General features: G+C 65.1%; 40 protein-coding genes and 1 pseudogene. 20 read left to right on the top strand and 21 right to left on the bottom strand.

Annotated features, from left to right (window positions below):
• Positions 1-118 precede the first annotated feature (118 nt).
• Positions 119-544: a YciI family protein gene (locus RSO01_RS05455; protein ID WP_147146978.1), complete on the top strand. Its 426-nt coding sequence runs from the start codon at positions 119-121 to the stop codon at positions 542-544.
• A gap of 29 nt (positions 545-573) precedes the next feature.
• On the opposite strand, the pseudogene RSO01_RS05450 reads toward RSO01_RS05455, so the two are convergent.
• Both RSO01_RS05450 and RSO01_RS05445 read right to left on the bottom strand, forming a co-directional pair.
• Positions 574-1,902, bottom strand: a pseudogene (locus tag RSO01_RS05450) (amidase).
• An 86-nt stretch (positions 1,903-1,988) separates the two neighbouring features.
• Entirely contained in the window at positions 1,989-2,432 is a 444-nt protein-coding gene (locus tag RSO01_RS05445) for a MarR family winged helix-turn-helix transcriptional regulator (RefSeq protein WP_147146976.1), read from the bottom strand.
• Positions 2,433-2,738: 306 nt separating this feature from the next.
• Between RSO01_RS05445 and RSO01_RS05440 the strand changes: the two genes are divergently transcribed.
• Positions 2,739-3,737 (top strand): Bug family tripartite tricarboxylate transporter substrate binding protein, encoded by a 999-nt coding sequence (locus RSO01_RS05440; RefSeq protein WP_147146974.1) that lies wholly within the window; start codon positions 2,739-2,741, stop codon positions 3,735-3,737.
• A gap of 27 nt (positions 3,738-3,764) precedes the next feature.
• On the opposite strand, the gene RSO01_RS05435 is transcribed toward RSO01_RS05440, so the two are convergent.
• On the bottom strand, positions 3,765-5,147 hold the full coding sequence (locus tag RSO01_RS05435; RefSeq protein WP_147146972.1) for an amidase: 1,383 nt from the start codon (positions 5,145-5,147) through the stop codon (positions 3,765-3,767).
• Positions 5,148-5,161: 14 nt separating this feature from the next.
• Complete coding sequence (locus RSO01_RS05430) at positions 5,162-6,049, bottom strand: haloalkane dehalogenase (RefSeq protein ID WP_147146970.1); 888 nt, start codon at positions 6,047-6,049, stop codon at positions 5,162-5,164.
• A 96-nt stretch (positions 6,050-6,145) separates the two neighbouring features.
• Between RSO01_RS05430 and RSO01_RS05425 the strand changes: the two genes are divergently transcribed.
• Positions 6,146-6,730: a CGNR zinc finger domain-containing protein gene (locus RSO01_RS05425; protein WP_170302859.1), complete on the top strand. Its 585-nt coding sequence runs from the start codon at positions 6,146-6,148 to the stop codon at positions 6,728-6,730.
• Positions 6,731-6,985: 255 nt separating this feature from the next.
• Positions 6,986-7,420: a YybH family protein gene (locus RSO01_RS05415; protein ID WP_147146966.1), complete on the top strand. Its 435-nt coding sequence runs from the start codon at positions 6,986-6,988 to the stop codon at positions 7,418-7,420.
• Between the two features lie 36 nt (positions 7,421-7,456).
• Here the strand turns inward: RSO01_RS05415 and RSO01_RS05410 are convergent, their stop codons facing one another.
• The gene (locus RSO01_RS05410) at positions 7,457-8,356 is read right to left on the bottom strand and encodes a LysR family transcriptional regulator (protein ID WP_147146964.1); all 900 of its coding nucleotides are present in this window, start codon (positions 8,354-8,356) and stop codon (positions 7,457-7,459) included.
• 103 nt (positions 8,357-8,459) lie between these two features.
• Here RSO01_RS05410 and RSO01_RS05405 point away from each other — a divergent pair, with 103 nt between their 5' ends.
• The 6 genes from RSO01_RS05405 (at position 8,460) to RSO01_RS05380 (ending at position 13,449) form a co-directional block, all read left to right on the top strand.
• Positions 8,460-9,461 (top strand): alpha/beta fold hydrolase, encoded by a 1,002-nt coding sequence (locus RSO01_RS05405; protein ID WP_147147000.1) that lies wholly within the window; start codon positions 8,460-8,462, stop codon positions 9,459-9,461.
• Between the two features lie 30 nt (positions 9,462-9,491).
• Complete coding sequence (locus tag RSO01_RS05400) at positions 9,492-10,316, top strand: alpha/beta fold hydrolase (RefSeq protein ID WP_147146962.1); 825 nt, start codon at positions 9,492-9,494, stop codon at positions 10,314-10,316.
• Between the two features lie 14 nt (positions 10,317-10,330).
• Positions 10,331-11,335, top strand: coding sequence for an alpha/beta fold hydrolase (locus RSO01_RS05395; RefSeq protein ID WP_147146961.1), 1,005 nt, complete (start codon positions 10,331-10,333; stop codon positions 11,333-11,335).
• Between the two features lie 64 nt (positions 11,336-11,399).
• Complete coding sequence (locus RSO01_RS05390; protein WP_218037248.1) at positions 11,400-12,197, top strand: cysteine hydrolase family protein; 798 nt, start codon at positions 11,400-11,402, stop codon at positions 12,195-12,197.
• A gap of 53 nt (positions 12,198-12,250) precedes the next feature.
• Positions 12,251-13,000 carry an SDR family NAD(P)-dependent oxidoreductase gene (locus RSO01_RS05385; protein WP_147146959.1) on the top strand — a complete coding sequence of 250 codons (750 nt, stop codon included), beginning with the start codon at positions 12,251-12,253 and terminating at the stop codon, positions 12,998-13,000.
• Between the two features lie 128 nt (positions 13,001-13,128).
• Positions 13,129-13,449: a hypothetical protein gene (locus tag RSO01_RS05380; RefSeq protein WP_147146957.1), complete on the top strand. Its 321-nt coding sequence runs from the start codon at positions 13,129-13,131 to the stop codon at positions 13,447-13,449.
• Between the two features lie 12 nt (positions 13,450-13,461).
• Here the strand turns inward: RSO01_RS05380 and RSO01_RS05375 are convergent, their stop codons facing one another.
• Both RSO01_RS05375 and RSO01_RS05370 read right to left on the bottom strand, forming a co-directional pair.
• On the bottom strand, positions 13,462-14,682 hold the full coding sequence (locus RSO01_RS05375) for an MFS transporter (protein ID WP_147146955.1): 1,221 nt from the start codon (positions 14,680-14,682) through the stop codon (positions 13,462-13,464).
• Positions 14,683-14,756: 74 nt separating this feature from the next.
• Complete coding sequence (locus RSO01_RS05370; protein WP_147146953.1) at positions 14,757-15,656, bottom strand: fructose bisphosphate aldolase; 900 nt, start codon at positions 15,654-15,656, stop codon at positions 14,757-14,759.
• 296 nt (positions 15,657-15,952) lie between these two features.
• Between RSO01_RS05370 and RSO01_RS05365 the strand changes: the two genes are divergently transcribed.
• From RSO01_RS05365 to RSO01_RS05355, 3 genes are all read left to right on the top strand, one after another.
• Positions 15,953-16,531: a hypothetical protein gene (locus tag RSO01_RS05365; protein WP_147146951.1), complete on the top strand. Its 579-nt coding sequence runs from the start codon at positions 15,953-15,955 to the stop codon at positions 16,529-16,531.
• 129 nt (positions 16,532-16,660) lie between these two features.
• On the top strand, positions 16,661-17,383 hold the full coding sequence (locus tag RSO01_RS05360) for a hypothetical protein (protein ID WP_246158103.1): 723 nt from the start codon (positions 16,661-16,663) through the stop codon (positions 17,381-17,383).
• Positions 17,384-17,707: 324 nt separating this feature from the next.
• The gene (locus tag RSO01_RS05355; protein WP_147146949.1) at positions 17,708-18,928 is read left to right on the top strand and encodes an ABC transporter substrate-binding protein; all 1,221 of its coding nucleotides are present in this window, start codon (positions 17,708-17,710) and stop codon (positions 18,926-18,928) included.
• A 175-nt stretch (positions 18,929-19,103) separates the two neighbouring features.
• On the opposite strand, the gene RSO01_RS05350 is transcribed toward RSO01_RS05355, so the two are convergent.
• Positions 19,104-20,162, bottom strand: a complete 1,059-nt coding sequence (locus RSO01_RS05350) for a hypothetical protein (protein ID WP_147146947.1) — start codon at positions 20,160-20,162, stop codon at positions 19,104-19,106.
• 277 nt (positions 20,163-20,439) lie between these two features.
• On the opposite strand from RSO01_RS05350, the gene RSO01_RS05345 reads away from it, so the two are divergent.
• Together RSO01_RS05345 and RSO01_RS05340 are read left to right on the top strand one after the other, a co-directional pair.
• Complete coding sequence (locus tag RSO01_RS05345) at positions 20,440-21,441, top strand: Bug family tripartite tricarboxylate transporter substrate binding protein (RefSeq protein WP_147146945.1); 1,002 nt, start codon at positions 20,440-20,442, stop codon at positions 21,439-21,441.
• Positions 21,442-21,691: 250 nt separating this feature from the next.
• Entirely contained in the window at positions 21,692-22,666 is a 975-nt protein-coding gene (locus tag RSO01_RS05340) for a Bug family tripartite tricarboxylate transporter substrate binding protein (RefSeq protein WP_147146943.1), read from the top strand.
• A gap of 575 nt (positions 22,667-23,241) precedes the next feature.
• On the opposite strand, the gene RSO01_RS05335 is transcribed toward RSO01_RS05340, so the two are convergent.
• The gene (locus RSO01_RS05335) at positions 23,242-23,499 is read right to left on the bottom strand and encodes a hypothetical protein (protein WP_147146941.1); all 258 of its coding nucleotides are present in this window, start codon (positions 23,497-23,499) and stop codon (positions 23,242-23,244) included.
• 175 nt (positions 23,500-23,674) lie between these two features.
• Positions 23,675-24,511, bottom strand: coding sequence for an NYN domain-containing protein (locus tag RSO01_RS05330; RefSeq protein WP_147146938.1), 837 nt, complete (start codon positions 24,509-24,511; stop codon positions 23,675-23,677).
• A 245-nt stretch (positions 24,512-24,756) separates the two neighbouring features.
• Here RSO01_RS05330 and RSO01_RS05325 point away from each other — a divergent pair, with 245 nt between their 5' ends.
• Both RSO01_RS05325 and RSO01_RS05320 read left to right on the top strand, forming a co-directional pair.
• A complete protein-coding gene (locus RSO01_RS05325; RefSeq protein ID WP_147146936.1) occupies positions 24,757-25,089 on the top strand; it encodes a hypothetical protein in 333 nt (110 codons plus the stop codon).
• 21 nt (positions 25,090-25,110) lie between these two features.
• Positions 25,111-26,007 carry a trypsin-like peptidase domain-containing protein gene (locus tag RSO01_RS05320; RefSeq protein WP_170302858.1) on the top strand — a complete coding sequence of 299 codons (897 nt, stop codon included), beginning with the start codon at positions 25,111-25,113 and terminating at the stop codon, positions 26,005-26,007.
• Positions 26,008-26,173: 166 nt separating this feature from the next.
• Here RSO01_RS05320 and RSO01_RS05315 read toward each other — a convergent pair whose 3' ends face one another.
• From RSO01_RS05315 to RSO01_RS05290, 5 genes are all read right to left on the bottom strand, one after another.
• Positions 26,174-27,046, bottom strand: a complete 873-nt coding sequence (locus RSO01_RS05315; protein WP_147146932.1) for a hypothetical protein — start codon at positions 27,044-27,046, stop codon at positions 26,174-26,176.
• Positions 27,047-28,121: 1,075 nt separating this feature from the next.
• A complete protein-coding gene (locus RSO01_RS05305; protein ID WP_147146930.1) occupies positions 28,122-28,724 on the bottom strand; it encodes a TetR/AcrR family transcriptional regulator in 603 nt (200 codons plus the stop codon).
• 22 nt (positions 28,725-28,746) lie between these two features.
• Positions 28,747-30,912 (bottom strand): xanthine dehydrogenase family protein molybdopterin-binding subunit, encoded by a 2,166-nt coding sequence (locus tag RSO01_RS05300; protein ID WP_147146995.1) that lies wholly within the window; start codon positions 30,910-30,912, stop codon positions 28,747-28,749.
• 87 nt (positions 30,913-30,999) lie between these two features.
• The gene (locus RSO01_RS05295) at positions 31,000-31,977 is read right to left on the bottom strand and encodes an FAD binding domain-containing protein (RefSeq protein ID WP_147146928.1); all 978 of its coding nucleotides are present in this window, start codon (positions 31,975-31,977) and stop codon (positions 31,000-31,002) included.
• A 4-nt stretch (positions 31,978-31,981) separates the two neighbouring features.
• Complete coding sequence (locus RSO01_RS05290) at positions 31,982-32,473, bottom strand: (2Fe-2S)-binding protein (RefSeq protein WP_147146926.1); 492 nt, start codon at positions 32,471-32,473, stop codon at positions 31,982-31,984.
• 477 nt (positions 32,474-32,950) lie between these two features.
• On the opposite strand from RSO01_RS05290, the gene RSO01_RS05285 reads away from it, so the two are divergent.
• The 3 genes from RSO01_RS05285 (at position 32,951) to arr (ending at position 36,571) form a co-directional block, all read left to right on the top strand.
• Positions 32,951-33,379: a rubrerythrin family protein gene (locus tag RSO01_RS05285; RefSeq protein ID WP_147146924.1), complete on the top strand. Its 429-nt coding sequence runs from the start codon at positions 32,951-32,953 to the stop codon at positions 33,377-33,379.
• Between the two features lie 40 nt (positions 33,380-33,419).
• Positions 33,420-35,627, top strand: coding sequence for a catalase/peroxidase HPI (katG, locus tag RSO01_RS05280; protein WP_147146922.1), 2,208 nt, complete (start codon positions 33,420-33,422; stop codon positions 35,625-35,627).
• 545 nt (positions 35,628-36,172) lie between these two features.
• On the top strand, positions 36,173-36,571 hold the full coding sequence (gene arr / locus RSO01_RS05275; protein ID WP_147146993.1) for an NAD(+)--rifampin ADP-ribosyltransferase: 399 nt from the start codon (positions 36,173-36,175) through the stop codon (positions 36,569-36,571).
• Positions 36,572-36,710: 139 nt separating this feature from the next.
• Here the strand turns inward: arr and RSO01_RS05270 are convergent, their stop codons facing one another.
• The 6 genes from RSO01_RS05270 to RSO01_RS05245 form a co-directional block, all read right to left on the bottom strand.
• Positions 36,711-37,163, bottom strand: a complete 453-nt coding sequence (locus tag RSO01_RS05270; RefSeq protein WP_147146920.1) for a cupin domain-containing protein — start codon at positions 37,161-37,163, stop codon at positions 36,711-36,713.
• Positions 37,164-37,271: 108 nt separating this feature from the next.
• Positions 37,272-38,990, bottom strand: a complete 1,719-nt coding sequence (locus RSO01_RS05265; protein WP_147146918.1) for a ComEC/Rec2 family competence protein — start codon at positions 38,988-38,990, stop codon at positions 37,272-37,274.
• Between the two features lie 131 nt (positions 38,991-39,121).
• Entirely contained in the window at positions 39,122-39,814 is a 693-nt protein-coding gene (locus RSO01_RS05260) for a class I SAM-dependent methyltransferase (protein ID WP_246158101.1), read from the bottom strand.
• A complete protein-coding gene (locus RSO01_RS05255) occupies positions 39,762-41,075 on the bottom strand; it encodes an MFS transporter (RefSeq protein ID WP_147146916.1) in 1,314 nt (437 codons plus the stop codon). The genes RSO01_RS05260 and RSO01_RS05255 overlap by 53 nt, the downstream gene beginning before the upstream one ends.
• 7 nt (positions 41,076-41,082) lie before the next feature.
• Positions 41,083-41,727 carry an HD domain-containing protein gene (locus tag RSO01_RS05250; protein WP_147146915.1) on the bottom strand — a complete coding sequence of 215 codons (645 nt, stop codon included), beginning with the start codon at positions 41,725-41,727 and terminating at the stop codon, positions 41,083-41,085.
• Positions 41,728-41,757: 30 nt separating this feature from the next.
• A complete protein-coding gene (locus RSO01_RS05245) occupies positions 41,758-42,693 on the bottom strand; it encodes an NADP-dependent oxidoreductase (protein ID WP_147146989.1) in 936 nt (311 codons plus the stop codon).
• Between the last annotated feature and the right edge of the window lie 152 nt (positions 42,694-42,845).

Below are 42,845 nucleotides of genomic sequence, written 5' to 3'. Positions count from 1 at the left end.
CATGAATCATGAGCGGGCCTGGAGGCCCGCGGTCCGGCAAGAGAACCTCAAAAAACCCAGGACAATGTCGGCTTCCGACACGCTCATTCGTCGTTCCGATGAAACAAGGAGACAGGCGATGCGGGTCATGGTGTTCGTGAAAGCCACGTGCGACAGCGAAAAGGCGGGGCCGCCGACGACCGAGGCGTTCGCGGCGATGGATCGGTTCACCGAGGAGCTGGTCAAGGCCGGCATCTTCGTGGCCGCCGCCGGCCTCAAGAACACCGCCGAGGCCAAGCGTATCGCCTTCGATGGCGCCGGCCGCACGGTCATCGACGGGCCGTTCGCCGAGGCCCGCGACCTGGTCGCCGGATTCTCGATCTGGCAGGTCAAGGACATGGACGAGGCCGTGGCCTGGGCGAAGCGCTGCCCCAATCCCATGCCGGGCCCGAGCGAGATCGAGATCCGGCCGTTCTACGAGGCGGCCGACCTGGCCGAGTTCCTGACGCCCGAGGAGCTCTCAACTCCGCGGGAAGGGGAACGCGGCAAGCTCGGCGTCGCCTGACCCCGTCGGCTGATCTCGCCCTTGTGGCGTTAGACGGCGGGGTGAATGTTGCGAGCGGGGCTCACGCCCTCGAGGAGCGAGGCGACCTTGAGCACTGTCGATTCCGCCAACCAGGAGGAGACGATCTGCACGCCGATCGGAAGACCGTCGTGGCTTGTTCCGAACCGCATCGACAGGGCCGGCATGCCGGTCAGGCTGAACGGTGATGTGGCACTCATCACGTGGAACGGGGAAACCGTTTTGCCATCGATCACGAGGTCAGCGAGGCCATGCCTGGTCGCGGGGAACGGGGTCACCGGGCAGAGCAGCGCGTCACATCGCTGGAAATAGTCGACGAAACTGTCGCGGAGGTGCTCCACCGCCTGCTCGGCGGCGACGAAGTCGGCGATCGGCGTGTCAGGTGTGTCGAGGATCAATCTGGCATGCCTGAAGATCTGGGCCTCGTGGCCGGCGGTGACCTTCTCGAACTCCGGCCGGGCTTCCATCTGCTGGAGCTGCCAGAGGACGCTGTTGGCATCGGTCTGCTCCAGCTCGGGCAACCGGACCTCTTCGACAGGGCAGCCGGCATTGCTTAGCGCCTGAGCTGCTGCCTTCACGGTCGCGACCACCTCGGGATCGGTCGGTCCGAAGAAGCCCGGAGAGGCCAGCCAGCCGACACGAACCGGACGGGTCTATGTCGTGCCCACCCCTGTATCGAGGCCGGGCGAGCTGATTGAGAAGCCGTCGGCACCGTCGGGGCCCGCCATCAAGGAATAAGCGAGAGCCACATCGCGAACCGAACGTGCCATCGGTCCGATGTGCCAGAAGCGACGTGGCACCCGGGGCCAGTGGCCTGTCATCGGCATGCGACCGTGAGTAGCTTTGAAGCCAACGATGCCGGTATGCGCCGCCGGTCCGCGCAAGGAGATCGAGAGATCACTGCCAACGCCGAGGGGCGACATGCAAGCGGCGATGGCGGCGGATTCACCACCACTCGATCCGCCCGGGGAGTAGTCGAGGTTCCAGGGGTTGTTCGTCTGGCCCGTCAGGAAATTGTCCGTTTCGATCGAGTAGGAAAATTCCGGCGGGTTCGTCTTTGCGATGAGGATGGCGCCAGCGGCCTTCAGCCTGGCGACGACGGTGGCATCGGTATCGGGCACCCGTCCTTTGAAAATTGGCGAACCGCGCTGTGTCAGAACGCCCGCCGTGTCGATGCCATCCTTGACCGTGAACGGAACGCCATGGAGAGGGCCCAATTGAGCGCCCGACTTGACCGCTGCCTCGGCTTTTCTGGCAGCGTCCAGTGCGCCATCGGCCAGCGCCACGATGGCGTTTACCTTGGGATTGACCTCGGCAATGCGGTCGAGATGGGCCTGCATGACCTCGACCGGCGATAGCTCCCGATTGGCAACGAGCTCAGCGATGCGGCTGGCGTCCATCTGAATGATGTTGGTGATCGACTCGATCATGACTTTCTCCTCGATGCCGTACTGGCCTGTCGAAAGGCGTCGGGAAGTTGTGGGCTCTCAGCAATGCCGCGTAGCGTCTCGCGCAAGAGAGCCAACTGACTATCCCCGAAGAAATGCCCGAATTTTTCGTGAGCGACCGCCCAGTAGCGTCGGCCGCTGGCCACTTTGTCTTTGCCTTTCTTTGTCAACGTGATGGGCCGACGGCGCCCATCCCGCGCGTCCTGACCGAGGTCGATGAAACCGTCGCGTTCGAGCGGTCGAAGTGTTTGGCCGAGCGCAGATCGCTCCATGATCAGGATCTCGGCCAACTCACCCACGGTTGGTGGGTCGGCTGATCGGCGGTTCAGCTCCGAGAGGACGTGAAACTGCGTGATGCGCAGGCCAGTCGGCGCCATCGCATCATCGTAGAGCTGCGTCAGTCGACGCGTGGCGGCGCGCATTGCGGCCACGATGCACGGACTATCCGAGCGAAATGAGTGTTTCACGTATCGGTCTCCGTCGTGCACGCCGGGATCTATTGGGGCCTGATGTATGGGGATATCCCCCTATTCTGGACTATTTAGGGGGATACCCCCGGAGTTCAAGTCGATGATGTCTGAAAAGCACGAAGCCGGTTTTGAGGGGCGGCTTGAACCGGCCCGGGACCATGGAGGCCGCACGCCAAAGGGCGCATTCTGCCAGCGCCATCGCGATCTTGGCCGGTGACGCGAACAATGCGCCCGGCGTCATATGGGAGGGAATAATTGATGGAACGTCGATCCTTAACGAAGGGCCTTGCGGCGCTTCCCCTGATGCTGGCCCCGATGTTGGCTGGTGCGGTCGGCCGATCTGCACAGGCCCAGGCCCGCTGGGCGCCCGACAAGCCGATCCGCATCGTCGTTCCCTTCGCGGCGGGCGGCAGCACCGATGTCACCGCGCGGCTCGTGGCCCAGGCGCTGGGTGAGCGGCTGGGCCAGTCCGTCATCGTGGACAATCGCGCCGGCGCCGGCGGCAACATCGCCGCCGAATACGTCGCGCGGGCGGAACCGGACGGCTACACGCTGGTCCTGGCAACGAGCTCGACGCACGCGACCAACGCGGCGCTCTATAAGCGGCTTGCGTTCAATCCGGTCCGCGACTTCACGCCGATCTCGCAGATCGCCTTCATCCCGAACCTGCTCGTCGTGAATCCAGAAGTGCCGGTGAACAGCGTCGCCGAGCTGGTGGCCTATGCGAAGGCGAGGCCGGGCCAATTGAACTACGGGTCGGGCGGTGCCGGCACTTCCCTGCATCTGGCCGCTGCCGTTTTCGCCTACCGGGCCGGCATCGACATGGTGCATGTGCCCTATCGCGGCGGGGCACCGGTCGCGGCCGACCTTATCTCCGGCAAGCTGCAGGTGAGCTTCAGCCCACTGGTCGAGGTGCTCCAGCAGGTGAGGGCGGGCAAGCTGCGCGCGCTCGGCGTTACCACCGCGCGGCGCTCGGCGCTGCTTTCCGACATACCGGCCATCTCGGAAGTGATCCCGGGTTACGAGGTGGCGCTCTGGAACGGCATCATGGGCCCGGCGGGACTGCCGGCGCCGGCAGTGGCGCGGCTCGCCTCGGAGATCGTCGCCATCGTCGGCAGCCAGGAAATGCGGTCGCGTCTTGCGGAGCAGGGCTCGGATCCCGTGGGCAGCACACCCCAGGAATTCGCCGCTTTCGTCGCCGCCGAGCAGCCGAAATGGGCGGAGCTGGTGCGTATCTCGGGCGCCACCGTCGATTGAACGCCCGCCCACACGCTTGTCGGGCGATCAGGGAAGCGGATGGCGCTTGTGCCAGGACGTCTCCTGCTGGAATGCGACGGCCGCGCGGACGAGCATCGTGTCATCGCGGCCGGCCAATTGCAGGCCGATCGGCATGTCGCGCTCACTGAAGCCGCCAGGCAGCGTCACGGTGGGATGGCCGGTGAGATCGAAGGGCGCCGTGTAGCGCTGTAGCTTCAGGATGAGATCCGGCTGGGCGCCGAGCGTGCTGATGTCGGCGAGCGTCAGCGGTGCGAACGGCTGCACCGGCACCAGCAGAGCGTCGATGGTTCGAAACAGATGCGAAAGACATCCGCGCAGAGCCATGCGTCGAAGCTGGATTGCCTGATAGTCGAAGGCCGAGACCGCTCGTCCCGCCTCGAGCACCGACGACAACACCGGGCCGTACTCGCTCTTGCGGGCCGGATAGGTTGCGCGATGCGCGACTGCCGCCTCGAGCGCACAGGCGGGGCCCCAATCGATGACCGCCTGCGTTACATCCGGCACGCTGACGGGCACGATTTCTGCGCCGAGCGAGCGAAACACCCTCTCCGCTCCGGCTAGAGCACGCTGCACGGACGGATCGACGTCGGCGCTGTTCCACTCGGCATCGATGCCGAGGCGCAGTCCCCCGATACGCCCAGCCGATCCGACAGGATCGGGTCGTGGCTCGGCAAGCGTGGTGGGGTCCTTGTCGTCCGGGCCGGCAACGGCTGCGAGGATCGCGGCGGCATCGGCGGCACTGCGCGCGAGCGGCCCCACATGATCGAGGCTGGCAGCGAGCTCGAAGACGCCAAAGCGGCTGACGCGCCCCCAAGCCGGCTTGATTCCCGTCAACCCCGTGGCGCCGCACGGCCAGCGGATCGATCCGCCCGTATCCGATGCAAGCGCACCGTAGCAGAGCCCGGCCGCGGTCGCAGCGGCTGGACCGCTCGAAGAGATGCCCGTCCAGTAAGCCGCATTCCACGGATTCTTCGGTGGCGTGATCGCCGGGTGATGATCGGAATAGGCACCTTCCGTCATCTCGAGCTTCCCCAGCACGATCGCACCCGCCTCCCTCAGGCGCGCGACGACGGTAGCGTCCTCCTCCGGCACGAAGTCGCGATGGATCATGGTGCCCGCGGCGGCAGGAACGCCTTTGGTCCAGAACAGGTCCTTGACCCCAAGCGGCACGCCATGCAGCGGCCCGCGATAGCGCCCGGCGGCGATCTCCGCGTCTGCGGTCGCCGCTTCGCCGAGCGCGCGGTCCGGCATGGTACGCGCATAGCTCGCCAGGTGACCGTCCAGGCGGGCTATCCTGTCGAGCTGCGCGCGCGTCACCTCGACCGACGTCACGTCGCGCCGACGCAGCAGATCCGCGATCTGCATCAGTTCGAGATAGTGCAGTTCCATCGCGCGCTCCTCGGTTACGCGATCTGCCCCGCGAGCACCTTGGACACGAAGCGCGCGGCCGCCTGTCCGACCTCGGCCGGCGAATCCTCCTGGAGGAAATGTGCGCCCGGCACGGTGATCGTCTGCTGGTTCGGCCAGCCACGGCAAAATTCCCTTTGCGCGCCGATGAGGAACCCCGCGGGCTCGGCATCGATGAACAGTTTCGGGAGGGGGCTCTTCGAGAGCCACCGCGAATAGGAGTCGACGATCTCGACGACATCCGCGGGCTCGCCCTCAATTGGCAGGTCGCGCGTCCAGGCGAGCATCGGCATCCGGGCGGGACCTGGCGTGCGATAGTGGCGCCGGTACACCTCCAGGACCTCGGGGGCGATGTTGCGCAGCGGGAGCAGGTACTCGATGAAGAGGTTCTTCTCCAGGATCAGTTCCTCGCCCTTCGGGGAGCGCTGCGCCTGGAAGAACGCGCGCGTGGCCTGGGGCCATTCGTCCCAGGAGAGAAACGGCCGCACGATCGCTTCCATGTAGACGATGGCCTTGACGCGCTCGGGATGACGCTGGGCCCAGGAAAAGCCGAGCGACGAGCCCCAGTCGTGAACAACGAGAATGACGTTCCGGCCGAGGCCCAGCGTCTCGAACCATGCGTCGAGATAGCGTTGGTGATCGACCAGGCGGTAGCGCCCGTCCGGCGCGGCTCCCGAATTGCCCATGCCGACGTAGTCGGGCGCGAGACAGCGGCCGAACGGAAGCAGGTGGGGGATGATGTTCCGCCAGAGATACGACGGTGTCGGATTGCCGTGCAGGAACACGATGGGATCGCCCGCGCCGACATCGACATAGGCCATCGTCGTGCCGAGGACGGTCACGTATTTCCGGTAGGAGGTCTCCTCGGTGGAAATCGGCGACATGGCAGGGTTCCTTTCGCATAGAGAAGGAGGACACCATCTAAACGTATATGCTGGTGTCGAGTTGCGTCAACCGGCAAAAGGATTATGCTGGTGTCGATGAGACTTTCGGAGAAGTACGACGTACCGGCCGAGCTCGAGCTGCTTTACGATTTCGTGAACAGCCTCGATCGGCGCCGCTACGTGGAAAACGGCGTCGCCCATGCCGGCAGCGACGAGATCGACACGCCGCGCCGGTTAGAGGCGTGGATGCGCGAGCGCGGCTTGTTGCAGCGGGGAGGGCACGTCGACGCCGGCGATCACCGCGCTGCGCTGGAATTGCGACAGGCCCTGAGGGACTTTCTTCTGAATCCGCCGGAGGATCGGCCTCAGGCCAGGGAGGCCGCGCGTCACCTTACCGCGGCAAGCCGGAAGTTTCCGCTCATGCTGGCGGTCGCCGACAAGGGGGCCGTCGAGCTTGTCCCGGTTCCCGGCTCGAATGCCCTTGGCCGGGTGTTGGGGCAGATGATCGGTCTGGCGGAGATGGGCCGGCTCGCTCGGCTGAAGACCTGCGCCTCGGACGAGTGCCACTGGATATTCTTCGACCGCTCCAAGCCGGCTAACCGGCATTGGTGCTCGTCTTCGATCTGCGGCAATCGGCAGAAGACCCGAGCCTATCGGGTAAGGCAACGCCGGGCCTCGTGAGCGAGATCCGGCCGTTCCACGAGGCGGCGGACCTGGCCGAGTTTCTGGCGCTCGAAGAGCTCCCGACTCTGCGGGACGGGGAATGCAGGAAGCTCGGCGTCGCCTGACGCGGTCAGCTGGAGCCGGCGTGTTGCAGAAAGAACCGATCGTTGTCGATCGTCGCTACGACGCGCTACGCTGACCGGAAGCAGGTGCGCCGGTTCGCTTTTGCGGAAGGTGCCTTGACCGTTTGATTCTGCGAGCAGCGTGCACCCGATGATCGACGAGCCCACCAAGAAGACTGTCAGCGCCGCGGACCTCGAAGAGATCCGCGCGCTTTTCCTGCGCCAGGCCGCGGGCGAAACCGCGCATGACATCCAGGCAATCGAGGCTATCCTTGCCCGTACCCCGCCTGGGCAGCCGGATCCCGTGAACTTCGTGGCCCGCGCCTATCAATTCTGGGGCCGAAACGCGGTCATCGACCACTTCCGCACCATCTTCGCCGGGACCTGGCGTTTCGAACCCGACCTTGACGCGATCCGCATCATGCCTCTCGGACCGGACGCCGCCCATATCTATGCGCCCACGCGCATCACCGCCGGTGCTGTCGGCCAAGAGGCGGCGACGCACACATTTCTCATCAACGAGTTCGCCGTCCGCACTTCGGACGGATGGCGCATCTCGGCCATCGTCCCCGTGCCGACACAATGACCAGCATCAACGTCGGCAGAGGAGCGCAACTCGCGCTCAAGCCAAGGTCAGCCGAGCTTTGAGTCTGGGCGTCATCCAGTTGAGAAACGCGCGCAGCTTGAGCGGCACCGGCTTTCGCGGTGTGTAAAGAATATGCACTGGAAGGGGTTCCGGTTCGAACTTCTCCAGCACGATCGCCAGTTTTCCAGCTCGCTTGGCCGCGTCCATCTTATACGACATCACCCGAGCCAATCCGGCGCCCTCGATCGCCGCCAGGACCGCCGCTTCGGAAGTATTGACGCAGAGCCGCGAGCGGATTGGCACCACCCTGGCGCTCCGGCCACGCATGAATCGCCAAGCCGACGGCATCGCATGGTCATCGATGCCGATGCAATCATGCTTCGCGAGATCGCTGAGCTGCTTTGGCTTGCCATGGGCCTTGAGGTACGAGGGGCTCGCGCAGACGACGATGCGGATCGAGCCGATTCGAGTGGCGATCATGTTGCTGTCCGGAAGGCTCCCGACGCGCACGGCAATATCGATGTTCTCCTCGGTCGCATTGACGACACGATCGTTTAACACAAGCCGCAACGAGATCTCGGGATAGGCCGCGAGGAATTCGACCGCGAGCGGCAGCAAGTGCGTATGTCCAAGTCCCCAGGGCGTTGTCACCGCCAGTTCCCCTTTCGGAACCCGGTACTCGCCCGACACTTCCCGTTCGGCGTCATCAACCTGCTCAATGATGCGTTTGCAGGCGTCGATGTAAGACCGACCGGCATCGGTCAACATTATCCGCCGCGAGGTGCGTTGAAACAGCTGGGCCTTGAGGCGCGCCTCGAGCTCGGCCACCTTGCGGCTGACGGTCGCGACCGGCGACTTCAGACGACGGGACGCGGCAGAGATGCTGCCAGTCTCCGTCACGGCGATGATCACCGACATCGCCTCCAAGCGGTCCATGCGCGTCCGCCTTTTCAGATTTCGGGAAGGTTCTTCTCAATCATACCGACTGACCGGTTGCGCTGCAACGCGCTACGCATCCCGCAGTCGGAGGCTTCGCGTGATGAGACCGAACACCAGCCAGCCAGGCGATCGGGCCGCATCTCGCCGGAACTTCATGATCGGTGGCCTCGTCGCCTCCTTTGCATTGGCCCCCTTGCCGATCCCCATAGCCGCAGCGGGCGCAAAGGAAGCGAGCCGTTCGCCTGGCCCCTCGAGCACGGGAGTTCGCAGCGTGGGCACGATCACCACAACGGACGCGACCGAGATCTACTACAAGGACTGGGGCAAGGGGCCGCCCATTGTCTTCAGTCACGGATGGCCTCTCAATGCCGATGCCTGGGATGATCAGATGATGTTCATGGCGGCGCGCGGCTTCCGCTGCGTCGCTTTCGATCGCCGCGGCTACGGCCGATCGAGCCAGCCCTGGCAAGGAAATGACTACGACACTTTCGCCGCGGACCTGGCTACGCTGATCGACGGGCTCGACCTCAGGTCCGCGGCCTTGGTCGGCCACTCGGCCGGCGCCGGCGACATCGCGCGCTATGTCGGGCGATATGGGACGGAGCGCATTTCCGGCGCCGTCCTTGTTTCGGCGATCCCGCCTCTGATGCTCAAGACGCCGGCGAATCCCGGCGGCATCCCGATCGAGGTATTCGACGACATCCGCGCCGATGTCGCCCGCGACCGGGGCCAATTCTATCGGGACCTTGGCGACGGGCCGTTCTACGGCGCCAATCGTCCCGGCTCGAAAGTCTCGCAAGGCGTCAAAGACGCATTCTGGCTGTGGTCCATGCAGGTGGGTTTGCCGGCCTCCTACGAAGGCATCAAGGCGTTTTCAGAAACAGACTTCACGCAGGACCTCAGGAGATTCGACATCCCGACGCTGATCATCCACGGCGAGGACGACCAGAACGTCCCGATCGCCAACACGGCGCTGCTGTCCTCGAAGCTGATAAGGAAGGCGACGTTGAAGGTCTATCCGGGCGCGCCGCATGGGCTGACGGTCACGCACAAGGACAAGTTCAACAACGACCTTCTGACCTTCGTCAGAGCCCTGACCTGAGACTGCGAAAAGCCAACGGGAGTTCGTCCGATGAGCACGGTCACGACAAGGGACGGCGTGGAGATCTTCTACAAGGACTGGGGCACGGGGCAGCCGATCGTCTTCAGCCATGGCTGGCCGCTATCGGCCGATGATTGGGACGCCCAACTGCTGTTCTTCCTTGGCAAGGGCTATCGTGTCATCGCCCATGACCGGCGCGGCCATGGCCGTTCGGCGCAGGTCGGAGACGGCCACGACATGGATCATTACGCCGACGACCTTGCCGCGGTGGTGGCTCATCTCGACCTCGAGAACGCAATCCACGTCGGGCATTCGACCGGCGGCGGCGAAGTCGTGCACTACCTCGCCCGGCATGGCGAAAGCCGCGTGGCGAAGGCCGCCATCATCAGCGCGGTGCCGCCGGTGATGGTGAAGAGCCCGGCCAATCCCGGAGGTCTGCCCAAGGACGTGTTCGACACGCTTCAGGCGCAGCTTGCCGCCAATCGATCGGAATTCTATCTCGGCTTCGCGGCGGGCCCTTTCTACAACTACGACCGGCCGGGCGCGAAGCCCTCGGAGGCCATCATTCGCAACTGGTGGCGCCAGGGCATGATGGGCGGCGCCAAGGCGCACTACGACGGCATCGTCGCCTTCTCGCAGACCGACTTCACCGCCGATCTCGGGAAGATCGGCGTGCCGGTGCTCGTGATGCACAGCGAGGACGACCAGATCGTCCCTTACGCCGATGCTGGACCCTTGTCGGCCAAGCTGCTGAAGAACGGCGTGCTGAAGACCTACAAGGGCTTTCCTCACGGCATGCCCACGACGCACGCCGACGTCATCAACGCCGATCTGCTGGAATTCATCACGCGCTGAACTCGGAGACTGACATGAAGATCGTTGATTTCGTCTGTACACCCGTTGCCTTGAAGCGCCGACGTCTCGCGTTCGGCCTGCCGCTGCTGGCTGGCGGCGCCGCCTATCTGCAGGGAATGCCCGCCGCAAGGGCAGGGGCGGGCGACAAGGCGCCCATCGTCACGCACTATCGGACGAAAACGATCGACGGCATCAAGATCTTCTATCGCGAAGCAGGACCCGCTGACGCGCCAACGGTGCTGTTGCTGCATGGCTTCCCGACCTCGTCCCATATGTTTCGCAATCTCATCCCGGAACTCGCCGACCGCTATCACGTGATCGCCCCGGACTACCCGGGCTACGGGCAGAGCGACATGCCCGATCGCGCGAAGTTCTCCTACACCTTCGACCGCTTCGCAGAGCTCGTCGACGGCCTGCTCGACCAGCTCGCCGTCAAGCGCTACGCCATGTACGTGATGGACTACGGTGCCCCGGTGGGCTGGCGCCTCGCCCTCAAGAATCCGGATCAGATCACCGCGCTTATCGTCCAGAACGGCAATGCCTATGACGAGGGCCTCAAGGAGTTCTGGGACCCGATCAAGGCCTACTGGTCCGACCACTCGGAAGCGCATCGCAAGGCGCTCTACGTGCTGGTCGCGCCGGAGACCACGAAATTCCAGTACACCGATGGCGTCAGCGATCTGAGCCGGATCGCGCCGGACAACTGGATCCAGGATCAGGCGCTGCTGGACCGCCCCGGCAACGCCGAAATTCAGATGGATCTCTTCTACGATTACCGCACCAACCTGCCGCTGTATCCGGCCGTCCAGGCTTATTTCCGCAAGCATCAGCCGCCGACGCTGATCGTCTGGGGCAAGAACGACAAGATCTTCCCTGCCGACGGGGCCTATCCCTACAAGCGCGACCTTCCCGCGGTCGAGTTCCACCTCATCGACACCGGGCACTTTGCGCTCGAGGACAAAGCCGACGAGATGGTGCCGCTGATCCGCGATTTCCTCGGCCGCAAGGTCCCTGCGTGAGGCGCCGTCCGGGCGCGATGATCGGCGTAATTCCAGTCACGATTGACAAAGGGAGGATCTCCTAGTGCCCGAATCGAAGTGCCCGGCGAACCATGTCCACGACAATGAGAATGCATCTCGGCGTGCAGTCCTGATCGGTGGGGTGTCGGCGGTTGCCGCGCTCGCAACGGTGTCCCACCCGTCGATCGCTGCAGCGGCGGACGCGACCGATTCGGTCGATATCCGGAAGGCTGATACGGCGGTCGTCTTCATCGACCCGCAAAACGACGTCCTCAGCGAGAAGGGGGCGAACTGGGCGGCGGTCGGCGCCAGCGTCAAGGCGAACGGCACCGTCGAGAACATGGAGCGGATATTCAAGGCCGCGAAGCTGCGCGGATATCATGTGTTCATCTCGCCGCACTATTTCTATCCCACCGATAGCGGCTGGACGTTCAACGGGCCGCTGGAGACCGGGGAGTTCACGACGCATAGTTTTGCCCGACGGGGACCGCTGACGCTGGACGGCTTCGCCGGCTCGGGCGCCGACTGGCTGGATCGCTTCAAGCCCTATATCGAAGATGGCAAGACGGTCATCGTCAGCCCCCACAAGGTATGGGGACCGCAAACCAACGATCTTGTCCTGCAGCTGCGCAAGCGGGGCATCAGCAAGATCATCCTCGGCGGCATGTTGGCGAACATGTGCGTCGAGTCCCACCTGCGCGAGCTGCTCGAGCAAGGCTTCGAGGTCGTGGTGGTCAAGGACGCGACGGCGGGCCCTCGGCACCCCGAATGGGGCGACGGTTATCAGGCGGCGATGATCAACTACCGATATCTCGCCCATGCCGTGCTCTCGACCGAGGAAACGGTCGATCGCATGCGCTGAGGAAGCGCGTCTACGAGAAAATAACCTCTTCGTCAGCCCCGGGAGATCGCGCAATGGCCAGGCTCGAAGGAAAGGTCGCCGTCATCACCGGTGCAAACAGTGGCATCGGGTTGGCTACGGCAAGGCTCTTTGCCGCGGAAGGCGCCCGGGTTTTCATGACGGGACGGCGACAGAAGGAGCTCGATGCAGCTGTTATGGAAGTCGGCAGCGCCGCCCGCGGTATCCAGGGCGACGTTTCAAATCTTGCCGACCTAGATCGTCTGTTCGCGATCGTACGGGCCGAGGCGGGCGCGATTGACGTGCTTTTTGCCAATGCCGGAGGCGGCGAGTTTCTCGGCCTGGGATCGATCAGCGAGGAACACTTCGACAGGACGTTTTCAACGAATGTGAAAGGCACGCTCTTCACCGTTCAGAAGGCGCTGCCGCTGCTCCGGGATGGCAGCTCGATCATCCTGACAGGTTCCACCGCCGCCATGAAAGGCACCCCGGGCTTCAGCGTCTACAGTGCAAGCAAGGCCGCGATCCGCAACTTCGCGCGTAGTTGGATACTCGACTTGGCGCCGCGAAAGATCCGCATCAACGTGCTCTCACCTGGCGCCACCTCCACGCCCGGGTGGCACGATCTTGCGGGGTCGCCGGAAGCCCACGAGGCGATGGTCTCATTTGTGAAGTCGACGACGCCGCTCGGGCGCCTCGGCGATCCCTCGGAGAGCGCTGGCGCCGCCCTTTTCCTTGCGTCGGACGACAGTAGTTTCGTCACGGGCAGTGAGCTCTTCGTCGATGGCGGATCCGCTCAGATCTAGTCGAGATGTCGGCAAGAACGAGCAAGCGGCAGCAATCCGGCGCCAGCACCTCCGTGAACCGATCCATAGCTCTTGGATCGGACGGGAAGCGATCGGCGTTTCCCAGCAAAGCGCGAAAGGACTTTACCATGAACAAGTCCATCCCTCTCCTGGCCGTCGCGATCGGCTTCCTGGTGGCCGGGTCCGTTGCCGAGCCTGCCATGGCGCGAATGGGCGGATCGTTCGGCAATGGCGGTGGCCTATCGGGAAGCATGTCTTCGGGAAGCATGTCGTCGGGCAGCATGTCGTCCGGTATGTCGTCGCCCGCTACCCAGGCGCCATCGGCTCAGTCGTTCGCGCCAATGACGTCGTCCGGCATGGGTAATTCCAATGCGGGCTCGAATTCCAGCAATGTCTTCCGGTCTCTCGACAGCCCTATTCCGGGGATAGCGAACACGCCAAGCCCTTGAGGTAATCCTTCGCTATCGCGAGACGCCGCGACGACGCATCAGGGCGTACACGGCCACGGCGGCGGCGGCAAAGCCCGCCGCCGCCCCGACGGCGAGCGCCCAGCGCGGGCCGTAGCTGTTCGCCACCCATCCGACGATCGGCGCGCCGATCGGCGTTCCGCCGAGCGCGATGGCGACCCTGAGCGCCATCACGCGCCCGCGCATCGCCCGTTCGGTCGAAAGCTGCATCAGGCTGTTCGACGTGTTGGTGAGGGTCAATGCGGCCACGCCGATGACGACGAGCGCGGCGGCAAAGAACCAGTAGCCCGGGGCGAGCGCGGCCAGCGTGCAGCCGAGCCCGAAGACCGCGGCGCCGCTCAGCAGCAAGGAGAACCGCGGCTGCTCGCGGCCGGCGCTCCACAGGGCGCCGGCGACGGTGCCGATCGCCATGCAGGACGACAGCAGGCCGAACCCGCGCGCATCGACATGGAAGACGCCGATCGCCATGGTCGAGATGAAGATCGGGAAATTGAGGCCGAAGGTCCCGACCAGGAACAGCATGACCAGCATCGCCATGAGGTCGGGGCGCTGCCACACGTAGCGGATCCCTTCGGTGAAGCTGCCCTTGACGCGATGGGCGCGCACGTTCGGACGAAGCTCGGCGATGCGCAGGCAGGCGAGGGCGACGAGCACGGCGGCGAAGGACGCGCCGTTGATCAGGAAGGCCCAGCCCGTGCCGACCGCGGCGATGGTCAGGCCGGCGATGGCCGGGCCGATCATGCGGGCGGCGTTGAACGAGGTCGAGTTGAGCGCCACGGCATTGTGCAGGTCGGCATCGCCGACCAGTTCCGCGACGAAGGTCTGGCGCACCGGCGCATCGAAGGCGGCGGCGCTGCCGAACAGGAAGGCGAAGATGTAGACGTGCCAGAGCTCGACCGCGCCGGTGACGGTCAGGAGCCCCAGGATCAGGGCGAGACTGCCCATGGTCGCCTGGGTGGCGATCAGGAGCTTGCGCTGGTTGAAATGGTCGGCGGCGAAGCCGGTCCAGGGCAACAGCAGGAGCTGCGGCCCGAATTGCAGGGCCATGACCAGGCCGACCGCCGAAGCGTCGTGATCGGTGAGCTGGGTGAACACCAGCCAGTCCTGGCCGGTCCGCTGCACCCAGGTGCCGACGTTGGAGACGAAGGCTCCGGCTGCCCAGACCCGATAGTTGAACCCTCGCAAGGACCGGAAGACGCCCGCGAAGGGCCTCATGGCTCCTCCGGCCGGTTGTCGCCATTGAGGCGGCTACACATGCGAGGAAGCCCTGCACCAGCTCGGTGGCAAGTTCAAACCTTGACCGCGGACGCCCCGTAGATCTCGTCGATCGAAGCGGCCAGCGCGGCGTCGAACACGGCGTCGCTCATCGGCCGGGTGAGGCCTTCGGTCAGGGCGCGCGAGAAGCTCGCGATCATGCCGTGATTGGCGGCCAGGCGGCGGCAGGCATCGGCGCGCGTGTAGCCACCGGACAGCGCCACGACGCGCGCGACGCCGGCATGCTTGATCAGCGGCATGTAGAAGTCGGGGGCCTCGGGCAGGGTGAGCTTGAGCATCACCTGCGTGCCCTTCGGCAGGGCATCGAGCCGGCCGAGCAGCGCGTCGCGGAGGAGGGCCTCGCAGGCCGCCTTGTCGGGGCTCTTGATCGAAATCTCCGGCTCGATGATGGGCATCAGCCCGTGCGCCGAGATCTGGCCGGCGACCTCGAACTGCTGGGCGACGATCGCCGCGATGCCCGGCTTCGAGGCGAGGTTGATCGTCGAGCGCATCTTGGTGCCAAAGACGCCAAGTCCAACGGCGCGCTCGAGCAGGGCGTCGAGGCCGGGAATCGGCTTCATCAGGGAGACGCCGTCCTTCTCGCTCTCGAGCCCCTTGTCGACCTTGAGGAACGGCACGACGCCTCGCTCCTGCCACAGGAAGGCCGGCACCGGCTTGCCCTTCGCTTCGCCGTCCATGGTGCGCTCGAACAGGATGGCGGCGATCACCGTGGCGTTGGTGAAGGACGGCGAGGTCATGATACGCACGCGCATCTCGTGCATCTGCCTGAACATCTCGGCGTCATCGCCGTGCCAGGCGCTGTCCGGGATTCCGTAGGCGCGCAGCGCGCCCGGCGTCGAGCCGCCGCTCTGGTCGAGCGCAGCGATGAAGCCCGGCTTGGCGGACATCTGCTTGTACATCGCGTCATTGGTCATGATCGTCCTCCGGCGTGGCCGGAGAATGTAAGCCGGCATTGGTGGTTGGTCGACCTGCACCTAGGTTTGGCGGGACGGCCTCCAAGGGGGGGGTATCGCAAATGGCGCTTTCCGTCGTCTCGACCAAGGCCCCCTCGACTTCGCTCGGGGTAAACTCAGGGGCCGCGCGGAGAGACCTTCTCGACCGATCTTGCGGTTTGGCATGGATCAGCAGGAAACTTTCAACGATCGTTCATGGGGCATGAAGCGCGATGACTCGGATCGGGCTTGGATTTCGTGTCGTTCGCGGCGGTAGCGTGGTCGTCGGCGTCTCTGCCGATGAACGCGAGCCGCGCGTCGTGCTTTCGACACTTCTCGCAACTACCGGCAAGGACGACCGCCTCTCCCTCGAGCCGTATCATGTCGCCGCTGAGATGGTCCGTAGCGCCGATGGCGGGGATCTGGCCGCCGCGGCCGCCGCTGTCGCCAAGGGCCGCAGGCGACAGGAACAGCTTGCGACGGACGGCCTGAACGATATCGTCAATGAGCTGCAGGGCCGGGGATACGAGCCCGTCGTGGCGGCACTGCTTGTCAATCGCGCCGGTTGGGTCTCCGACCTTCTGGCCTATAGCCTTTCCTTCCCGGATCATCCGCCGGTCGCAGAAGGGCTCGCCCTTCGCGAGGTCCTTCGGCCTGCCATCGGGCGAGCCGGTATGGAACTCGCGGAGCTGGACGAGAAATCGCTTCCTGACCTCGCGACAAAAAGGCTCGACATGGCGCCGGCAGAGATCGAGGCGCGCATCAAGGCATTGGGCGCGACCGTCGGGCGGCCGTGGCGGAAGGAGCAAAAGCTTGCCTGCCTTTCCGCGTGGGTCTCGGTCATAGTCAGGAATTGATCAGGCCGCTGCCTTGCCGCGCGAGCGGCCTGACGCCTGTCGCCAGGGTGCGGAGCTCGAAGGCAACCAGGTTGATCTTGCAAGCTGTGCAATGAGCGGGTTGATCTCCGATCGAGTGGGAGTAGGTCATTGGAGCGATTCAGCAATCGCAAGCGGGCCCAGATCACGAACCCTGTCAGCGGACAGCTGCAGGTCGTCGCCTGTTCTCCGTTTCCCGACGCGGCCGGCGAGGTGGTGCTCCAGCCCAAGTGCGAGATCGACGGGGTGATCACCGCGGAGCGCCTCGCGCCGACGGCGGTACATTACAGTGGCTACGCAGTCCCCAAGGCCAAGTGGCCGCGCCCCGGCATGGTGCTTCCGGTCACCGTGGACATCGCCGATCCGACGCAGTTCAGGATCGAATGGCATCGAGTGCCGACCGGGCAAGAGGCCGCCGAAGATCTCGCGGAGCGTTTACGGCCCACTGACAAACCCGGCGATCGCGCCTACCCGCGTGTCTGGCGGGAAGTGGAGCACGCTGCGTCGGCACCGACGCTGGTCAACGGCCTCACGCCACGGCAGACCGAGCTTGCCCTTTCCGGCCGCGCCGCCGAGGTCGGACTGGTGCCGACCACCGCGACGGTGCTGGCGGCGCACGAGGTGGGGCAGAGCAGCGCGCCCGGCGGGACGTGGGACATCGCTGTCCGGGTGATCGATCCCACCGGCGGACAGGATTGGGAAGCGGTGACGCGCATGTCGTTCAGCAGCCGCCAACGCCGCCAAATGCGCACGGCCGTCGGCCTTGAATTGCCTGTCCTGGTCGACCCGGACAACCGCAATCGGATCATCGTCGACGTCGCGCGGCTCTCCTGACCGACGCGCTTCATTTGACCTCCCGTCATCCCGAGCGGAGCCGCCCCCCTCGACTTCGCTCGGGGTAAACTCCGCGCGGCGCAGTCGAGGGACCTGTTTTGTCGACGCGTCAACAAAACAGGTCCCTCCGCTCCGCCTCGCTGCGCTCGGCTCCGGTCGGGATGACGGGCTTTGCAATTTGGCGACGGCCGTTGGGTCAGGGATGCTGTCCCATGACGTCGTCGCTGCCCCCTCCCGGGAGTGGTAGCGTCGCGTCGTTCCGGATTTCCGCCCATCAGCGTGAGGAGAGCCTATGGCGTAACCGACGACAACAGGGAGCGAACCATGAAAACCAACAGGCGTAATTTCCTGGCCGGCGTATCGGCCGCTACGGCGCTTTCGACAAGTCGCGTGGCGTTTGGTCAGAAGAAGTACGACACGGGCGCGACCGACAGCGAGATCAAGATCGGTCATACCAACCCCTATAGCGGGCCTGCGTCTTCCTACAGCTCGATCGGCAAGCTGCATCAGGCGTATTTCAGGATGGTCAACGAGACCGGCGGCATCAACCGCCGCAAGGTCAACTTCATCAGTTACGACGACGGCTATCAGCCGCCCAAGACCGTGGAGATGATCCGCAAGCTCGTCGAGGAGGACCAGGTGCTGGCCTGCTTCAACATGACGGGCACGCCGTGCAACTCCGCCATCCACAAGTACATGAACCAGAAGAAGGTGCCGCAGCTCTTCATCGCCACCGGCGCCTCGAAGTGGGGCAACCCCAAGGACTTCCCGTGGACCATCGGCTACCAGCCCGACTATCACACCGAAGGCGTCATCTACGCCAAGCACATCCTGGCCAACGTCAAGGATGCCAGGATCGGCGTGCTCTACCAGAATGACGACTACGGCAAGGATTACTTCAACGGCATCAAGGACGGGCTTGCTAAGGAGGCCGGCCGCCTGGTCAAGGTCGTCACCTACGAGTCGACCGATCCGACGGTCGACAGCCAGATCATCGAGCTGAAGAACTCGGGCGCCAACGTCTTCTACAACGTGTCGATCTCGAAGTTCGCCGCCCAGGCGATGCGCAAGGCGGCCGACCTGGGATGGAAGCCGGTGCAGTACATGAACAACGTGGCGGCGAGCGTCGGCACGACCATGAAGCCCGCCGGCTTCGACAACGTGCAGGGCGTGCTCACCGCGGCCTGGCTGAAGGACCCCACCGACAAGCAGTGGGACAACGAGCCGGACATGAAGGAATGGCGCGCCTTCATGGCGAAGTACATACCCGACGGAAACCTGGCCGACGGCAGCTACATCTATGCCTACGGCGTGGCGGCGCTGCTGCGCAAGACGCTCGAGAAGTGCGGCGACGTGCTGACGCGCGAGAACCTGATGAAGCAGGCGGCAAGCTGGCACCAGCTTCACCTGCCGGGCCTCCTGCCGGGCATCACCGTCTCGACCAGCCCGACCGACTTCTATCCGGTCCAGGCCGTCCAGATGTCGCGCTTCAAGGGCGAGACCTGGGAGCTGTTCGGCGACGTGATGCACAATGAGAGTTCTTGAGCCCGGACGGGGGTGGACAACGGCCTGTCCGCTTCCTGCGATCGGAGGGGGACAGGCCGCCGTCAGAGGGCGTTATTGCTTCCGGCAGGCGTTCACTCAGGGAGTCGATGGACACACGGCTTGCGGCCCATAGAACGCGACGACAGCCGCGCTCGCCGGCCGGCCGGTCAAGCCGTCAGAGCGTCGCCTCGGCGAGGGAAGGTCCTGCCGACGTCCGGGCGGTTCCTGCTGCAGCGGCGACGACCGATGCCGCCACCGAACACACCGCCGTGGCGAAGGCGCACAATGCGGCCGTCGCTTCTGCCTGTCCGAACGACGCGCGGATCACCCGATCGTCCTCCGAGTCGACGCGGTCGAATCGCGGCGGTGCCAGTGCCGCGTCGACCGCCAGGAGCAGCGCCTCAACCGGCACGTGGCGGCCGGTCAGCCAGGGATGCTCGTGATGGAGCCAGACGTCGAGATCGACCGCGAACTCGTGACGGGGGCCGCGCGCCGCCGCGACGTCGAAGGCGGCAGCCAGAAGCAGCGCCGGCGAGGTCACTTGAGGCGGTGCGGGCGATGCATAAACGGTCAACGGTACGTCGAAGAGGCCGGCGCACTGTTGCAGCACAGCGCCATCGCCGCAGGTCAGGCGAACCAATGTGTCGACCATGACCGGCAAGTGATGATGGCGGCGCTGCCGTACGAGCTCGACCAGGTCGCTCAATGACCGGGCCGCATCGTCGAGCGCCGTGAGCCACCGCTCGAGCTGTTCGCCGTCCACTTCTTTGCCCTGGAGCAGGGCCTGGACATGTTGGCGGCGGCTCGCGCACGCACGCTGGTTGCCCACGTGGTCGAGCGGCGCGATGGTTTCCTCGATCGTCTCGGGTGAGGCGACGCCGTCAGGGATCGCCTCGCTGCTCGAACCGATGATCCGCCCGCCGGCGGCGACCGCCGCGACGTCTCCGCGCCAGGCGACATTCAGCCGGAGCAGGCCCGGGGCGCGCAGCCGCAGATGAACCGTGCGAACGACCAGCGGCGGATAGCCGGCACGCACCAGCTCGACCCGCAGCCGACCGGAGGGCTTCGCGCGGATGGTCAGCCCGGAGTGCGCATCACGGTTGCGCAACAGCGTCTGCGTAACCGGCGGCGGCCAGGAGGGGACCTGCAGTTCGACGAACAGGTTGCCCTCGGCAAGGCCGTCAAGGGCCGGCTGAGACATCTGCGGTTGGGCAAACTGGCTTACATCGGACATGGCACCCTCCGAAAGCCAATCTGACCGGGCGATCCCGCCCGCGCTTTGCGCTGGATCAAGCGAGGCTCGCCCGCCGGTCACGCAGCGGCATCAACGGCCGCAGGTTCAACTTCATTGGCTACGACGACTTGCCGTCCGCGCCCGCTTTCCTTGCGCGAGCGCCGCACGGTGGCCCACCGGGCCTTTCGTCCTCCTGCACCGCGACGTAGAGTGTCCCGACTTGCGTCGTTGCGTAGCTTGGTTGTCTGCCGGCAATTCCCAAAGGAAGGGCGACGCCATGAGACTACCTCGCCGGGGCATGCTGCACCTCACGGCCAATGCCGTGACCGGTGCCGTGACAGGGGCCGCCACGCTGCCCCTTCTGCCGAGGCTGGCGGCGGCGCAGGCCTGGCCGAGCCGGCCCGTGCGTTGGGTGGTCGGCTTCGCCCCCGCCGGCGGCAACGACATCGTCGCGCGCCTGATGGGCCAGTGGCTGTCGGAGCGGACGGGCCAGCCGTTCATCGTCGAGAACAAGCCGGGAGCGGCGACCAATATCGCGACCGAGATCGTCGTCAACGCGGCCCCCGATGGCTACACGATCCTTCTGGTGGGCGTGTCGGCCGCCATCAATGCGACCCTCTACGACAATCTCTCCTTCAACTTCCTGCGCGACATCGCGCCGGCGGCGGGAATCATGGGCATCCCGCTGTTCGTGGCGACCAATCCGTCGGTCCCGGCGCGAACGCTGCCCGAGTTCATCGCCTACGCCAAAGCCAGGCCCGGCAAGATCAACATGGGGTCGGCGGGCATCGGCAGCGCCGGACATCTGGCCGGCGAGCTGTTCAACATGATGGCCGGCGTTCATCTGGTTCACGTGCCCTACCGCGGCAACGGGCCGGCCCTGGCTGCGCTGCTGGGCGGCGAAGTGGAGGTGGTGTTCCCGACGCCGCCGTCGTCGATCGAGTTCATTCGGACCGGCAAGCTGCGCGGTCTCGCAACCACCGGCGCGGCCCGCTCGGAGGCGCTGCCGGACATGCCGACGGTGGGCGAGTTCGTTCCCGGCTTCGAGACCAGCGCATGGTACGGCGTGGGCGTGCCCAAGGCGACGCCGGACGAGATCATCGACCGCATCCACAAGGAAGTCGCGGCGGGCCTGGCCGACGCCAGGATGAAAGCACGGTTCGCCGATCTCGGCGGCGCTCCCATGCCGATGACGCCAGCCGCGTTCACCAGGCTCATCGTCGACGAGACCGAGAAGTGGGCCAAGGTGATCCGCGGGGCCAACCTCAAGCCGGTGTGAAACAGGGCATGGCTTCTTGCTCAGCCCTCGCCATCGGCGCGGCGCTCCATCGTTCGTGACCAAGGTGCTCGGCTTTGCCGCTCTCGCCATTGACCTTCGCCAAAGGTCGGACGGCCGTCGCCCCCCACGTCATCCTGAGCGTCGCGAAGGATCTCATCGCCGTTTGCAATCGGCATGAGATCCCTTCGGCAAGCTCAGGGCAGGCCTTCGCTGCGCTCAGGATGACGTGGTAGACGACATCATGCCTCCCATGAAGACTATCTCCCGCCGTGGCCTTCTGGCCGCCAGCACCGTCGCCAGCCTCCCCTGGGCGTCAGCCCGCGCACAAGGTTCCTATCCCTCGCAGCCCGTCCGCCTCGTGGTGCCCTATGCGCCGGGCGGCGGCTCCGATTTCACCGGTCGCCTGATCGCGCAGAAGCTCCAAGAGACGGCGGGCTTCACCGTGATCGTCGACAATCGGGCCGGAGCGGCGGGCATGCTGGGCACGGAAGTCGTCGCGCGGGCGCCGGCCGACGGCTACACGCTGCTCTACGCCGACGTCGCCCACGGCATCAATCCGGCGGTGTATCCCAAGGCGAAGTACGATCCGGTCAAGAGCTTCGCGCCGATCACCCTTGTCGGCGCGGCGCCCCAGGTGCTGGTGGCCCATCCGTCCTTTCCGGCCAATTCGTTGAAGGAGCTGCTGGCGATGCCGCGCGAGCAGCAAAAGGCGATCGCCGTCGGCACGCCGGGCCAGGGCAGCGGTCCGCACCTGACCTACGAATTGCTGCGGGCCAGGATCGGCCTGGAGCTCGTCCATGTGCCCTACAAGGGCGGCGGGCCCGCGCTCAACGACGCGATCAACGGCCAGATCCCGCTGGTGATGAATGCGATGCCGCCAGTCATGCCGCACCTGCAGTCGGGCAAGCTGAAGGCGCTGGCGATCGCGACGCCGCAGCGTCATCCGCGCCTGCCCGAGGTGCAGACCTACGCCGAAAGCGCTCCCGGCGTCGTCGTCTACAACTGGTACGGCTTCCTCGCGCCGGCGGGCACGCCGCCCGAGGTGACGAGCCGGCTGGCCGAGCACATCGCCCGCATCCTTGCCCTGCCGGACGTGAAGGAAAAGTTCGACGGCGCCTTCCTCGATACCATGCCGCAGGGCAGCGTCGAGATGGCACGCTTTCTCGACGAGGAAGTACGCCAGTGGAAGGCCGTCGCGGTGCAGACTGGCATCTCGCTGGATTGAGGCTCGCCTTGAGCGGAACTCGTCGTTACTGCCGCTCTGGCAGCGCAGCGTTGGATAACTGAAATAGGCCAATAATTTCAACGAGGTGGATTTCCCACCCTCTACCAATATCCAAAAAATATCCAAACGAGAACGTGAACACGGTCTGATCGTCGACCAGCAGACTGGCACACGCTGTCACTTGTGCGCCTCGGGCCGTGCCGCTGACGCTGGTCGACCACGGCGACCGGTGCGAGCAAAACTTGCACAAGCTGGGCACGCGCCGATCAGCGCGTGCCCCAGTTGAGCGAGCCGCCCAAAACTAGGAGCGAGGCACGCAATCGTAGTTTTGGATGTAGTCCCCCGTCGAGGAGCTGTGCCGGGGTATCTTGCCGTACTTGGCGCACCACTCAGTGGCCGCCGGGAGCCCCCCTGCGGGAGTATAGGCATAGGTCACGGTGACAAAGGCCTCGTTCCCAGTGGCCGAAGAGCAGCCCGCCAAAGCAAGGAGAGTTACCAACGCAAGAAAGCTCTTTCTCGGATGCCTCAAGATCATCCTCCCCATGGCTCGAAGAACAATCGCAATAGGTGATCGATCAGCCTTTGCGACGCTTGCGCAGGCGCAGGTGCGGACGGCCTTTGAAGCGCAACTCTCTAGCGCGTGCCAATCCGGCATCGGTCAGGGCGACGCGCTCGCCATATTCCATTCTGGCAAAGCCCGCCGAGATCAGAGCCTCAAGGGTCGCCCACTGGCACTCGTCGACGGCACAGCTACCGCCGGCCAAGGCGACGCGGCGCAGGAGTCCGGCCTGTTCCTTGTTCCACCCCGTCAGCACTCGCTCAACGAGTTCCACCGCTTCATCCTCTCCCCGGTGGGTATCGCCAGCAGTCTGTGGCACGCCCTGTTCTATGGCAAGGATGACGCGCCCCCTGAAAGGGCTCGGCATCGGCCGATGCGCAATCCCGCTGGGGTCAATCCAGCGTCGCATGGCGCGCCTTGGCGCAGGCCGGGAAGGAGAGCGCGTTCGGTCAGGGGAACAGGTCAGGCGGCAATACGAAGTACTGGGGATGCTCTGCGCATACCGCCTTGAGCAGGTTGGGGTTCGTATGGGTGACGCAATAGCGGTCGTCGACGAGGTAGTGTCGGACAATCGACAACATCGGGCCGTCCTTCCACAGTTCCTGCTGCGCCTCGGAAGACCCCCACGTGCGAACGCGCTTTGCCGTCTCTGACATCGGCGGATTTGCCACAACCCCCGGAATGGCAAAGTCGCGTTGGCTTTCATCCGTCAGCACGCTGCGGATAGTCGAGAAGTCGATCGGCCTACGGATGTCGGCAGCGTCGATGAGTTCCTGCGCGGTCTCGCCGAGAGGGTACCAGAGCGTGACCTGCATGCCTTCGCGGATGAGCGCGTCGATCAAGGGCTTGAAGTCAGCGTCTCCAGTCAGCAGCGTCGCGTGATGCATGTTCCGTCGAAATGTGTGCATCATCATGTCGACGGCGATCATGACATCGACTTTCTTTTGTTGGTACCCCATGCGTCGTCGCTTGCGGGCGTCGCCTTCGTACACGTGCATTCCCTGGACGGCTTGAGCGCGGTCATGGATGTGGCTGCGTGGGGCAATCCGGGCTTTGTAGGCCACGTCCGTCTCACCGTCGTCCTGCACGGGGATAGCGTCGTAATAAAACCCCTTTGCACAGCGCGACAACGTAAGCAGCCTTGCGAAATCAACATCGAGATTGATGTTGTTCAAGAATTGGCTCGCGATGTTACCTATGCGGCCATGCAGTGACGCGCCGTCAATGAAGAGGTAGCCGACTTCCTTCGGACCGGTATAGGGATAACTAGCAACGGCCCTCAACATGGCACCCTCTCTTTCTGTCCGGTCAGCCGATCGCACATTGGTTAGTTGCAGCTTGCGTACTATACCGAAGATGATCGGCTCCAGTACGCTGGCCGCGCCGGTGCGGGCATTACCGACTAGGAACTCAGGCGTCTGTCGGGCGTCTGCTGCGGCAGGTCTCCTACCAAGGGCAGCGGGAGGACAAGCCGGCTCGGCAGGTGATAAGGCCCATTCCCGGTCTGCGCCCTTGACCCGGAAATATCTCCATGAACGACCGCGATATTGAAGCCATCGAAGTACTAGATCGAATTGAAGCGCGCCTGTGCCGCCTTCAGGAACTTTACGTCAATATCCGACGGCGAGCCGACTGGGTGGAAGTGAACCATCTGCGTGAGGCTTTGATAGCGGATTGCATTCAGTACGAAGGCTACGGCTCGTCAAACCTATCGATGCATCTCTGGGATCTGGCGGTACGCAGTGGGACACGAAACCCTGATAATCCAGTGATAGGGATCATGATCCGGCTGATTACCCAGGTGATAATGCGCTTAGTACCCGAGGAGAGGAAAAGGTGGGAGGATCAACAACAAGCGATATAGCCGGTTTATAGGATGATTGGGTTGCTCGCCGACGATCTCCATGGCATGCCCGCGCGTATGTCCGACGACGGCGACCAGCCAACCCGCCAAGAAGCGGAGCAACTTCTCCGTTCTGGCCTTGCCAAGGCGATGCGCGAGACTGCAGCCCAGTACTCCGTGCCGCTGGCCTGGGTCTATGCCGACCAGGGTCGGCCCGTCGTGCCATCCAACGGGTCGGCATTCCTCCTCGATTGCGGCGAGGGTCCCTTTCTGGTGACCGCGGACCATGTACTCGCGGGGTTCCTCAAGGACAAGGCCGATCACGCCGACGCAAAGGCGATCCTTGGTGAGACGGTCATACCGCTCGATGAACGCATCATCGCACGTGACCGAGCACATGACGTGGCTACCCTCCGGGTCACGGCGGTCGAGGTCGCAGACCTGAAACGTTACGGCAAGGTGCCGCTCACCGGCAGCCAATCGAAGTGGCCACCGGCACCGCCATGCGTTGATCGAGGCGTTTTCTTCGTCGGCTTTCCTGGCGGCGAAGGGCGCAAGGTTGAGTGGAAAGGCGGCGGGCGAGTGGACATCGAGTTCGAGGCATACACTGCGCTCGCGGTAGCTTCGAGCGTGAGCGCTACGGGTCTGTCACTGCTCTTCGAGCACGAGCAGAGTTTCGATGCGGGCCTGCGGCCCCGCATGCCCACGCGCGACAATATGGGCGGATGCAGCGGAGCGCCGATCCTGACCTTCGTTGAACAGCGTCGGGTGTTCTCATGGCGTCTCGGTGGCGTGGTGAATGAAGCCGTCGATGGACTTGTCAAAGCGGCGAGAGCCGATTGCATCAATCCGGACGGAACTCTTAACGCTCATCCTGATCCACTTGCCTACCGCCGTGATAGAGACCTCTCGGCCTGGGAGGAGGGCCAGTCGAGCTAGGAAGTTGGGGCGCGCGCTGCATTGCTGGCACTGACCGGCGATAGTTTGTGTTGCCGTAGGATGCGCAAAACACCATTGCCGACCACGTCGAGCTGACCAAGGGTGCCGTCATCAACTGGAGATCGAGAGTGCGCACCGAGCCGTCGAGGCCTCGCCTGGGCACCAGTCAATCACGCCTGCTTCCGAATTGCTTCACGACTGTGATTGGACCGTGAAGCATCGATGAGTGATGCCAGCCTTTCCCCTCAGGGTCGAACGAACGCCGAAGAGCTTGGACTGATCTGGTAACAGTGTTGCCCTCGTGATCCAGCGCGACGAACGAAAGGCAGAGAGGTTGAGGCTTGGACATCCGCTCTTTTGGTACGATAAGGAGGCCGTCGGCTTCGCCGCGCACGACCACGATCGATCCTGGTGCCACGCTCGTTGCTTCGAGCGAATAGGGTTCAGCGAATGTGTTCCCCTCTCGCCATCCCCCAGTGTAGGACGATAAGTCCATCCACCCAGGCGACGCCGCTTCAGAACACACGCCAGCTCCATCAATAAACGCAATCAGGAACACCTTGATGAGGGCGGCTGGAGCATTGCCGTTGTTCACCAGCGTCATGACCAGCCGAGACTTAAACTGGATAACCGTCGCTGCGCTCGTCGCCTTTCCTTCATCTACCGGATCATTGCGCAGGATCGGCCACCCAAACTGGTCGATGTCGATAACGCCTTGCTGTGCCGGTGCCTCTTTGTACTTCACGGACAAGATTTCCATCTCGGTCACAAAGGCACGAAGCTCAGACCACTTGAAAAAGTACGTGGCATAGAATTGTGCGCCCGAGAGCAACAGGGCAATGATCGAGATAATCAGCGAAAATGGGACGGGCCTCACTCTTTGACGGACACCAGTAGCGAGCCGGCGCAACATGGTGAAGGCAATTATCGAATGCAGCCGAAGCCAGCGCCCCATCGGAAAGCGTCCCCCCGGATTGCACGCCATTGTTGTAGCGAAGTCGAAGGTACGCAACTGCTTTGCTTGCACCCGCGCGACCACTCATCGGTCGTGCTCACACCGGCCCGCAAGACTGCGGGTGCTGGCTAGGCCCATTCGCCATGTTTCGGCCCGGCCTGCATTGGCTACCGCAGCGACACACGCTGCCACGATGAAAGGCAGTTTCGCCATTGCTGCCCCCTCGTGATTGTTCATCTAACACCGGCAAAGCTAGCACCCTCTCGTTCAGTGGCCTACGCGCTATAGCGGCCATATCGAAGGTGAGATAGTCGTCCCTACGTATTGAGTAGGAAGAAGCGGGCAAGGGGCGGCGCAAGCTTGATCGATCACGTGTGCGGGTCACTACCAGAGCAACATTTTCTATTTTTTGGCAGCGAGACACCGCTCCCGTATCCGAAACCGCCCCGTCGGGGTGGTCCCCCCGGTGGGGGGGCTTCCTGCCTGACGCCGCCGTACGTCGAGCCCTTTGGCGAGAGGCGCGTCCACGTCCACGCATTTCGACTTGGTCGACAACGATCGGCGTCCAAGCCCAGGTCTGGGCGCAGCCCTACACGGATGCCCGATGCGGGCGCCATTGCCCAGCCGCCGCGCCAACTTGTTACCCCCATGTTCCTGAGTCAGTTCGACTCAGGGACATGGGGCTCAGGCTGCCATATCAATCCGCGCAACGACCATTAGTCGGATTGATAACGGGACGACCAGACAATGGCATCGGACAAATACGTGGCCCACCACCGGATCTCGACGCAGCGCCAGGGCCGCTCGGGCCTCGGCCTGGAAGCCCAGCGTGTCGCGGTGTAGGCGCTGGTCGCCGGCAACGGCGGTCGACTGCTGGAAGAGATCACCGGGCGGGCCAGGGCAGAAAACTCTGTAGGGCCTCGGCCGGCAACCAGCGATTTGCCCTCTAGTGTTTTGTTTCGGGTCGACCGGGCGAGACGTCGGCGAACACGTTAGACGCTACGGTGTCCAATGTTTCGACCAATGTTTTCAACTGGTTCGCCGGCGCCGCAGAAAACTCTGTAAGGCCCCGGCCGTCACCCAGACTCTTGCTCTCTAATGTTTTGCGCAGCCCTCACCGCAGCCGAGCCCGAGTACGTCGCCAGGCTGATCGCTGCTGTCAGCCATCCACGTCGGCCGCGGTCAGCAGGGCACCCAACTGATCGAGGAACGCCATCCACTCCTCCTGGAACTTCGGGTCGCTCGGCAGCTTGCCGGTCACCATCTTGGTGATCGGCGCGTAGGCCAGCGGGTAGGTGGCCAGCGCATAGAGCGCGAGCTGCAGCAGCTCGGCCTTGACCGTCTTGGGCAGCGTGCCGTGGAACTGCTTGGCGATGATGGCGTTGCGCTGGTTGCGCAGGGCCACCTCGCGGCGGTCCTGGCGGGCGATGCGGCGCGAGCGCGGGTAGTCGAGCGCTTCCCAGGTGACGAAGCGCACCCAGGTCGGGTCGTTGAGAGCGGTGAGGAAACGCTGGCGGAAGATCGCGCCGGGTGCTTCATCGGCCATCGCCAGGTCCTCGCGTAGCTCGATCGCCTGCTGCACGATCTCGTCGAACAGCGCCGCCTTGCTGGCGTAGTAGTGGTACAGCAGCTGCTTCTTGATTTTGGCGCGCTTGGCGATGGCGTCGATGCGGGCGCCGGCGAAACCGCGCGCGGCGAATTCCTGCCGCGCCGCCTGGACGATGCGCTTCCTGGTGCGTGCAGCGTCGCGGATCGCGCCCATGGCCTCTGATCCCTTGCCCCGGCTACAACAGCTGCTCGAGCCGGATCGGCAGGTCGCGGATGCGCCGGCCGGTGGCGTGGAACACCGCGTTGGCGATCGCCGCCGCCGTGCCGCAGGTGCCCAGCATGCCGATACCCTTCACGCCGCCGCTGCCGAGATGCGGCTCGTCCTCGGTTAGCATGTGGATGTCGAAGCGCGGCATGTCGGCGTGCACCGGGATCAGGTAGTCGGCCAGGTTGTCATTGACGATGCGGCCGAGGTTCTTGTCCATCACCGTCTTCTCGTGCAGCGCCATGCCGATGCCCCATATCAGCCCGCCGACGAACTGGCTTCTGGCCAGCAGCGGGTTGAGGATGCGCCCGGTGGCATAGGCGCCGGTCAGGCGCGTCACACGTATCTCGCCGAGGTCGGGGTCGACGCGCACCTCGGCGAACACGGCGCCGAAACCGTAGTAGCTGTGCGCCGGCTTGGTGTTCGGCGCGGCATTCGCGGCGGCTTCGATGCCTTGTGGCGCCACGCGCGCCAGAAGCTCGATGAGCGGCTCCGACCGGTTGCCGGCGCGCATGACGCCGTCGGCGATGCTCACCTGGTCGGGCTGCCGGCCGTGCATGGGCGAGCGCGGATCGGCGACGGCGCGCGCGATCAGGTCGCGCCTCAGCCGGCGCGCTGCATCCTCCACGGCGGGCGTGAAACTTGCCGTCGCCATCGAGCCGCCGGAGTAGGGGCCTTCGGGCAGCAGCGTGTCGCCCAGCGCGACGTCGACGGCTGCGTAGGGCACGCCCAGTGCCTCGGCGGCGAGCTGCGCCAGCACGGTGTAGGTGCCGCTGCCCATGTCCTGGGTACCGCACCGCACTTCTACGCGACCATCGAGGTTGATCCGCACCGCCGCCTGCGAGGCGATGCGATAGGCGGGATAACAGGCGCCGGCCATGCCCCATCCGAGCGCGTGCCGGCCGTCGCTGAGCGTGCCGGGCTTGGATGGCCGGCGCGCCCAGCCGAACGCCTCGGCGCCGGCGCGGTAGCATTCCAGCAGGCCGTTGCTCGACCAGGGCAGGCCGGCATGCTGGTCGTGGTCGGCGAAGTTGCGCCGGCGCAGCTCGATCGGGTCGAGGTCGAGCTTGTAAGCCAGCTCGTCGATTGCCGACTCCAGCGCGAAGCTGCCCGGCCCTTCGCCGGGCGCCCGCGCCGGGTTCGGCTGCGGCGCGTTCACCCGCACCAGGCGGTGCGTGGTGGCGACGTTGGGGCAGGCGTACATCATGCGCGTCGGCGTGGCGACCGGATCGGCGTACTCGCCATAGGTCGAGGTCTGCGCCACGGTGTCGTGCAGGAGGGCGGCGAGGCGTCCGTCGCGCGCGGCGCCGATCTTGAGTTGCTGCACCGTCTCCTGCCGCCGGCCGACCAGGGTGAACATCTGCGCGCGCAAAAGCTCCAGGCGCACCGGGCGGCCGAGCTGTTTGGCCGCCAGGCAGCCCAGCACCAGGCAGGGAAACCAGGCGCCACCCTTCGAGCCGAAGCCGCCGCCGAGATAGGGCGAGATCACCCGCACGCGCTCGATGTCGAGGCCAAAGCACCTGGCCAGCCCGGCGCGGTGGGCGAACACCGCCTGCGACGGCGTCTGCACGAGAAGGTCGCTGCCGTTCCAGTCGGCCAGCACGACCTGCGGCTCGATGGCGAGGTGATTGTGCGTCGGCGTGGTGTAGCAGTGGTCGAGCCTCACCGCGGCCGCGGCCAGCGCCGCCTCCGGCTCACCGCGCCGGCTGTCGGTGGCGGTGAGGCCGGCAGTGCGCGGCGCGTAGGCCTCGTCACGCGCCTGCTCCAGCGCCGTGACGGCCGGCATGGGCGCATAGCGCACCTCGACCAGCGCGGCCGCGGCGCGCGCCGTTTCCGGTGTCTCCGCCAGCACCAGGGCGACCGGCTGGCCGGCGAAATGCACGACCGGCTCCTGCAGCAGGGTGAGGAACGCCGCCGGCGGGATCCTTAGCGCATTCTCGTGCGTCAGGACCTCGACGCAGCCGGCGAGGGCACGGGCACGCGCGGTGTCGATGCCCAGCACCCGGGCGCTCGGCATCGGCGCCGTCACCAGCGCGGCGTGGAGCATGCCGGCCGCCCGGACCTCGCCCTGGTAACGCGCCGCGCCGGTGACCTTTTGCGCGGCTTCGTAGCGCGTGGGGGCGCGATCTTCGATCATCACGCGCTGTCACCCCGAGCGAAGCGAGGGGCCTTTAAGGCAACAGGAAAGGTCCCTCGCTGCGCTCGGGATGACAGTGGGACTGTGTCAGGCATCCGTGAGTCCCTCCAGCGCCCGCCGCACCGTGCGGCGCAGCAGCTCGAGCTTGAAACCGTTCTGGCTGAGCGGCTGGGCGCCATCGGCGGCGCGTGCCGCGGCCGCCGCGAAGGCGGCCGGCTCGGCGCGGGCACCAGCCAAGGCTCTCTCGCTGGCCACGAGCCGCCACGGCACGGTCCCGACGCCGCCGGCGGCGAGGCGCGCGGAGCGGATCACGCCGTCCTCGATCTCCAGGGCGGCCGCCACCGAGACCACGGCGAACTCGAACGACGCGCGGTCGCGGACCTTGAGGTAGCAGGAGCGGCGGGCCGCGGCGCTGCGCGACACCTCCACCGAGACGATCATCTCGCCGGCCCCGAGCGCGCTGTCGCGCTGCGGCGTGTCGCCGGGCAGGCGGAACAGTTCTGCGATCGGCAGCACGCGCGCCGAGTCATGGCCGCGCACATGCACGCTGGCCTGCAGCGCCAGCAGCGCCACGGCGAGGTCGGAGGCGTGGGTCGCTACGCAGTGCGGGCTCGTGCCGAAGATCGCGTGCAGCCGGTTCTCGCCGTCGCGGGCCGCGCAGCCGGAACCGGGTTCGCGCTTGTTGCAGGGCAGGTCGGCGCTGCGGAAGTAGCCGCAGCGGGTGCGCTGCAGCAGGTTGCCGCCGACGGTCGCGAGGTTGCGTATCTGCGGCGATGCGCTGGCCGCGATTGCCTGGGCGAGCGCCGGCCAGTCGCGCCGGACATCGGGGTGGTCGGCGACGTCGGCCAGGCGGGCGAGGGCGCCGATACGGAGGGCGCCGGCTCTGGGTTCGATCCGATCGAGCGGCAGGCGGCTGATGTCGATCAGCTGCGTTGGCACAACGCCCTGCTTGCTGAGCTGCAGCATGTCGGTGCCGCCGGCGATGAACATCGCGCCGGGATGGTTGGCGGCGAGCGCCAGCGCCGCGTCCTCGCTCGCCGCGCGATGATAGGCGACCTGCTGCATGCTTTTAGCTCCGCGCCGCCTCGGCGATGGCGGCGACGATGTTGGGATAGGCGCCGCAGCGACAGAGGTTGCCGCTCATCTGCTCGGCGATCTCGGCGTCGCTGCCAATACCCTTGCCAGTGCGGCCTTCGGCTAAAAGGCCCAGCGCCGACATGATCTGGCCCGGCGTGCAGTAGCCGCATTGCAGGGCGTCATGCTCGATGAAGGCCTGCTGCAGCGGATGCAACGCACCGTCCTGCGTCACGCCCTCGATAGTGACAATGCGCCGGCCGTCCTGCATCGCCGCCAGCATGAGACAGGCATTGGCGCGCCGGCCATCGACCAGCACGGTGCAGGCGCCGCAGGTGCCGAGGTCACAGCCCTTCTTGGTGCCGCAAAGATCCAGCCGCTCGCGCAGCACGTCGAGCAGGGTGGCCGATGCCGCCACCGACAGGCGATGCCGCGTGCCGTTGATCTCGAGAACGACGTCGAGCTGATGCTGGAAGACGTCCACCATGAACCGCTCCGGATTGTCACCGATCAGATCAACATAGGGGTCGTACTGTAACTGACAACAGGTCAGTTAACTTTATGGGCCGCAGCCCGCCTCTGGCCAACACTGGAACGCACAGAAATATCAATCGTTTGCGCAGGTTTCCGGAGACACGTGGCGAACGCGTTCCCGTTGCCGTGGGGCTATTGCACATGACTGCAAAACCCCGTCATCCCGACCGGAGCCGAGCGTAGCGAGGCGGAGTGGAGGGACCTGTTTTGTTGATGCATCGACAAAAACAGGTCCCTCGACTACGCCGCACGGAGTTTACCCCGAGCGAAGTCGAGGGGGGCGGCTCCGCTCGGGATGACGGAAAAATTGGTGCCGGATGACGTCGACTTTCGCAGACTAGAAAATTTCTAAACTGTATTGATTCCCGACTCCCGCGGGCGCACAGTCCCGACCGTTAGCGGCTTTACCGACTGAGCAGAGGAGGCGGACATGCCTTCGCTCAAGGGAACCCGGACTGAGCAAAATCTGAAGGACGCGTTTGCCGGCGAGAGCCGGGCGAACCGCCGCTATCTCTGTCTCGCCCGCAACGCCGACATTGAGGGCCTGAAAGATCTCGCCGCGGTGTTGCGCTGGACGGCCGAGCGCAAGACCGGGCGCGCTCAGGGCCATCTCGACTATCTCGAGAAGGTGCGTGACGCAGCGGGCGACCCGGCGACCGGCACGCCGATCGGTCCGGCCGGCGACATCCTCGAAGCCGCGATCGCCAGCGAGACCCACGAATACATCGACATGTACGCCGGCATGGCCCGCGTTGCCCGCGAGGAAGGCGTCGACGACCTCGCCGACTGGTTCGAGACGCTCGCCAAGGCCGGGAAGTGGCCTGTCGACCGCTTCCGAAGGGTGCTCGACGCGCTTTGACTTCAACTCGAGGAAGACTGCAACACGATCGGAGGAAGACATGGACACGAGGATGGAACAGACAGCGGGCAAGTGCCCGGTCGTGCACGGCACCACGAATGTCGGGATGAGGTCGAACAAGGACTGGTGGCCGAGTGCGCTGAACCTCAGGATGCTGCGCGCGAACTCGCCCCAGTCCGATCCCATGGGCAAGGCGTTCAACTACGCCGACGAGTTCAAGAAGCTCGATTACGCCAACCTGAAGAAGGACCTCGCCGCGCTGATGACGGACAGCCAGGATTGGTGGCCGGCGGATTTCGGCCACTATGGCGGGCTCATGATCCGCATGGCGTGGCACGCCGCGGGCACGTACCGCATCGGCGACGGGCGCGGCGGCGCCGGCGCCGGCCAGCAGCGCTTCGCTCCTCTCGGCTCGTGGCCGGACAATGCGAACCTCGACAAGGCGCGCCGGCTTTTGTGGCCGATCAAGCGGAAGTACGGCTCGAAGATCTCGTGGGCCGATCTCATGGTCCTTGCCGGCAACGTCGCGCTCGAAACCATGGGCTTCAAGACATTCGGCTTCGGCGGCGGGCGCGCCGATGTGTGGGAGCCCGACGAGATCGTCTACTGGGGCAAGGAGAAGGCCTGGTTCCCCGATCCCAAAGGCAGCGAGGACCGCTACAGCGGCGTCCGCGATCTCGAGAACCCGCTGGCGGCCGTGCATATGGGCCTGATCTACGTCAATCCGAACGGGCCGAACTTCAAGCCCGATCCGGTCGCCGCCGCCATCGACATCCGCGAGACCTTCAAGCGCATGGCGATGGACGACGAGGAGACGGTTGCGCTCATCGCCGGCGGACACAGCTTCGGCAAGACCCACGGCGCCGGCGACGGCGCGCTCGTCGGGCCTGAGCCGGAGGGCGCGCCCATCGAGGAGATGGGCTTCGGCTGGAAGAGCGGCTATGGCACAGGGATCGGAAAGGACACGATCACCGGCGGCCCGGAAGTCACCTGGAGCGCGACGCCGACGAAGTGGAGCAACAGCTTCTTCGAGAACCTGTTCAAATTCGAATGGGAGCTCGAGAAGAGCCCGGCCGGGGCCAATCAGTTCAGGGCCAAGAACGCTCCCGCCACGATTCCGGATGCCTTCGACCCGGCGAAGCGTCATGTGCCGACCATGCTGGTCACGGACGTCGCTTTGCGGATGGATCCGGCCTACGAGAAGATTTCCCGGCGCTTCCTGGAGCATCCGGATCAGTTCGCGGACGCGTTTGCGCGCGCGTGGTTCAAGCTGACCCATCGCGACATGGGCCCGCGCGCCCGCTACCTCGGCCCGGAGGTGCCGGCAGAGGAGCTGATCTGGCAGGATCCCGTTCCCGCCGTCGATCACAAGCTGATCGACGCCAAGGACATCGCGGATCTCAAGGCCAAGATCCTCGCCTCGCGACTTTCCGTCGCCGAGCTGGTCGGGACCGCCTGGGCCTCGGCGGCAACCTTCCGCGGCTCCGACAAGCGCGGCGGGGCGAACGGAGCGCGCATCCGTCTCGCGCCGCAGAAGGACTGGGAGGTCAACCAGCCTGCCCAGTTGGCAAAGGTGCTCGAAACCCTTGGCGGAATCCAGAAGGCCTTCAACGACGCGGCCAGTGACGGCAAGAAGGTGTCGCTTGCCGACCTGATCGTCCTCGGTGGCGCGGCCGCCATCGAGCACGCCGCGAAGAATGGCGGGCACGAGGTGACCGTTCCCTTCGCGCCCGGCCGCACGGACGCGTCCCAGGAGCAGACCGACGTGGAGTCCTTCGGCTATCTCGAGCCGGTCGCCGACGGGTTCCGCAACTACCTCAAGGCCCGGTTCACCATACCGGCGGACGAGCTGCTGATCGACAAGGCGCAACTCCTGACGCTGACCGCGCCGGAGATGACGGTCCTGGTCGGCGGCCTGCGCGTGCTGGGCGCAAACCACGGCAACTCGCCGCACGGCGTCTTCACGACTCGTACAGGGACGCTGACCAACGACTTCTTCGTGAACGTCCTGGACATCGGTACCTTGTGGAAAGCGACCTCGGACGAAAACGTGTTCGAGGGACACGACCGCAAGAGCGGCCAACAGAAGTGGACCGCCACCCGTGCCGACCTCGTCTTCGGTTCGAACTCCGAGCTGCGTGCGCTGGCCGAAGTCTACGGCGCCGACGACGCAGGAGGGAAGTTCGTGGCCGACTTCGTGGCGGCGTGGACCAAGGTGATGAACGCCGATCGCTTCGATCTTGCCTGATTATCGGCCGCGGGCGATCAGTTGGAACCGAGCGGTTCCAACTGATCGCATTCCGCCCTGATCTGGCTGCTGCCGGGACCTTTGCCCGTTCGACGAGTTGTCCCCAGGCCGAAACTCTGGAGACGCGACTTCAGTTGTTGACAATATGGAACTATAGTTATATTATGCCGATCTGTTGCGTAGCGTCTCCGCGTTTTTGCTCTATGCATCGTTCATCCGATCCACCGCAGCCGGCGGGGCTGTTCGGCAACGCCGCGCTGCGTGCCGTCGACAGCGACAATGCCCGACCGATCTCTCGTCGACGAAAATGGCCAGCGCAATTGTCCGAAATGGGCACAGGGCCGATAAAAGGCCCAAAATACGGGCTTTCTTGCGATCGAATTTCGGACAGGGTGACATTGTCCGAAACTGTCCGAAATTCCCCGCCCGGCGCCCAACTGGACCATCTGCCCGGAATTTACTGCCTCGCCCAAGGGGTGCAGTCCACAGCACGCCAACCCGAGGGGGTAGCGGAAACTGCGGAAACCCATCGCGGCGGTAACGGGATGAATGCACAACCCTTCTACCACGGCACGAAGGCGGACCTGAAAGAAGGCGACCTGATCGGACCCGGGTTCGCTTCCAACTTCGGCAAGAGGAAGAAGGCAGCCTATGTCTATCTGACCGCGACCCTGGACGCGGCCGCCTGGGGCGCCGAGCTGGCGTCGGGTGAAGGGCGGGGCAGGATCTATATCGTCGAGCCCACCGGCCCGTTCGAAGACGATCCCAACCTGACGGACAAGAAATTTCCCGGCAATCCGACGAAGTCGTACCGCAGCCGGGACCCGCTCAAAATCGTCGGCGAAGTCACCGATTGGCAGGGACACTCGCCCGAGCAGTTGAAGGCCATGAAGGACCGTTTGGCGGAGCTCGAGCGGCTCGGTGTCGAGGCGATCGAGGACTGAGCCCGAGCGTTCGTCGCCGAACTACCTCACCCTGAGGAGCGCACGCAGTCCGAGTCTCGAAGGGTGGCAACAAACGCGGTGCTCGTGCCCACCCTTCGAGACGCGGGTCTGCGGACCGCTCCTCAGGGTGAGATCATCATTAGAGCGGATTGGGCCCGAGCACTTCCCAGCCGGACTCCTCCAGCCGCTTCTTGAAATCGCCGTCGGCCGGCCGCTCGAGCATCTCCTCGACGAAGCGGCCGGCGCCTGCCGGGGTGTAGAGGAACACGACGCGGCCCGGTAGGTCGCCGCTGTTCTTCCAGGCGTGCGGCACGTTGCGCGGCAGGAAGGCACAGGTGCCCGGCCCGCCGGTCGTCACCTTGTCGCCGATCTTGAAGGTGAACTCTCCCTCGAGCACCCAGGCGATCTCGTCGCTGTCGCGATGCAGATGGAGCCAGCTGCTCCTGGAGCCGGCCGGCACCGCCTGCTCGAACAGGGTCACGCTCTCAGCCGTGTCGCGGCCGAACAGCTTCATGGACATGGACTGGCCCGACGCTTCCTCGAGATGCTTGCCGCCACCCGGCGGCACGACGACACCCTTGCTCGTGGTCATGGGGGTCTCCTCGTTGGCGAGGGCACGAAGGTAGGTCCGCTATGGGGCGGCTACAACCATGAGCCCTATCTTCATTTTCGGGTCGTTGTGCCTCGCTGTCTTATCACGTCAGAAGTGGCGCATGGGCCCAACGACACGCAGCTCCCCGGCACGACCCAGGGCGAAGCGCCTCTCGAACAGGCCGTTGGGCGTGAGCAGCAAGTGCACCGGCGTCCTGTCGGCCACCAGGATCTCGCCATTGGCCTCGCGCACGAGGCTGAGCACTTGGGGCCGTGGCAAGCCGTAGATTGGTGCCGGATCCACCACCGCATAGAAGCCCGACGGATCGGCGATCCTGCCGAGGATGTCCTTGTTGAGCGTGTTGTTGGCGCCGTGACGCGGCAACGTGAAGCCGTCTGCGCGGAAGGATTCGTCCCGGCCTAGAAGTCGGGTGAACAAATGGTTCCAGCGCTTGATCGTAGCATCGCCGGTTATCAGGAAGTGATGGTCGGCGACCGACACACGGAACACGCTGCAAAGATCGTTCCTTCCGAAGTGCCGCTGATGGGCCTGCCGCTTTGTCTCTAGGTCTTGGAGATCGGCCGCAAACGTTTCCACGCGAAGCGAAGACTCGCGAGCGGAGCTCGACCAGATCGTGGACCGGGCACCGGTCTGGACGACTTCGCCAATACCGTAGCGCCGTCGCTGTTCGCCTTCGATTTCCTTCAAAAACCGGGAAATGGCGGGTGGCTGGTAGGAACTGCCGGCGATGTCGGTGAACTTCGACACAGGGATAACCGGGAGAAAAAGCTTGTGCGTATTCTTGACGGCACTCATCACGGAGAGCAGCCCGCTGAACCGGTCGTAGTCCCAATGCGTGATGGCTACGAACTCAAAGGCTTCGACCTTGAAAGCCTCAATGTAGGCGGCGACCTGCGTCGCCGCGTTCCAGTTGCAGTCGATGAGGCCGTAACGCCCATTGGGCAAGCGCAGGAGTGAGCCGCCGCCTGCCAGCACGCTGATCAGGATCGACGCGTCGGCATCGGGCCTGACGAAAGGTCGAGCAGGCGATGTCGTCACAGGTTTGGCTGCCGGCAGCCGCTTCCGCGCGGCGCTTTTCGACTTGAACTGCTCGAGCAGGGCAAGCACCTCCTCGCGCGTGATCAGTTTCCCCGACTTATCGCCCGAGACCAGGGCGAGCAGGGCTTGGGCTGCCTTGTCGAGCTGTTCCGCGGGGATGCCGTGGCCCGCCAGGCGCAGGTGGAACTGCTCCGTGAACACCTTCGTTTGATTCAGCCATCCGGCATCGAAATCGAGCTCCACCCGCTCGACCACGAAAGCGGGATCGACCTTGACGCCGAGGCTCTCCAACCTCTGGCCAAGATCGGCGATGCCCGTCGCGGCAAAAGACGATCCGACGCCGTACGAGGACAAGACGTTCCGAACCTGCTCAATCGACATCGGCAGGGTGTGCAGCTTCTCCATGCTGCGTGTGGCCACGAGGTGATAACGCGACCAGGTTGCAGGGTGCGCCGCCTCCTTGCGGAGGAAAGCATCGAAGACCTCTGCCAGCAATCCGGGTGTGACCGACGTGGCCTTCAGTTGATGGATCTCCCAGTTGAAATCGGACGGTTCTGCCTTTGCACTGCGTCTCTTCCCGCGGAACCATGACGCGTCGACGTCGTCGGCGCCCTCGTTGAGTGCGCCGCGGAAGTCGTCCTGCTTGATCCAATGGAGCAGCTGGAACGAAAGCCAGCGGTCCTGAAAGCGGAAGCCCTGTCGGGCATGATGTCCACCCATGGCTTCGCTGCCGAGCGGGCTGAAGCGGGTTTTGCGATCCTTCGCCATCCTTCGATCCCCCGGGGCGGCATCGTCATTCCCGGTCCGCCTGCATGGAATGGCAGGAGCCTACCATGCGTCGCGACGGGATGGTCTCCGGTTCGATCGCCGCGAGGCCAGAGGGCGCCGGAGGCGGCCAGCTAGTGCGCCTTTCGGCATTCGACGACGACGCTTTCGAGACGCCGGTCGTCACTGGGCGCTTCGACCACCGGGATGAGGGAAAGGCTGGGGCTCGCTCCCCATTCGCAGCGCGTGATGTCGACGAAGCGCGCCGCGGTGAGGCGCCCCGAAAGGGCGTCGAAATCGTACGCCATCTGGTGCCCCCACTTGAACAGCATCGCCGCAAACACCGCGCCGCGCGTGGCGTAGCGCTTCCTGTCGTCGTCCAGATACGTCCGACGGTACCAGTCGAAGAACGCTTCCTTGCCGTCGACGTAGTTCGTGCACCACAGCCCGAAGTCGGGCACGGCCAGGCGCATCAGGCCGCCAGGCGCGAGCACACGATGGCAGTCCTCCAGGAAGGCGATGCCCTCGTCGTCGGAAAGATGCTCGAAGAGATGCGAGTGATAGATGACGTCGAGCGAACCGGGGAGGGCGGGGATACCTTTGCGCAGGTCGTACTGGAGAAAATGCGCCATCGGTCGGTCGTCGACCACGTAGACGACCTCTTCCTTCCACTGCATCCCCGTCGAGGCGAAATCGCCATCGATGTTCAGGAAGCCGTCGATGATGACCGGCCCGCAGCCGAGGTGGTAGTTCTTGAATTTCTGCGACAGTCTCTCACGAAGCGGATGCTCCACCTCGACGGCGGCAACTGGCTGGGGTGTGAGCATATACGACCCGCTCTCTGGATCCGTGAGCAATGAACGATCCGTTGGAGCCCCCGAAGGACCGCCCGGGGCTCTCTAATCGATTCTGCGGCGAGCAGCAATTCCGCACGGCGCCAGCCAGCACGGTCAAAAGGGCAGCCAGGCTGAAGCACGCGGCAACGCTGCCGAGCATTCGAACTGCACCGTCGGCGATGACGAGCGCACCCACCGCGGCGCCCGTCGCACTGCCGAGGTAGATCGCGGAAGAGTTCAGCGAGAGACTGACGGGAGCAAGGTCCGGAGCGAGGGCGACCAGCCGCGCCTGCTGCGCCGTCGTCACGCCCCAGCTGGCGAAGCCCCAGAGCAGGATGGCCGGCAGGACCACCGCCATCGCCGCCAGCCCGAACCCCGCACCGAGCGCGAGGGCAAGGTAAGCCAGCAGGACAAGACCACAGCCGCAGATGACGGTGCGCTGTGCGCCCCAGTGGTCCGCCGCGCTGCCGGCGATGCGTGTGCCGGCGGCGCTTGCGACGCCGAAGGCCAGCAGCACGGCCGCCAGGCCGCGCGGGCCAAGGCCGGTGACTGCCTGCATGAAGACGCCGAGATAGGTATAGACGGTGAAGGTGCTGGCGACGGTCAGCACGGTGACCGCCAATACCGATAGAACGTCGGCCCGCCCGGCCAGGGCCAGGCGCTCGCCCAGGCTGGCTGTGGTGCCGGCCGGCTGTCGCGGCAGCCAGGCAAGAATGCCAACCAGTGATAGTGCCGCCATCCCACCGACGCCGAGGAAGGTGGCGCGCCAGCCCAGCGCATCGCCGAGCAGCACACCCAGCGGCACGCCGGCGATGATCGCCACGGTCAGCCCGCCGACGACCATCGACAGGGCGCGCCCCTGCCGCTCCGGACCGCCCAATGCGGCGGCATATCCGCCGGCGGCCGGCATGAAGCTTGCCGCGGACAGGGCCAGCAACAGGCGCGCGCCCATGAGCCCGGCATAGCCGGGCGCCAGCGCGGCAGCGAGGTTGGCGAGGGCGAAGCTGCCCATGGCGACCGCCAGCACGCGCTTGCGCTCCAGCCGCGCGGTCAGCACGGCCAGGACCGGAGCGCCGATGGCGTAGGCGAGCGAGAAGGCCGTGACCAGATGGCCCGCCGCGGCCAGACCGACATCGAGGTCGTGCGCCAGCGCCGGCAGCAGCCCGGCGATCATGAAGCCTTCGGTGCCGATCGCGAAGGCGCCCAGGGTCAGCCAGACGAGGGAGGTCAGCGAGCTCGGCGATCTGGCCATGGGTTGGTCAATCAGAATCCGGGAAGGGCGATGAAGCAATCAGGTCGGCGGCGTTGGGGCTCTTGAAGCCGGGGATGAAGCGTTCGCAGACGCCGGCGTTCACCGTGCCGTACGTGGTGTGCGGCTTGTGCGCGAAGCCGGCGAAGTACGCCTTTATGAAGTCGTCCCTGAAGTGCTTGCGCGGGTACCTGGCGACGATCTGTTCGCGCACGTCCGCCGGGAACTGGTCGAAGCCCCGTCCGAGCACGTCGAGGCCGACGCCCGTGTACAGCAGCGCCACTTCGGGCTGCATGTGGTGGGTGATGCCCGGCGTGGTGTGCAAGGCGATGGCCTCCCACACGGTTCGCACCTGTTCTTCGGGGACGTCGTGCGTGCTGAGGAACTGCCGAGCGGCGTTCGCGCCATCGACCTCGAAGCGCTCGTTCTCGCTCGAGAACGTTTTGGTCAGGCCGAGATCGTGAAAGGCCGCGGCGATGTAGAGGAGCTCCGCATCGAACCGCAGCTTTTGCTGGCGGCCTTGTTCGGCGGCGAACAGATAGACCCGCACGGAGTGGTTGAAGAGCAGATCACCGGAATGCTCGCGCAGGATGCCCGTGGCCTCCCGGGCGAGAAGCGAATCGGGAATGGCGAGGGCCGGAGAGAGAGTGGACATGGGTCTTGCTTCCTTCGAGATGAGCTCCGGTCACAGGGGCAGCGTCGCCAGGACGATCTTTCCCTTGGGGCGCGGGCTCATGCCTTCCAGCATCAGATGAGCCTGGCGCGCATCGGCGAGGGACATGACCACGCCGGCGCCGGTTCGCAGCTTTCCATCGTCGATGAGCCTGGCAATCGCCGCCAGTTCTCGCGTCGTCACCTCGACCAGGAAGAAGGCGGCTTCGACGCCATGCCGTCGCGCCAGATCCTGATCCGGCTCGGAGACCGCCGAAATCAGCCTGCCGCCTCGACGCAGGACCTGGAATGAGCGTTTTTGCGTGTCGCCGCCAACGAGATCGATCACGGCGTCGGCATCCCGGACACTGCCTTCGAACCGCCCGGTCCTGTAGTCGATGACCGTGTCGGCGCCGAGCTCGCGGACGAGAGCCGCATCGCCTGCCGACGCGGTTGCAATGACATGCAGGCCTGCCTGGTGCGCGAGCTGGACAGCGTAGACGCCAACGCTGCCGGCGGCGCCATGGATCAGCACGGTTTGCCCCGTCGTCAGCTTGGCGTGGTCGAACAGGGCTTGCCGCGCCGTTACGGCAACGACAGGCACGCCGGCCGCCTCGATGGGGCTGAGCGAGGCGGGCTTGCTCGCGACCATCGCCGCCGACGCGAGCGCGTACTCCGCATAGGCTCCGACGAACCGGGAGTTCGTCACGCCATAGATCTGCTGTCCCACGAGCGGCTGCGAAACCCCTGGCCCCACGGCAACGACTTCACCCGCCAGGTCCGAGCCCAGCGTCAAGGGAAGCGGTTCCGGCAAGGCACCTTGTCCGGCCCTGATCCAGCCGTCCCATGGACCCACTCCCGCGGCCTTGACCTTCACGAGGACCTCGCCAGGGCCGGGATCGGGGCGGGGGATCCGTTCGAAGTTCATGACATTCGGCGGACCGTACTCATGCACGCGCCAGGCCATCATCGATGACGAATCGGCGGGGATGGGGCGATCGATATGCAGCGTGGTCTGGCTCATGGTGACGATGCTCCAAACGGGTGGATCGGCAGAGCTGGTTAACTAGGACTGGGCGGCGGGCTCGGGAACAGCAGACCGCGCGCAATTCAGGCCAAACT

Source organism: Reyranella soli (assembly GCF_007992495.1).
Classification (GTDB): Bacteria; Pseudomonadota; Alphaproteobacteria; order Reyranellales; family Reyranellaceae; genus Reyranella; species Reyranella soli.
The sequence above is the reverse complement of the archived record's forward strand: the minus strand, read 5'-3'. Positions and strand labels throughout refer to the sequence as shown.

Bases quoted from the DNA above. Each gene is read 5' to 3' on its own strand.
- RSO01_RS05245 (WP_147146989.1), bottom strand. From the start codon at position 42,693: ATGATGGCCTGGCGCGTGCATGAGTACGGTCCGCCGAATGTCATGAAC.
- RSO01_RS05300 (WP_147146995.1), bottom strand. From the start codon at position 30,912: ATGATCGAAGATCGCGCCCCCACGCGCTACGAAGCCGCGCAAAAGGTC.
- RSO01_RS05325 (WP_147146936.1), top strand. From the start codon at position 24,757: ATGAACGACCGCGATATTGAAGCCATCGAAGTACTAGATCGAATTGAA.
- RSO01_RS05290 (WP_147146926.1), bottom strand. From the start codon at position 32,473: ATGGTGGACGTCTTCCAGCATCAGCTCGACGTCGTTCTCGAGATCAAC.
- RSO01_RS05330 (WP_147146938.1), bottom strand. From the start codon at position 24,511: ATGTTGAGGGCCGTTGCTAGTTATCCCTATACCGGTCCGAAGGAAGTC.
- RSO01_RS05250 (WP_147146915.1), bottom strand. From the start codon at position 41,727: ATGTCCACTCTCTCTCCGGCCCTCGCCATTCCCGATTCGCTTCTCGCC.
- arr (WP_147146993.1), top strand. From the start codon at position 36,173: ATGAATGCACAACCCTTCTACCACGGCACGAAGGCGGACCTGAAAGAA.
- RSO01_RS05395 (WP_147146961.1), top strand. From the start codon at position 10,331: ATGAAGATCGTTGATTTCGTCTGTACACCCGTTGCCTTGAAGCGCCGA.
- RSO01_RS05255 (WP_147146916.1), bottom strand. From the start codon at position 41,075: ATGGCCAGATCGCCGAGCTCGCTGACCTCCCTCGTCTGGCTGACCCTG.
- RSO01_RS05440 (WP_147146974.1), top strand. From the start codon at position 2,739: ATGGAACGTCGATCCTTAACGAAGGGCCTTGCGGCGCTTCCCCTGATG.
- RSO01_RS05270 (WP_147146920.1), bottom strand. From the start codon at position 37,163: ATGACCACGAGCAAGGGTGTCGTCGTGCCGCCGGGTGGCGGCAAGCAT.
- RSO01_RS05445 (WP_147146976.1), bottom strand. From the start codon at position 2,432: ATGCGCGCCGCCACGCGTCGACTGACGCAGCTCTACGATGATGCGATG.
- RSO01_RS05295 (WP_147146928.1), bottom strand. From the start codon at position 31,977: ATGCAGCAGGTCGCCTATCATCGCGCGGCGAGCGAGGACGCGGCGCTG.
- RSO01_RS05375 (WP_147146955.1), bottom strand. From the start codon at position 14,682: ATGAGGCCCTTCGCGGGCGTCTTCCGGTCCTTGCGAGGGTTCAACTAT.
- RSO01_RS05355 (WP_147146949.1), top strand. From the start codon at position 17,708: ATGAAAACCAACAGGCGTAATTTCCTGGCCGGCGTATCGGCCGCTACG.
- RSO01_RS05400 (WP_147146962.1), top strand. From the start codon at position 9,492: ATGAGCACGGTCACGACAAGGGACGGCGTGGAGATCTTCTACAAGGAC.
- RSO01_RS05265 (WP_147146918.1), bottom strand. From the start codon at position 38,990: ATGGCGAAGGATCGCAAAACCCGCTTCAGCCCGCTCGGCAGCGAAGCC.
- RSO01_RS05370 (WP_147146953.1), bottom strand. From the start codon at position 15,656: ATGACCAATGACGCGATGTACAAGCAGATGTCCGCCAAGCCGGGCTTC.
- RSO01_RS05285 (WP_147146924.1), top strand. From the start codon at position 32,951: ATGCCTTCGCTCAAGGGAACCCGGACTGAGCAAAATCTGAAGGACGCG.
- RSO01_RS05305 (WP_147146930.1), bottom strand. From the start codon at position 28,724: ATGGGCGCGATCCGCGACGCTGCACGCACCAGGAAGCGCATCGTCCAG.
- RSO01_RS05350 (WP_147146947.1), bottom strand. From the start codon at position 20,162: ATGTCCGATGTAAGCCAGTTTGCCCAACCGCAGATGTCTCAGCCGGCC.
- RSO01_RS05260 (WP_246158101.1), bottom strand. From the start codon at position 39,814: ATGCTCACACCCCAGCCAGTTGCCGCCGTCGAGGTGGAGCATCCGCTT.
- RSO01_RS05340 (WP_147146943.1), top strand. From the start codon at position 21,692: ATGAAGACTATCTCCCGCCGTGGCCTTCTGGCCGCCAGCACCGTCGCC.
- RSO01_RS05345 (WP_147146945.1), top strand. From the start codon at position 20,440: ATGAGACTACCTCGCCGGGGCATGCTGCACCTCACGGCCAATGCCGTG.
- RSO01_RS05415 (WP_147146966.1), top strand. From the start codon at position 6,986: ATGATCGACGAGCCCACCAAGAAGACTGTCAGCGCCGCGGACCTCGAA.
- RSO01_RS05385 (WP_147146959.1), top strand. From the start codon at position 12,251: ATGGCCAGGCTCGAAGGAAAGGTCGCCGTCATCACCGGTGCAAACAGT.
- katG (WP_147146922.1), top strand. From the start codon at position 33,420: ATGGACACGAGGATGGAACAGACAGCGGGCAAGTGCCCGGTCGTGCAC.
- RSO01_RS05410 (WP_147146964.1), bottom strand. From the start codon at position 8,356: ATGGACCGCTTGGAGGCGATGTCGGTGATCATCGCCGTGACGGAGACT.
- RSO01_RS05430 (WP_147146970.1), bottom strand. From the start codon at position 6,049: ATGTCGCCGATTTCCACCGAGGAGACCTCCTACCGGAAATACGTGACC.
- RSO01_RS05435 (WP_147146972.1), bottom strand. From the start codon at position 5,147: ATGGAACTGCACTATCTCGAACTGATGCAGATCGCGGATCTGCTGCGT.
- RSO01_RS05425 (WP_170302859.1), top strand. From the start codon at position 6,146: ATGAGACTTTCGGAGAAGTACGACGTACCGGCCGAGCTCGAGCTGCTT.
- RSO01_RS05405 (WP_147147000.1), top strand. From the start codon at position 8,460: ATGAGACCGAACACCAGCCAGCCAGGCGATCGGGCCGCATCTCGCCGG.
- RSO01_RS05455 (WP_147146978.1), top strand. From the start codon at position 119: ATGCGGGTCATGGTGTTCGTGAAAGCCACGTGCGACAGCGAAAAGGCG.
- RSO01_RS05380 (WP_147146957.1), top strand. From the start codon at position 13,129: ATGAACAAGTCCATCCCTCTCCTGGCCGTCGCGATCGGCTTCCTGGTG.